The sequence below is a fragment of the Streptomyces inusitatus genome, from assembly GCF_014651115.1.
Classification (GTDB): Bacteria; Actinomycetota; Actinomycetes; order Streptomycetales; family Streptomycetaceae; genus Streptomyces; species Streptomyces amakusaensis.
The window spans coordinates 112,947-168,770 of sequence record NZ_BMWG01000006.1 but is presented as its reverse complement, the minus strand read 5'-3'; the positions used below and the strand labels follow the sequence as shown (position 1 = coordinate 168,770).

Annotated in this window: 54 protein-coding genes (2 of these 54 running past the window's edge); 28 read left to right on the top strand and 26 right to left on the bottom strand. The window is 71.5% G+C overall.

Annotation, left to right across the window (positions count from 1 at the left end):
• The 8 genes from IE247_RS13345 to IE247_RS13310 form a co-directional block, all read right to left on the bottom strand.
• Positions 1–1,554: the 5' portion of an FAD-dependent monooxygenase gene (locus IE247_RS13345; RefSeq protein WP_190123270.1), read on the bottom strand. The gene continues 42 nt to the left of window position 1, outside the view; only the first 1,554 of its 1,596 coding nucleotides appear in the window; the start codon lies at positions 1,552–1,554; its stop codon lies beyond the left edge, outside the window.
• A gap of 1 nt (position 1,555) precedes the next feature.
• Entirely contained in the window at positions 1,556–2,299 is a 744-nt protein-coding gene (locus tag IE247_RS13340; RefSeq protein ID WP_190123269.1) for an SDR family NAD(P)-dependent oxidoreductase, read from the bottom strand.
• Positions 2,300–2,309: 10 nt separating this feature from the next.
• Positions 2,310–3,296 carry a 3-oxoacyl-ACP synthase III family protein gene (locus IE247_RS13335; RefSeq protein ID WP_190123268.1) on the bottom strand — a complete coding sequence of 329 codons (987 nt, stop codon included), beginning with the start codon at positions 3,294–3,296 and terminating at the stop codon, positions 2,310–2,312.
• A 121-nt stretch (positions 3,297–3,417) separates the two neighbouring features.
• Positions 3,418–4,158 (bottom strand): 3-oxoacyl-ACP reductase FabG, encoded by a 741-nt coding sequence (gene fabG, locus IE247_RS13330; RefSeq protein WP_190123267.1) that lies wholly within the window; start codon positions 4,156–4,158, stop codon positions 3,418–3,420.
• Entirely contained in the window at positions 4,155–5,411 is a 1,257-nt protein-coding gene (locus IE247_RS13325) for a beta-ketoacyl-[acyl-carrier-protein] synthase family protein (RefSeq protein ID WP_190123266.1), read from the bottom strand. Before IE247_RS13325 ends, fabG begins: the two co-directional genes overlap by 4 nt.
• The gene (locus IE247_RS13320) at positions 5,408–5,650 is read right to left on the bottom strand and encodes a phosphopantetheine-binding protein (protein WP_190123265.1); all 243 of its coding nucleotides are present in this window, start codon (positions 5,648–5,650) and stop codon (positions 5,408–5,410) included. The genes IE247_RS13325 and IE247_RS13320 overlap by 4 nt, the downstream gene beginning before the upstream one ends.
• A 95-nt stretch (positions 5,651–5,745) precedes the next feature.
• Positions 5,746–6,813: a beta-ketoacyl-[acyl-carrier-protein] synthase family protein gene (locus IE247_RS13315; RefSeq protein ID WP_190123264.1), complete on the bottom strand. Its 1,068-nt coding sequence runs from the start codon at positions 6,811–6,813 to the stop codon at positions 5,746–5,748.
• Positions 6,810–7,889 (bottom strand): ScbA/BarX family gamma-butyrolactone biosynthesis protein, encoded by a 1,080-nt coding sequence (locus tag IE247_RS13310; RefSeq protein WP_190123263.1) that lies wholly within the window; start codon positions 7,887–7,889, stop codon positions 6,810–6,812. Before IE247_RS13310 ends, IE247_RS13315 begins: the two co-directional genes overlap by 4 nt.
• 346 nt (positions 7,890–8,235) lie before the next feature.
• On the opposite strand from IE247_RS13310, the gene IE247_RS13305 reads away from it, so the two are divergent.
• Positions 8,236–9,045 carry an eCIS core domain-containing protein gene (locus IE247_RS13305; protein ID WP_373305550.1) on the top strand — a complete coding sequence of 270 codons (810 nt, stop codon included), beginning with the start codon at positions 8,236–8,238 and terminating at the stop codon, positions 9,043–9,045.
• A gap of 22 nt (positions 9,046–9,067) precedes the next feature.
• On the opposite strand, the gene IE247_RS13300 is transcribed toward IE247_RS13305, so the two are convergent.
• The gene (locus tag IE247_RS13300) at positions 9,068–10,471 is read right to left on the bottom strand and encodes a COG1470 family protein (protein WP_190123261.1); all 1,404 of its coding nucleotides are present in this window, start codon (positions 10,469–10,471) and stop codon (positions 9,068–9,070) included.
• Between the two features lie 213 nt (positions 10,472–10,684).
• On the opposite strand from IE247_RS13300, the gene IE247_RS13295 reads away from it, so the two are divergent.
• The 4 genes from IE247_RS13295 (at position 10,685) to IE247_RS13280 (ending at position 16,492) form a co-directional block, all read left to right on the top strand.
• Positions 10,685–11,317, top strand: a complete 633-nt coding sequence (locus IE247_RS13295; RefSeq protein WP_190123260.1) for a helix-turn-helix transcriptional regulator — start codon at positions 10,685–10,687, stop codon at positions 11,315–11,317.
• Between the two features lie 204 nt (positions 11,318–11,521).
• Positions 11,522–13,693 carry a VWA domain-containing protein gene (locus IE247_RS13290; RefSeq protein ID WP_190123259.1) on the top strand — a complete coding sequence of 724 codons (2,172 nt, stop codon included), beginning with the start codon at positions 11,522–11,524 and terminating at the stop codon, positions 13,691–13,693.
• A gap of 31 nt (positions 13,694–13,724) precedes the next feature.
• Complete coding sequence (locus tag IE247_RS13285; protein WP_190123258.1) at positions 13,725–14,441, top strand: Pvc16 family protein; 717 nt, start codon at positions 13,725–13,727, stop codon at positions 14,439–14,441.
• Positions 14,438–16,492: an ATP-binding protein gene (locus tag IE247_RS13280; RefSeq protein WP_190123257.1), complete on the top strand. Its 2,055-nt coding sequence runs from the start codon at positions 14,438–14,440 to the stop codon at positions 16,490–16,492. The genes IE247_RS13285 and IE247_RS13280 overlap by 4 nt, the downstream gene beginning before the upstream one ends.
• An 88-nt stretch (positions 16,493–16,580) precedes the next feature.
• Here the strand turns inward: IE247_RS13280 and IE247_RS13275 are convergent, their stop codons facing one another.
• From IE247_RS13275 to IE247_RS13265, 3 genes are all read right to left on the bottom strand, one after another.
• On the bottom strand, positions 16,581–17,129 hold the full coding sequence (locus tag IE247_RS13275) for a hypothetical protein (RefSeq protein WP_190123256.1): 549 nt from the start codon (positions 17,127–17,129) through the stop codon (positions 16,581–16,583).
• A 5-nt stretch (positions 17,130–17,134) separates the two neighbouring features.
• Entirely contained in the window at positions 17,135–21,055 is a 3,921-nt protein-coding gene (locus IE247_RS34250) for a phage tail protein (protein ID WP_229869090.1), read from the bottom strand.
• A 359-nt stretch (positions 21,056–21,414) separates the two neighbouring features.
• Positions 21,415–22,389, bottom strand: a complete 975-nt coding sequence (locus IE247_RS13265; protein ID WP_190123255.1) for a DUF4232 domain-containing protein — start codon at positions 22,387–22,389, stop codon at positions 21,415–21,417.
• A gap of 240 nt (positions 22,390–22,629) precedes the next feature.
• Here IE247_RS13265 and IE247_RS13260 point away from each other — a divergent pair, with 240 nt between their 5' ends.
• The 13 genes from IE247_RS13260 (at position 22,630) to IE247_RS34245 (ending at position 34,468) form a co-directional block, all read left to right on the top strand.
• Entirely contained in the window at positions 22,630–24,183 is a 1,554-nt protein-coding gene (locus tag IE247_RS13260; RefSeq protein WP_190123254.1) for a phage tail sheath family protein, read from the top strand.
• Between the two features lie 35 nt (positions 24,184–24,218).
• The gene (locus IE247_RS13255; protein WP_190123253.1) at positions 24,219–24,662 is read left to right on the top strand and encodes a phage tail protein; all 444 of its coding nucleotides are present in this window, start codon (positions 24,219–24,221) and stop codon (positions 24,660–24,662) included.
• Entirely contained in the window at positions 24,662–25,093 is a 432-nt protein-coding gene (locus IE247_RS13250) for a hypothetical protein (RefSeq protein ID WP_190123252.1), read from the top strand. Before IE247_RS13255 ends, IE247_RS13250 begins: the two co-directional genes overlap by 1 nt.
• Positions 25,090–25,233, top strand: a complete 144-nt coding sequence (locus IE247_RS13245) for a DUF6760 family protein (RefSeq protein WP_190123251.1) — start codon at positions 25,090–25,092, stop codon at positions 25,231–25,233. Before IE247_RS13250 ends, IE247_RS13245 begins: the two co-directional genes overlap by 4 nt.
• 36 nt (positions 25,234–25,269) lie before the next feature.
• A complete protein-coding gene (locus IE247_RS13240) occupies positions 25,270–26,910 on the top strand; it encodes a hypothetical protein (protein WP_190123250.1) in 1,641 nt (546 codons plus the stop codon).
• Positions 26,911–26,940: 30 nt separating this feature from the next.
• Positions 26,941–27,378 (top strand): phage tail protein, encoded by a 438-nt coding sequence (locus IE247_RS13235; protein WP_190123249.1) that lies wholly within the window; start codon positions 26,941–26,943, stop codon positions 27,376–27,378.
• Positions 27,379–27,383: 5 nt separating this feature from the next.
• Positions 27,384–28,220 carry a CIS tube protein gene (locus IE247_RS13230; RefSeq protein ID WP_190123248.1) on the top strand — a complete coding sequence of 279 codons (837 nt, stop codon included), beginning with the start codon at positions 27,384–27,386 and terminating at the stop codon, positions 28,218–28,220.
• A gap of 3 nt (positions 28,221–28,223) precedes the next feature.
• Positions 28,224–30,116: a VgrG-related protein gene (locus IE247_RS13225; protein WP_190123247.1), complete on the top strand. Its 1,893-nt coding sequence runs from the start codon at positions 28,224–28,226 to the stop codon at positions 30,114–30,116.
• Positions 30,117–30,140: 24 nt separating this feature from the next.
• Positions 30,141–30,416 carry a PAAR domain-containing protein gene (locus tag IE247_RS13220; protein WP_190123246.1) on the top strand — a complete coding sequence of 92 codons (276 nt, stop codon included), beginning with the start codon at positions 30,141–30,143 and terminating at the stop codon, positions 30,414–30,416.
• Between the two features lie 6 nt (positions 30,417–30,422).
• Positions 30,423–30,878 carry a GPW/gp25 family protein gene (locus IE247_RS13215; protein WP_190123245.1) on the top strand — a complete coding sequence of 152 codons (456 nt, stop codon included), beginning with the start codon at positions 30,423–30,425 and terminating at the stop codon, positions 30,876–30,878.
• The gene (locus IE247_RS13210) at positions 30,875–32,872 is read left to right on the top strand and encodes a putative baseplate assembly protein (RefSeq protein ID WP_190123244.1); all 1,998 of its coding nucleotides are present in this window, start codon (positions 30,875–30,877) and stop codon (positions 32,870–32,872) included. Before IE247_RS13215 ends, IE247_RS13210 begins: the two co-directional genes overlap by 4 nt.
• Before the next feature lie 4 nt (positions 32,873–32,876).
• A complete protein-coding gene (locus tag IE247_RS13205; protein ID WP_190123243.1) occupies positions 32,877–33,461 on the top strand; it encodes a phage tail protein in 585 nt (194 codons plus the stop codon).
• A 164-nt stretch (positions 33,462–33,625) separates the two neighbouring features.
• A complete protein-coding gene (locus tag IE247_RS34245; protein WP_229869089.1) occupies positions 33,626–34,468 on the top strand; it encodes a discoidin domain-containing protein in 843 nt (280 codons plus the stop codon).
• A gap of 28 nt (positions 34,469–34,496) precedes the next feature.
• Here IE247_RS34245 and IE247_RS13195 read toward each other — a convergent pair whose 3' ends face one another.
• The 7 genes from IE247_RS13195 to IE247_RS13165 all read right to left on the bottom strand — a co-directional run bounded on the left by IE247_RS13195 (position 34,497) and on the right by IE247_RS13165 (position 41,018).
• A complete protein-coding gene (locus tag IE247_RS13195; protein ID WP_190123242.1) occupies positions 34,497–35,531 on the bottom strand; it encodes a CHRD domain-containing protein in 1,035 nt (344 codons plus the stop codon).
• Positions 35,532–35,726: 195 nt separating this feature from the next.
• Positions 35,727–36,449 carry an anti-sigma factor family protein gene (locus IE247_RS13190; protein WP_190123241.1) on the bottom strand — a complete coding sequence of 241 codons (723 nt, stop codon included), beginning with the start codon at positions 36,447–36,449 and terminating at the stop codon, positions 35,727–35,729.
• Complete coding sequence (locus IE247_RS13185) at positions 36,446–37,012, bottom strand: sigma-70 family RNA polymerase sigma factor (protein WP_190123240.1); 567 nt, start codon at positions 37,010–37,012, stop codon at positions 36,446–36,448. Before IE247_RS13185 ends, IE247_RS13190 begins: the two co-directional genes overlap by 4 nt.
• A gap of 79 nt (positions 37,013–37,091) precedes the next feature.
• Positions 37,092–37,946: a DUF1996 domain-containing protein gene (locus IE247_RS13180; protein WP_229869088.1), complete on the bottom strand. Its 855-nt coding sequence runs from the start codon at positions 37,944–37,946 to the stop codon at positions 37,092–37,094.
• Between the two features lie 331 nt (positions 37,947–38,277).
• The gene (locus IE247_RS13175) at positions 38,278–38,850 is read right to left on the bottom strand and encodes a rhodanese-like domain-containing protein (RefSeq protein ID WP_190123239.1); all 573 of its coding nucleotides are present in this window, start codon (positions 38,848–38,850) and stop codon (positions 38,278–38,280) included.
• A gap of 33 nt (positions 38,851–38,883) precedes the next feature.
• A complete protein-coding gene (locus IE247_RS13170; RefSeq protein WP_190123238.1) occupies positions 38,884–39,633 on the bottom strand; it encodes a sulfite exporter TauE/SafE family protein in 750 nt (249 codons plus the stop codon).
• Complete coding sequence (locus tag IE247_RS13165; protein ID WP_190123237.1) at positions 39,630–41,018, bottom strand: MBL fold metallo-hydrolase; 1,389 nt, start codon at positions 41,016–41,018, stop codon at positions 39,630–39,632. The genes IE247_RS13170 and IE247_RS13165 overlap by 4 nt, the downstream gene beginning before the upstream one ends.
• A 103-nt stretch (positions 41,019–41,121) precedes the next feature.
• Here IE247_RS13165 and IE247_RS13160 point away from each other — a divergent pair, with 103 nt between their 5' ends.
• Together IE247_RS13160 and IE247_RS13155 are read left to right on the top strand one after the other, a co-directional pair.
• Positions 41,122–41,409, top strand: a complete 288-nt coding sequence (locus IE247_RS13160; protein WP_444545281.1) for a metal-sensitive transcriptional regulator — start codon at positions 41,122–41,124, stop codon at positions 41,407–41,409.
• Between the two features lie 88 nt (positions 41,410–41,497).
• Positions 41,498–42,778: a hypothetical protein gene (locus IE247_RS13155; RefSeq protein ID WP_190123236.1), complete on the top strand. Its 1,281-nt coding sequence runs from the start codon at positions 41,498–41,500 to the stop codon at positions 42,776–42,778.
• A 7-nt stretch (positions 42,779–42,785) separates the two neighbouring features.
• Here IE247_RS13155 and IE247_RS13150 read toward each other — a convergent pair whose 3' ends face one another.
• The 3 genes from IE247_RS13150 to IE247_RS13140 all read right to left on the bottom strand — a co-directional run bounded on the left by IE247_RS13150 (position 42,786) and on the right by IE247_RS13140 (position 46,354).
• Positions 42,786–43,997 (bottom strand): glycosyltransferase, encoded by a 1,212-nt coding sequence (locus tag IE247_RS13150; protein WP_190123235.1) that lies wholly within the window; start codon positions 43,995–43,997, stop codon positions 42,786–42,788.
• A 200-nt stretch (positions 43,998–44,197) separates the two neighbouring features.
• On the bottom strand, positions 44,198–44,740 hold the full coding sequence (locus IE247_RS13145) for a hypothetical protein (protein ID WP_190123234.1): 543 nt from the start codon (positions 44,738–44,740) through the stop codon (positions 44,198–44,200).
• A 120-nt stretch (positions 44,741–44,860) separates the two neighbouring features.
• A complete protein-coding gene (locus IE247_RS13140) occupies positions 44,861–46,354 on the bottom strand; it encodes an alpha/beta fold hydrolase (RefSeq protein WP_229869087.1) in 1,494 nt (497 codons plus the stop codon).
• 213 nt (positions 46,355–46,567) lie between these two features.
• Here IE247_RS13140 and IE247_RS13135 point away from each other — a divergent pair, with 213 nt between their 5' ends.
• Entirely contained in the window at positions 46,568–47,074 is a 507-nt protein-coding gene (locus IE247_RS13135; protein ID WP_190123233.1) for a DUF6624 domain-containing protein, read from the top strand.
• A gap of 26 nt (positions 47,075–47,100) precedes the next feature.
• Here IE247_RS13135 and IE247_RS13130 read toward each other — a convergent pair whose 3' ends face one another.
• A complete protein-coding gene (locus tag IE247_RS13130; RefSeq protein ID WP_190123232.1) occupies positions 47,101–47,913 on the bottom strand; it encodes a sulfite exporter TauE/SafE family protein in 813 nt (270 codons plus the stop codon).
• A gap of 259 nt (positions 47,914–48,172) precedes the next feature.
• Here IE247_RS13130 and IE247_RS13125 point away from each other — a divergent pair, with 259 nt between their 5' ends.
• Positions 48,173–49,063 carry a putative RNA methyltransferase gene (locus tag IE247_RS13125; protein WP_190123231.1) on the top strand — a complete coding sequence of 297 codons (891 nt, stop codon included), beginning with the start codon at positions 48,173–48,175 and terminating at the stop codon, positions 49,061–49,063.
• Here IE247_RS13125 and IE247_RS13120 read toward each other — a convergent pair.
• A complete protein-coding gene (locus tag IE247_RS13120) occupies positions 49,048–49,476 on the bottom strand; it encodes a RidA family protein (RefSeq protein ID WP_190123230.1) in 429 nt (142 codons plus the stop codon). The genes IE247_RS13125 and IE247_RS13120 overlap by 16 nt on opposite strands.
• Positions 49,477–49,587: 111 nt before the next feature.
• Here IE247_RS13120 and IE247_RS13115 point away from each other — a divergent pair, with 111 nt between their 5' ends.
• The 3 genes from IE247_RS13115 (at position 49,588) to IE247_RS13105 (ending at position 51,857) form a co-directional block, all read left to right on the top strand.
• Positions 49,588–49,971, top strand: coding sequence for a winged helix-turn-helix transcriptional regulator (locus IE247_RS13115; protein WP_190123229.1), 384 nt, complete (start codon positions 49,588–49,590; stop codon positions 49,969–49,971).
• Positions 49,972–50,102: 131 nt separating this feature from the next.
• Positions 50,103–50,711 (top strand): GNAT family N-acetyltransferase, encoded by a 609-nt coding sequence (locus IE247_RS13110; RefSeq protein ID WP_190123228.1) that lies wholly within the window; start codon positions 50,103–50,105, stop codon positions 50,709–50,711.
• 327 nt (positions 50,712–51,038) lie between these two features.
• On the top strand, positions 51,039–51,857 hold the full coding sequence (locus IE247_RS13105) for an AfsR/SARP family transcriptional regulator (protein ID WP_190123227.1): 819 nt from the start codon (positions 51,039–51,041) through the stop codon (positions 51,855–51,857).
• Between the two features lie 47 nt (positions 51,858–51,904).
• Here the strand turns inward: IE247_RS13105 and IE247_RS13100 are convergent, their stop codons facing one another.
• Positions 51,905–52,384, bottom strand: coding sequence for a nitroreductase/quinone reductase family protein (locus tag IE247_RS13100; protein WP_229869102.1), 480 nt, complete (start codon positions 52,382–52,384; stop codon positions 51,905–51,907).
• A 239-nt stretch (positions 52,385–52,623) separates the two neighbouring features.
• Here IE247_RS13100 and IE247_RS13095 point away from each other — a divergent pair, with 239 nt between their 5' ends.
• Positions 52,624–53,223 carry a TetR/AcrR family transcriptional regulator gene (locus IE247_RS13095; protein ID WP_190123226.1) on the top strand — a complete coding sequence of 200 codons (600 nt, stop codon included), beginning with the start codon at positions 52,624–52,626 and terminating at the stop codon, positions 53,221–53,223.
• Positions 53,224–53,244: 21 nt separating this feature from the next.
• Here IE247_RS13095 and IE247_RS34240 read toward each other — a convergent pair whose 3' ends face one another.
• The gene (locus IE247_RS34240; RefSeq protein WP_229869086.1) at positions 53,245–53,481 is read right to left on the bottom strand and encodes a hypothetical protein; all 237 of its coding nucleotides are present in this window, start codon (positions 53,479–53,481) and stop codon (positions 53,245–53,247) included.
• Here IE247_RS34240 and IE247_RS13085 point away from each other — a divergent pair.
• Together IE247_RS13085 and IE247_RS13080 are read left to right on the top strand one after the other, a co-directional pair.
• Complete coding sequence (locus IE247_RS13085) at positions 53,474–53,662, top strand: hypothetical protein (protein ID WP_190123225.1); 189 nt, start codon at positions 53,474–53,476, stop codon at positions 53,660–53,662. The two genes, IE247_RS34240 and IE247_RS13085, sit on opposite strands and share 8 nt — an antisense overlap.
• Positions 53,663–53,993: 331 nt before the next feature.
• A protein-coding gene (locus IE247_RS13080) for a GDSL-type esterase/lipase family protein (RefSeq protein ID WP_229869085.1) crosses the window boundary here: on the top strand, positions 53,994–55,824 show its 5' portion. It continues 1,475 nt past the right edge of the window; 1,831 of the gene's 3,306 nt are visible here — the first part of the coding sequence; its start codon is at positions 53,994–53,996; its stop codon lies off the right edge, out of view.

Genomic DNA, 55,824 nt, shown 5'->3' with positions numbered 1-55,824 from the left:
CAGGGCGGCCTGGATCTCGTCGTCGCGGGCGTCCTTGAGCCGGGCCGCGAGATGGCCGTCGGGGCGGACCACGGCCGCCGTCGGTCCGGGGCCCAGCGCCCGGGCGAGCGCGGGCGGGACGGGCCGGTCGAGTTCGAGTACGGCGGTGTTCCCGGGCAGCGCGGCGAGCAGCCCCGCGCCGGCCCGGTGGCCGCCGTGCAGCAGCAGGGTGTGCCGGTCGCGGGCGACCGCGGGCCAGCGGCCGTGCCAGCCGGGTTCGTCGGTGGCGGAGACCAGCAGCGGCAGCCGGGCCCCGGTGGGCGCCGGGCGGCCGGGGCGGGCGCGGGTGCCGTAGCTGATGTCGGTCTGGGCGAGCTGGGGCGCGACATGGCGCTGGAGCACGCCGGTGAGTCCCGCCGCCCGGAACGCCGTGTCGCGCACCGCCGTGCGGAGCGGGGTGGTCGCGAGACCGACCTTGGTGAGCAGCGCCGTGTTGCGGGAGACCTGGTGGGAGATCTGGCGGCGCTCGGAGTCGTAGGTGTCCAGCACGGTTTCGCCGAGCCGGCCGTGGATGACCCCGGCGAGCTTCCAGGCGAGGTTGAACGCGTCCTGCATGCCGGTGTTCATGCCCTGTCCGCCGGCCGGGCTGACGATGTGGGCGGCGTCGCCCGCGAGGAAGCAGCGGCCGGATCTGAAGGTCTCGGCGACCCGGCAGCGCACCCGGAAGGTGGCGCTCCACAGGAGTTCCTCAATGGTGCTGCCGTGTGCGCCGCGCTCGTCCACGACGCGCTGGAAGAGTTCGCGCGAGGGCGGCGGGTCGCCGTCCTCGGCGTGGGGGACGTTGACCGCGAGCCGGAAGACGCCGTCGCCCATGGGCCCGACGGCCATCGCGCCGCGCGGCGACCAGAGGTAGTGGGAGAGGTCGTCGGCGAGGTGGGTGGTCATGGCGGCGTCGGCGATGGCGAAGGTGACGTCGACCGGGGTGCCCGCGTAGCCGATGCCGAGCCGCTCCCGGACGGTGCTGTGCGCGCCGTCCGCGCCGACGATCCAGTCGGCCTCCGCGCTCTCGTACCGTCCGCCGGGGTGTTCGAGTACGGCGACGGGGCGCGGGCCGCCGGGTTCCGCCGGGGAACCGGAACCGGTGCCGGTGCCGGTGCCGGTGCCGGTGCCGGTGCCCTCGGTGTACAGCGAGGTGAGGCGTACGCCGTCCTCGACCGTGCCGCCGAGTTCGGCCAGCCGTTCGCGGAGGATCCGCTCGGTGTCGTTCTGGGAGATCATCACGGCGAACGGGTACGGCGCGCCGGGCATTCTGCTGACGTACGCGGTGCCGATCCGGCGGCCGGCGGAGTGGAACGCCGTGCCGCCGATGCGGTGGCCGCTCGCGATCAGCTTCTCGCTGACGCCGATTCTGCCCAGGAGTTCGAGGTTGCGCGGCCAGACGACATTGGCGCGGGAGTGGGCGGTGGCGCGGCGCTCGGCGTCGACGATCCGTACCCGGATGCCCTGCTGGAGCAGTTCGCAGCCGAGTACCAGGCCGACCGGTCCGGCACCGACGACGATCACTGTGTCGGTCATCTCAGGCCGCCCACATCAGGCCGCCGTTGACCTCCAGGACATGGCCGTTGACATAGGAGCTGTCGTCGCCCGCGAGGAAGACGGCGGCGGAGCCCACCTCGTCCGGGCGGCCCAGCCGGCCTGCGAGCAGTCTGCGGCGGTAGGTCTCCCAGACGCGGCTGTCGGCGGCGACCTTCTTGCCCATGCCCTCGTCGATGTAGCCGGGCGAGAGGCAGTTGACGGTGATGCCCTTGGGGGCGAGTTCCACGGCGGAGGTGCGGGTGAACATCTCCACGGCCGCCTTGCTGGCGCTGTAGGCGGCGGCTCCGGCGGCGGTGCGGGTGGCGACGCAGGAGGAGACGTTGATGATGCGGCCGCCGCCGCGCTCGGCCATGATCCGGATCACGGCGCGGGTGCAGAGGAAGACACCGGTGAGATTGGTGCCCACGGTGGCGTTCCAGTCGGCGGCCGAGAGCCGGCTGATGCTGCCGTCGCGGCTGAGCCCCGCGTTGCTGACCAGGATGTCGAGCGCCCCGAACGTCTCCAGGGCGACCTCCACCAGCTCGGCCACGGAGTCCTCGTCGGTGACGTCGGTCTCCTGGTAGTGGACCCGGCCGGGGTAGACGTCGGCGAGTTCCTCGATGTCGTAGGGGTTCCGCGCGGCGCAGACCACGGACGCCCCCTCGGCGAGATAGCTCTCCGCGATGGCCCGGCCGAGGCCCCGGGTGCCGCCGGTGACCACGGCGGTTCTGTCCTGAAGTCGCATGAAGGTTCTCCTAGTACCAGGTGAGCAGGGCTGCTCCGGCGGTCATTCCGCCGCCGATGGAGGCGAAGAGGATGTGTTCGCCGCGCTCCAGCGGCCGGGTGCGGTGGGCTTCGTGGAGGGTGAGGGGGATGGAGGCCGCGGCCGTGTTGCCGAGGTGGGGGGCGGTGAGGACGACCTTGGCCGGGTCGATGCCCGCCTCGGCGGCGAAGGCCTCCAGCAGTCGGCGGTTGGCCTGGTGGAAGACGAAGCGGTCGATGTCGCCGAGGGCGGCGCCGCAGTCGGCGAGGGTTTCGCCGATGATTTTGTGGAGGGTGGTCATGGCGTACTCGCGCACGGAGCGGCCGTCCATCCGGAACAGCTGCTCGCCCGATTCCCTGGCGCGCTGGTCCAGCGTGGTCCGGGTGCCGCCCGCCTCGACGCCGACGTAGTGGTGGAGGTGGCCGTCCGTGCGCAGGCTGCCGCCCCGGATGCCGTACCCCTCGGGCACTTCGCCGAGGACGACCGCGCCCGCGCCGTCGCCGAAGAGGCTGACCGTTCTGCGGTCGCCGCGGTCCATGATGCGGGAGAACATGTCGGCCCCGACGAGCAGCGCGTACGAGCCGGCCGCGCGGCCGGTCAGCAGTCCCTCGGCGACGGTGAGGCCGTAGAGGAAGCCGCTGCACACGGCGTTGAGGTCGAAGGCCGGGAGCGCGGGCAGGCCCAGCTTGTGCTGGAGGATGGCGGCGGTCGAGGGCTGTGGGTGGTCGGGGGTGCAGGTCGCGACGATGAGTGCGGCGAGCTTCTCCCGTGCCTGGGGGCCCAGTGCGTCGAGGGCTTCGCGGGCGGCGGGCAGGGCGAGGTCGGATGTGGCGTCGGTGTCCGCCGCGTAGCGCCGCTCCAGCACTCCGGTGCGGCTCTCCAGCCACTCCTCGGTGGTGTCGGCCCAGGCGGCGATCTCCCGGTTGGACACGATGCGTTCGGGGACGTGGGAGCCGATGGATATCACGCCTATGGGCACGTCTGAGCCTCTCTGTGATCGTGGGGGTCGCGGGATCGCGGGGTGGGGGCGGATTTCCGGGGCGGGGGACGGGGATGGGCGGATGCCGACGGCCGGGGGAGGCGGGCTCGGTGGAGGGTGGTCAGAGGCCCATGCCGAGGCCGCCGCTGACCGGCAGGACCGCGCCGGTGATGTACGCGGCCCCGTCGCCGGTGAGGAAGCGGACGGCGGACGCGACCTCCTCGGGGGTGCCGGGGCGGCCGAGCGGCGTCCGGCGCAGATACTCCGCGCGGCGCTCGGGCCGCAGCCCGCTCGTCATGTCGGTCTCGATGAGTCCGGGCGAGACGACGTTGACGGTGATGCCGCGCGGTCCCAGCTCCCAGGCGAGCGAGCGGGCCAGGCCGACGAGTCCGGCCTTGGCGGCGGCGTAGTTGACCTGCCCCGGCGAGCCGGTGAAGGCCGCGGAGGAGGAGATCAGCACCAGCCGGCCCCAGCGTTCGGCCAGCATGCCGCGCGCGGCGTGCTTCGCGAGCCGGATCGCGGCGCGCAGATTGGTGTCGATGACCTCGTCGACGAGGTCGTCGCCCATCCGCAGCAGCAGGGCGTCCCGGGTGATCCCCGCGTTCGCGACGAGGATCTCCACCTCGCCCTGTTCCTTCCGTACGGCGTCGAAGGCGTTCTCGACCGCCGCCGGGTCGGTGATGTCGCAGGCGACCCCGTACAGACCGGGGGGCGGCTCTCCCGTGCGGAAGGTGACGGCCACCCGGTCGCCCCGGGCGGCGAGATCGCGGGCGACGGCGAGGCCGATGCCCCGGTTGCCGCCGGTGACGAGGACGGAGCGGCCGGGGGCGGGCTGTCCGTCCCGGGCGGGCTGGTCGCTCACGCGGCGGTCACCACCACGACGGCGTTCTGCCCGCCGAAGCCGAACGAGTTGGAGACCGCGGCCCCGATGGCCATCGGGCGCGCCTCCTTGGCGACCACGTCCGCCTCGATCTCCGGGTCGACACCGCCGAGGTTGGCGGTGGGCGGTACGGAGCCCCGGGCCACGGCGAGCACGGTGTAGGCGGCCTCGACCGCGCCGGCCGCGCCGATCAGATGGCCGATGACGCCCTTGGCCGAGGTCACGGCGGGCGGCCGTTCGCCGAAGACGCGGCCGATCATCCGGGACTCGGTCACATCGTTGAGCGGGGTGGAGGTGCCGTGCGCGTTGATGTGCGCCACTTCCCGGGCGGGGAGGCAGGCGTCGGCGAGCGCGGCGCGCACGGCCCGTTCGGCCCCCTCGCCGCCGGGGTGCGGGGCGGAGGGGTGGTGGCCGTCGGCGGAGGCTCCGAAGCCGCTGATCCGGGCGTGGACCCGGGCGCGCCGGGCGCGGGCGTCCGCGAGCCGTTCCAGGACGAGCACCCCGGCGCCTTCCCCGGCGACGAATCCGTCGCGGTCGGCGTCGAAGGGCCGGGACGCCTCGGCGGGGGCGTGCCCGCGCCGGGAGAGCGCGCCCATGCGGTAGAGGCTGGCCATGCCGGTCGGGGTGAGCGCGGCTTCCGCGCCGCCGGCCAGCACGATGTCGCAGGCTCCGCTCTCCAGCAGCATCCGGCCGTAGCCGATGGCGGTGGTGCCGGAGGCGCAGGCGGAGGAGACCACCTGGTTGGGGCCGAGCGCCTGGCAGTCCATGGCGATGTATCCGGCGGTCATATTGACCGGGGCCTTCACCATGAGCTGGGGCGAGACGACGGAAGCGCCGCCCTGGACGAAGGAGTCGTACTCCCGCTCGAAGCTGGCCGAGCCGCCGAACGAGGTGCCGATCACCACGCCGACGCGCGCGCCGTCCCAGGCCGCCGGGTCGAGCCCGGCGTCGGCGACGGCCTGCCGGGCCGCCGCCACACCGAGCTGGCTGACCCGGTCCATCCGGAGCGCGGCGCGGCGGCCGAGCAGGGCGACGGGGTCGAAGTCCGGCACCCGGCAGGAGAAGTCGACCGGCAGACCGGCGAGGGCCTCGTCGCGGGTGGCGGTGGACTCGCCGGACCAGACGCGCGCCTCGTTGGCCGCGACGCCGATGCCGGCCGGGGTGAGCAGTCCGAGTCCGGTGACGGCGACGTCGTACCGCTCGGCACGGGTGGTACGGGTGGTCGCTCCGGTCATGCCTGCACCGCCAGCTTTTCGTCCAGGGTGGCGAGGACGTCGCCGAGGGTGCGCTCGACGCTCAGCTCGGTCTCGTCGACGACGACGCCGAACTCCTTCTCGACGGCGACGCTCAGCTCGATGAGGAGGAGGGAGTCGAGGTCCAGCGATTCGAGGGTGGCGTCGGGGACGAGAGCGGCCGTCTCGATGCCGATCTTGTTGGCGAGGAGACCGAAGAAACGATTCTGAACGCTGCTCATGGTGTTCTCTCCTGTCGGTGACATGTGAGGTGTGGGGAGGTGTGGGGAGTGTGGGCTCCGTGGGGGAGGAGCCGCAGGATCTCCGTGGGGGGAGTTCAGGGGCGGGCGGCGTCGCGGGACGCCTGCTCCGGGCGGCTCGGGCGGCTGACGACGGCGGCGGTGAAGGTGAACCCGCCGCCCCCGTTGAGTACGACGGCGTACTGACCGGGCTCCAGCCAGGGGCCGGTGGCGAGGTCGGCGAGGGAGGCGTTGAGGTCTCCCGCGCCCACGTGTCCGGTGGCCCGGCCCAGGTCCAGCAGCGCCGCCGGAGTGGACTGCACCAGCGGCGGGGTGTACGCCTCGGCCATGGCCTTGGCTCCGAGCCGGGGCAGCACCGCGTACCGCAGCCGTGGGTCGTCCGGGGCCAGTCCGGCGTCGGCGAGCGCCTCGGTCACGGCGGCCCGGATCCCCTCGTGCGCGGCCTTGGTGAAGCGCTCGACGCCGAATGCGCGGATGAAGTGCCGCTTGGTGCGGCGGACGTCGATCATCGGACTGTGCCCGAGCGGTGTCGCGTTGAGCCCGTCGTCGCCCCGGTGCATGACTTCCAGTCCGGCGGCGACGGTGGTGGCGAGCGCGTGCAGGACGAGATCCGACGGGAGTACGTCGCCCCGGTGCACGAGCACCGCCGTGCCCGCGTCGCCCGCGGCCATGCCGTAGTCGGTGCGCCAGCGGTGCCAGCTCGGCATCAGGAAACGGTCGCCGGTGGTGACCAGCGCCGGGCCCGCCTGCGGATCGCCCTGGAGCCGGGTGACGGCCAGCTCCACGCCGATCGCGCCGCCGTTGCACTGCTGGAGCAGCCCGATCGGCACCGCGCCGTCCGCGCCCAGCTCATGGGCGATGTAGTGGGGCGCGGACCAGGCGTCGTGCCCCTGGTGGTGCACGCTGGCGTGCAGCACGGTCGAGAGCGCCTCGGCCGGGCAGTCCGCGCCCGCCAGCGCCTCGCGGCCCGCCGCCACCGCCATGTCCGGCGGCGCGGTCTCCTCGCTCACCGGAAGCTCCGTGTAGCCGAGGTCGGCCGCCGTGCGCGCGTCGACGTCGCCCGCCGCCAGGGCCTCGGCCACGGTCTGCCGCGCGGTGGGGTACCAGGCCCTGGCCACCAGGCCGTACGGGGTGCGCAGCCTCATCGCGGGCCCTTCCCGCCGGGGCCGGACAGGGTCACTTCGGCCGTGCAGACCACCCCGTCCGACTGCCGGAACTCCACGGCCACGACATGGTGGTCGTCGCCGGCCGGGCGGGCGGTGACGGTGGTCGGGGCGTCGTGCTCCACGAACCGCTGGAAGCGGGCCTTGACCGCGGTGACCTGCCCGGGCCCCCCGGCCGCTCCTCCGTCAGATCCGTCAGATCCGTCAGATCCGTCCGAGCCGTCAGATCCGTCCGCGAAGATCGCGGCCTGGCGGGCGGCCTCCAGCAGGGCCATCGCGGGCACATGGTCGAGCGGGTGGTCGTAGAAGACCGGGTGGGCGACGGGCACATCGAGGACCGCCCTGCTCCGCCCGGCGTTCCGCTCGCCGTCCGCGAGGACGACATTCTCCGCGAGCCTTCGGCCGACGGCCCCGGGCGCGAGGGGCGAGCCGGGCCCGCGCGCGGGCATCGCGTCCGAGAGCGGTGCCGGTGAGCTGCGCCGCAGCGTACGGAAGCCCTCGTACGCCGCCTTGTTGGGGTACCCCGCGCCGACGGTGCCGCGGGCCACCAGTTCGCCCGCGAGATACATCTCGGCCACCAGGGTCGCCCCCAGCAGTCTGCCCGCGCGCCGGTTGAGGTTCCTCGCCTCGATCATCAGCAGGAGCCGGGCGGGGCCGTCGCCGTCGCCGTGGCCGTCGCCGCTGTCACCGTCGCCCGGGGGAAGCGGCGCGGCGCCGGTGAGCCGGATGCCCCACTCGGTGATGAGGAACGCGGTGTCCATCGGCACCCCGAGATGGCGGTGGGCCACCGCGGTTCCGGCCTGGCGGAAGCACTCCAGCAGCAGCAGGGGATCGACGGGGCCGACGGCACCGGTGTGGTCGCCGAAGCAGGCGTGCGCCCGGGGGAGCAGCGCGGCCACCGCGTACCGGCCGGGACCGGCCGCGGCGGAGTCGGTGACAAAGACCTCCGCGTCCGCGTGGCGGTGGACGACGGAACGCTCGACAGGGCGGTCGTACGCGAGCACCGGGTCCCCCGGTGCCACGGTGTCCGCCGGATGCTCCTGGCCCGTGATCGTCATGCCTGCCCCCACCTGATTCCCCTGCTCGGTCGTCTCACAGGCCAATCTGGCAGGCGGTACGCGCGAATCGGCTCAGGGAATGGGCAGGCCCGGACAAGCTCTCGCCCCGAACGCCTCTACGTTCGCTCAAGAACCGCCAGTGACTGACCGGTGACCGCCCGATGACCGATCGACCGGTCCGTGCGTGGCGGCTCCGGGTCGGAGACCGCTGGTGCACCCAGTCGGCTGCGGCTGCGGCTCCGGCTGCCCGAAGAGGCAACACGGGTGCCCTCGGCGGGCGGGGCCCGGGCTGGACGGGGTCGGACGGGCGGGTCGAAGGTGGTGGGGCGGGGTCGTGGGCAGGGGGATGAGGATGGACGGGTACGAGCATCAGCGGGAACAGGAGCGCGAGCGGGAGCACGACCGGGGTCGTCCGCTCGACGGCGAACGGCGGGAGAGCGCCCCGGCCCCGGACGCGGGCACCGCGCGTCTCTACCGGGCGGCGGCCGCCGGACGGGCCGATGTCGCCGGGGCGGCGGGGCTGAGCGCGCTCCAGCGGGCGGTGGGAAACGGCGCGGTGGGCACGCTGGTCCAGCGGCAGAAGCGGGCCGGGGCCCCTGAGCGGGCGGAGCCGGTCGGCGAGGAGCAGCGCTCCCCGGTCCACGATGTCATCGCCTCCGGCGGCGGAGCGCCGCTCGACGCCGGGGTGCGCGCCGATCTGGAGGGCCGGATGGGCGCGGACTTCTCCGACGTCCGCGTACACACCGGCACGGCGGCGCACGAGTCGGCGAAGGGCGTCGGCGCGCACGCGTACACCGTCGGGAACAACGTGGTCTTCCAGCGCGACGCCTACGATCCGTCCTCGCCCCAGGGCCGTACGACCCTCGCCCATGAGCTGACCCATGTGATCCAGCAGCGCAACGGTCCGGTCGACGGCTCGGAGGCGCCCGGCGGGATCCGGGTGAGCGACCCGTCCGACCGCTTCGAACGGGAGGCCGTCGCCAACGCGGACCGGGTGCTGTCGGCCCCGGCGACCGCTCCCCCGGCCGCCGCCGGTCCCTCGGTGCAGCGCGCGGCGACGGAGGACGAGGAGGAGCGGCCGGCGGATGTGCAGGGGTCCTTCGTCCAGCGGACGGCTTCGGAGGGGGCCGAGGAGGAAGAGTCCCCGCCCGAGTGACTCGGTCGCGTCGTGTAGTTCCCTAGTTCTCCCGGTCGTCGCCGGACTGCATCGTTCCGCCGAGGAAGAGCGATTCGGCGCACCGCGAGGGCGTCGGCGCGTTCACCGGTTTGCCCACCTTGCGGCAGTTCACGGTCATGGTGACCTGGCCGCCCTCGGGTACGAGGATGGGCGTGACGAAGTGGTAGTCGGAGTCCCGGAAGTTCTCCAGGGCGAGGCTCAGCACGGTGCCGCTCTCACCGGCGGAGACGGTGACGGTTCCGGCGTCGCCCTGGGGGTTCTGGATCACGATGTCGGTCAGCCGGAAGGTCTTGCCGTCCGGCACCTCCAGCGCGGCCGCGGTGTTCGAGCCGCCTCCCACGGAATCTCTGACCTGCAACTGAGCGCTGGTGGGGGCCGGTTCGCCGGATCCTTCGGCGGATGAGCCGTCCGACGGGGAGGGGCTGGGCGAAGGGCTCGGCCCGCCGGTCGCGCCGGAGTTCGCGCCGCTGCTCGCACCACTGCTCGTGCCGCTGCTGGTGCCCGTACCGCTGCCCGGGCTCGCGCCCGGCTCCCCGCTCGCGCCGGAGTTCGCGCCGGAGTCCGCCTCCCCGCCCGGCGTCGGCATCCCCTGGGCGGTCGCCGACGCGATCGCCTCGGGGGTGATCGCCTCCCGGGCCGCCGACTTCACGGCCGGCCGGAGCAGCGCGTACCAGAGCCCGATCAGCGCGACGACCAGGAGCGCCGTGATCACGGCCGCCCTCGGCAGCCAGCGCGGCAGGAGTGCTTCCTGCTGGTACGAGCCGTCCAGGACCACCGGGTCGGGCGCCTCCACCCCCTCCGGCGCGGCCGGGGTGACGAGGGCCTGGAAGGGGTGGGTGACCGGGGTGCCCCACCACAGCCGTTTGACCGGCGTGATCCGCAGTCCGCCGAACTCGGCCCGGCCGGGCTCGATCCGGAGTTCGGGTTCGTTGAAGGAGACACGGGCGCGTTCGGTGCCGGAGCGCGATCCGAGCCGTACGGCGATCGGTGTGTTGCCCCGGTTGTCGACGGCGAGCTGATGTCTGCCCCGCAGGGCCCCGTGGGAGCTGTTCGGCACCAGCTCGGCGGTGACCTCGGTGAAGGGCAGGACGATCACCCGTCCTTCGGGCACCACCGGTTCGCCCTGCCCGCTGGTCGGCACGACCCGGACGCCGAACGGCGTCTCGCCCGCCGGGACGGACGGATCGCGCGGCGGGCGCAGGGTGAGTGTCGCGCTCTCGGAGCTGCCGGGGTAGAGGGAGAGCGCGGCCGGTTCCACCGTCGCCCAGGCCGCACAGGCTCCGACCACCTCGAACCGGTACTCCTCCACGGTGTCACCGGAGTTGAGGACCCGCAGGGGAAGGCTCGTCTCCTCGCCCGGTACGGCGGTGACGAACGGCTCCTGGAGACTTGCGGTGAGACTCATACCGCGCACCGTAGGGTCGTCGCGGATCCTCGGACATGGACCGCGCAGGAACACTTTCGGGCAGATCGCCTGCCCGCGGAAGCGTTCGAGTTTCCCTCTCCGGATACCCGGGAATCTTCTGTCAGCCTCGTACCATCTGAGGCCAACGAACGCAGCCGTGATGGTTGTGCCTTCCGTGACGCGACCCGGCTGTTGCTCAGGGGGTGCTTTGCCATGGAGCGTACAAGCGTCGCATTACGTGCCCAGGACCCGATCTCACAGGCCGGAGTGGCCAGTCAGTTACGGTCCCGTCCCGAGGTCAGCATGACCGAGTGGGGCGAGGGTGAACCGCCGCCACCGGTCGATGTGGCCGTGGTGGTCGTGGACACGGTGGACGAGACGGTGTTGCGGATGCTCCGCAACATCCAGCGGACCAGCCCTTCGCGCACGGTGCTGGTCACGACCGACATCGATGAACAGAAGCTGGTCAGCGCGGCGGAGTGCGGTGTCGCCGGGGTGGTCCGGCGGTCCGAGGCGACGCCGGAGCACCTGGTCCAGGTGATCGGGACGGTGGCGCGCGGCGAGGGCCATCTTCCGTCCGATCTGCTGGGGCGGCTGCTCGAAGAGGTGGGCCGGCTCCAGGGCCAGGTGCTGGGGCCGCGCGGGCTCCATTTCACCGGGCTGGCCTCCCGGGAGGTCGATGTGCTGCGGCTGGTCGCCGAGGGATACGACACCGCCGACATCGCCACCAAACTGGCGTACTCCGAACGCACGATCAAAAACGTGCTGCACTCGGTCATGACCCGTCTGCAACTGCGCAATCGTTCGCATGCGGTGGCATACGCGATGCGCCAGGGCCTGATCTGAGCCGGGCCCGACCGGCCCACCGCCCCGCCGACCCTCGTGGGCCCGCCGCCCCGCCGACCCTCGCGGGCCCGATGGCCGGGCCGGCTGCCCGAAAGGGCATCGGCGGCTTCCCACGCGTGTGGCCGCGCTCCCCTGTGGGACCCGGGGCGGTACGGCACGGTGAACTGCGGCAGGCCGGCGTCCGGTCGGAGGGGGAGGGATTCCATGCGGGTTTTTCAGCCATTCCGGCGATCACCACAATCCCGGACGGAGCGGCCCCCGGGGCCCCGGGGAGTACCCGGCACCGCCCTCCGTCGCCCGGCCGTCGCCCTGCTGCTCCTGGTCTCGGCCGTCGTCGCACCCGGCTCGGGATCGGCGGCGGCAGGCACCGGGGCCGGGGCGAGTGCGGCCGGTGTCCCCTCGGACCCGGTCACTCCGGCCGTGGTGGAGGAGGCGGTCGACCCCGGCGGCTCGATCGGGGTGGACAAGGAGGTGCGTACACCTGCGATTCCACCCAAGCCGGATGTGGTCCTGCTGGTGGACGGCACCAACAGCATGGAAGACAGCATCGACGACATAAAGGGCCAATTGTCCGCGATCACCGGCAAGGTCCGCGAGACCCAGCAGGACTCCCGCTTCGCCGTCGCCACCTTCGGCGACCAGGAGCTGGACCCGGCCAACGGGCAGTTCGAGGTGCTCCAGGGGCTGACACACGATCTCACCGCCGTACGCGAAGGCGTCAACCAGCTCGACCACCTCCGAGGCATCGGCAGCCGGGGCCCCTCCGAGGACTGGATCAACGGGCTGTGGCAGATCGCCAACGGGGCCGGCGGCGAGACCGTCTTCCGCGAGGGGGCCAGCCCGGTCGTCGTCCTGGTCGGCGACGCCTCCAGCCACAACCCCAGCGCGGGCCACACCATCGGCGACACCATCTCCGACCTCCAGGCCAAGAACGTCCGGGTGATCGGTGTCGATGTGGAGACCAGGATCGGCGACGGACTCAACGGCAATGGCGACGCGGGCAATGACGACGGTCAGATCGAGGACCCTCCCACCACCCCCGGACAGGCCACCCGGATCATCACCGCCACCGGCGGCAGACTGCTGACGAACATCAAGGAGGACGAGGTCGCCGAGGCCATCGTCGAAGGCTTCGACAACCTCCCCACCAGCGTCGGCCACCAACTCGCCGACTGCGACCCCGATCTGACCGTCTCCCTCGAACCGCCGACCCGCAAGGTCACCAGCGGTGCGGTCGCCGCCTTCGAGGAGACCGTGGACGTCGCGACCGACGCGCCCCAGGGCGCGACGCTGACCTGCACGGTCCAGTTCCTGCTGGGCGCCCAGGCCCCCGGCGACGAGGAGATCGGCCCGGCCGCCGTGGCCGACCCCGGCTACCAGCAGAAGATCAGCGTCAAGGTGAACGACGTCAGCGGCCCCGAGGTCGTCGTGGACGACCGCACCGTCCGGGCCGAGGACGAGGAGGGCGCGCGGGTGAGATACCGGGCGACCGCGCGGGACGACATCGACGGCACACTGGTCCCCCGCTGCGTCCCCCCGTCGGGATCGCTGTTCCCGATCGGCACGACGACCGTCGTCTGCACGGCCGTCGACTCCCGGGGGAACGTCGGACGGGACACCGCCGTGGTGGAGGTGCTCGAAATGCCGGAGGTGCCGAAGGATCCCCCGGGCGAGAAACCCCCGGGGCCCCAGAAGCCCCCGAAGCCTCCGAAACCGTCCGAGCCGCTGGCCGATGTGGCCGTGAGCGTCGACGTCAGCCCCGACCGTACGTACACCACCCGCCCCGCCCGTACCCGCTTCACCCTCACCAACGCGGGCCCCGACACGGCGACCAATGTCGTCCTCCGCTCGGTCTGGCCCGAACCGGCCCGCGCGAAGGACCGCACACTGCGCGCCCTGAACCGCTGCACGGCCGCCGCCCCCTGCTCCATCCCGGCGGGTGAGCGCCTCCAGATCACCCAGACCGGGACGTACCGTACGGCTGTGAACAGCGAGGTACGGGCCACCGTGCGCGGCGCCCGGACCGACCGCCGTCCCGTCAACAACAAGGACAGCGACCGGCTGCGTGTCCTCAAGCCCTCGCTGACCGTGACCCCCGAGGTCGCCAAGCCCGGCCAGCCGGTACTGGCCCGGGGCAAGGACTATCCGCCGGGCACGGCCGTACACCTCACCTGGAACGTGGGCATCACCGCGAGCACGGCCGCCGTGACCGCCGCACGGGACGGGACCTTCGAGGCGCAGGTCCTGGTCTTGCGCAAGGACCGTCTCGGCCCGCGCGAACTCCGGGCCTCCGCGCGGAATCTGGCCCGGCTGAAGAGACCGGTGCTGGTGGTGCAGCGGAATCTCCAGCCGCCGGACTTCGCGGGCCGCTCATGAGCGGGCGGGCGCACGGGCCGGGGATGATCGAGTGATCCATGAGGTGGACGACGTACTGCGCACCCTGATCAGGTCCGAGGTGCTCGAAGGCGGCCAGATCTCGGTGGTCTTCGACGCCCCGACCAGGGAGTGGGCGGCGAAGGTCAACGCGCCGATGGTCAATCTCTATCTGTACGACATCCGCGAGGACATGCGGCGGCGCGAACGCGGTCTGCACAATGAGTACGACGAGCGCGGCACGGTCGTCGCGCGCCGCCGGCCGCCGCGCTTCTTCAAACTGTCGTACCTGATCACGGCATGGACGAAACGGCCGGAGGACGAACACCGGCTGCTCTCCTCGCTGCTGGCCTGCCTGCTGCGGTACGAGGCGCTCCCGCCGGAGCGGCTGACCGGCTCGCTGGCCGAGATCGGACTCTCCGTACCGATGTCGATCGCGCTGCCGCCGCCGGAGGACCGCTCCTTCGCCGATGTGTGGAGCGCGCTCGGCGGCGAGCTGAAGCCCTCGCTCGACCTGGTGATCAGCGTCCCGGTGACCGCCTCGCCCGTCTACACGGCGGGTCCGCCGGTCGAGGACGAGGGGATGCGGGCACGGTTCGGGGACGCTCCGGCGAGCCCGAGGGGGCGGAAGGGGCCGCCGGTGTACGGGGGCAAGGGCGATGAGCGAGTGCGTTCCAGCGCATCGCGCGCTTCGGGCGCGGGGCTCTCACGGCGGATCGTGGAGACGCGCGGTACGGAGACCGCCGAGTGACGGACCCGACCCGGAGCCTGCGCCATCTGCTCGACCGGGCGGTGGCAGTGGAGCGGCGGGTGCGGCGGGCGGTCGAGGCACGGGCGGCGACGGATCCGGATCCGGAGGACGCCTTCCGAGGTCTGTATCTGACGGAGGAGAACATCACCCGGCTCCTGGACGACCAGGACGCCCGCGCTTTCCCGGGCCCGGGCCCCCGGCCCGCCGATCCTCCGCCGGAACCGGAACCGGAATCTTCACGGCTCACCGATCTGGTCCGGGAGTTCGAGCTCACGCCGCTGGACACGGAGATCCTGCTGATCACCCTCGTACCCGATCTGGACGACCGTTTCGAGGCGTTCTACGGGTATCTCAACGACGATGTGACCCGTCGCCGTCCCTCCATCGGCCTGGCCCTCGGGCTGTGCGGGCTCTCCCCCGCCGACCGGGAGGCCCGCGCCCGGCTGAGCGCTCAGGCACCGCTGCGGGCGGGTCGGCTGCTGCTGGTGGAGGATCCGGAGCGGCCGTTTCTGAGCCGTGCGCTCCGGGTGCCGGACCGGGTCGCCGCGCATCTGCTCGGCGACGACACCCCCGATCCCCGGCCGGCCGATCTGCTCGCGCCCTGGCGCCCGACACCGGGCGCGGGCGACCCCGCGCCCCTGGCCGGGGCCCTCGCCGAGGGCGTCGCGCTCGCCTACCTCCGCGAGGACCAGGGCGGCGCGGGCACCGCGCTCGCCGCCTCGGCGCTCGGCCTCGCGGGCCGCCGAGTGCTGGGGCTGGACCTGGCCCGGCTCGCGGAGGACCCCGCTCCGGCGGAGGCGGTGCGCGCCCTGGTGCGCGAGGCCCGGCTGACCGGGGCCGGCCTGGTCTGCGCCCCGATCGACGCGGTGGCCCGCGAACACCCCCGGCTGCTGCGGCTGCTGACGGCCACACCGGTACCGGTGATCCTGGTCGGGCGAGTGCCCTGGGACGCGTCCTGGTCGGCCACCCCGCCGCTCGCCCTGCACGCCCCGAGGGTGGAACCGGCGGCGCGCGCCGCCCTGTGGACCCAGGCGTACCAGCGGCTGGCGACCGCACCGGTCCCCGACTCCATCGACGCCGGACGGCTCCTCTCTCCCTTCCTCCTCACCCCCGAACAGATCACCGGCGCGGCCCACTCCGCCGCCCAGACGGCCCGGCTGCACGGCGGCGTCCTCACCCCCGACCAGGTCCGCCACGGCGCCCGCGCCCAGAACGCGGCCGGGCTCGACCGGCTGGCCCGCCGTATCGAACCCACCGTGACCTGGGACGACCTCGTCCTCCCCGCCGACACCCACGCCCAGCTCCGCGAACTCACCGCCCGCGCCCGCCACCGCGACCAAGTCCTCGGAGCCTGGGGCATGCGCCCCGGCGGCGGCCGCGGCCGAGGTGTCTCCGCGCTCTTCGCCGGGGACTCCGGTACGGGAAAGACCATGTCCGCCGAGGTGATCGCGGCCGATCTGGGGCTGGACCTCTACACGGTCGACCTCGCCACCGTGATCGACAAATACGTCGGCGAGACCGAGAAGAACCTCGAACGGATCTTCTCCGAGGCGGCCGGCGTCAACGGCGTCCTCCTCTTCGACGAGGCCGACGCCATCTTCGGCAAACGCTCCGACGTCAAAGACGCCCACGACCGCTACGCCAACGTCGAGAGCGCGTACCTCCTCCAGCGCATGGAGTCCTTCGACGGCCTCGCCATCCTCGCCACCAACCTCCGCGCCAACCTCGACGACGCCTTCACCCGCCGCCTCGACCTCGTCATCGACTTCCCCGTCCCCGCCCCACCCCAACGCCTGCTCCTCTGGCACCGCTCCCTCGGCCCCCACCTCCCCCGCACCCCCGACCTCGACCTCCCCTTCTGCGCCGACAACTTCGAACTCGCCGGCGGCAACATCCGCTCCATCGCGGTCACAGCCGCGTACCTGGCGGCGGAGACGGGCGAGCCGGTCTCGATGAGGACACTGATCCACGCGATCCAGCGGGAGTACCAGAAGCTGGGGAGGCTGACGCTGGCGTCGGAGTTCGGGCCGTATCTGGGGTTGCTGACGTGACCGGCGGGCCGGTCAGACCTTGATGAGACGGCGTCGATCGCGTATTCCGTTCATGCGCCGCCTGCGCAGCCCTTGAGCCTGAGAGGGCTCAGCGGTCGCCGCCGGCGTTCCGGAACGCTTCCCAGTCCTGCTTGTGCGCTATACGTCCGGTTGGCACTTCAAGTGGGCGTATAGCGACCGGGTTTCCGGAGAGGGTGATCTCCACGCCCTGCGAGTGGCACCAGCGAAGCGGTGGCGGGACTTTGTCGATATCTTCTTTGTACGATGCAATGATCTTGAGTTCGCCGTTAATGCCCGCCGCATAAAGAAGCCCGCCATACGACTGAACCGTTCTACCCCTACCGCCAATATAGCCAGCATAAAGGGCACCCCACTCCACGTCATCGTACTCAGCGACCAGAAACAGTCGACGACGCACCGGGTTCATCTTCGCCGCCAGTCTCGCCAATTCTTCCGACGGCATTCCGACCGGCCTGCCGAAGCCAGGCGACAAGGGAGCATTCAAGGTGGAATGCCAGAACCCTCGACTCGCAATTTGCCGCTCCTTCAGTACTTCATCAGATTCCGAGCGCACAGCCAAGTTCCCGGCGTAGTCGGCATCCAGGTAGGAGTTAAAAAAGCTTACAGCCTCATCCATTCCACTCACTGATCCGCACTCCCTTTGACAAAAAGGTGATCATCAGCTTCGATTGGGATCGGGTCGTTATTCTTCGCTTCAGCATCGGAAATCGTGGATGCCAGATCGAACTCATACACGACACCCATGACACGCCTCACCGGAGGGTTCATCAACTTATCAGTCAGCTTCTTCAGCCGGGCATCCGATTCAGGATCGCCAGCCGTATACCACTCCTGGTCCTGGATGTTCCTCATGAAAACATCCTTCAGCAACTCTCCAAACGTCACGGTCACCGTCAGATCCATGGAAACTTGACTTTGCGTCAAACCATGTTCCTCAGCGAACGCCAGTATCGAGGTCCCTATTTCGGACTCTGCGCCACCCATGACCGTCTTGTTGTAGTGGTCGCTGGCGGTTACCAGGTTGAGCGCCTCCCGATAACCCGAACCTCCGAACCAGTCGGCAATCACATGCGAGCGATTGAGGCCCTGATTAACAAGGAAGCCGGGAGAATCCTGTGTCACGCCTCGTGGCTCACCAGGCTCTTTAAGCCGTAAGTCCACGCCTTTGACCTGCAACTTCAATCCGTGCTTCAGGTCTTGAGTGACAGTAAAAACCTTCCCCGCCCTCGTTACGACCGTGGTAACCGATTCATCGCCCGTACTTATTCGCCGGTCCAGATCGACGGAGACCGGAAAGAAATTGGTATGCTCGCGCTCATCCGGAGACTCCGGGAAAGGGTCATACTGGCCATAGACGCTTCTCGCCGGAAGGAACTTCATCGACTTGATGATCTCGTGAGTCTCCGGGACGTTGCGAGCGGCTCGCCTTCCTTCTTTCTTGAGCTCCTTCAGGGCCGCCCGACCAAGCAGCTTGACGACATTTCTCCGTATGACGCTCCTCACTCCGAACACATACGCCTTGAAGGCGGCAGCATTAACATCCCGACTATTTCCCTCATAGAACTTTTTCTTCACATCACGTGCAGTATCATCCCGTTTCAGATAATCCTCCGCTTCGGCTTCAGTCCGATTAAGAACGTCCCTCCCCCACAGCTGTTCCGATTCAACTTTCGGCCTCTTGATTTGATATTCCCACCAGTGAGAGTGCACTTTTTCGATAAATTCAGGCCCGAGTTCACTCAGTCGTATCTTTATGCTTTCAATATCACTGTACGACCCCAGCGGGTGATTACTGGCTTTCATTGAGAGCGCAAAGCCAGCCCCCTTTCTCGTTGCATCGAACCCCTTTATCCAGGAGAACTGTCGACGCAACGTAAGCAGCTCTGCGACAACCACATCCACTGGCGAGTCGCTACCCTCATGCTTGGATATGATCCGCCTTGCCCGACTCATCGCCCGAGGAAGTTCGCGCTGCTTCCTCTTCTGCTCCGCCCTGTCATCAACCGGATTCTTCATGTCCTTCTCGTCAACCTTGCGTCCGGCCCAAATCTTCTTACCTTTTTTGGCCAGAAAACCGACGATTTTATCGATGGCGCGGTTGACGGGACGGGCCGCTGCCTGGAAGACGCTTCTGACCTTGTTGGCGAGGCCGCCGATGCCGAGGAGGGCGGCGAGGAAGCCGATGAGGAGCGGGATGCTGCCGGCGAGGGCGGCCTCGATGAGTTTGGGGACGCCGGCTTGGCCGCCGTTGGCGATGGCGATGATCGCGTCGAGGACGGCATGGACGAAGTCGGCGAGTTGGGCGCCCTGGGTGATGACGAAGGCGGTGATGTCGATGATGGCTTTGACGGCACGGATGAAGGCGGAGGCGGGGTTGAGGAGGGAGAGGATCCAGGTGATACCGGCGATGAGGACGGTGGGGATGAGATAGGTGGTCAGTTTGGTGAGGATGGTGGATTTGAGGTCGCCGGTTTCGGCCTGGATTTCCTTCGCCGCGCCGGACGGGCCCTCGCGGGCGAGGGACTGGGCCAGCGGGACGGAGGACTCGACCTTGGTCATCGCTTGGTCGGGGACGCCTTTGCGGGTGACGCGGGTGCGGATGGTGTCCCAGGTCAGGCCGAGGAGGGAGGCGATGATCTGGATGATGCCCCTGAGGTCGAACCGCGGGGGGAGGTCGAGGCCGGCGCGGACGGCGGTGCCCAGGAGCCAGGAGACGAGGCCGGTCTTGAGGTGGTCGCCGATGTTGGCGATGAAGAGCTGGAGGCCGGCTCCGACGGCGCGGACGAGGTTGCCGAGGAAGCCGATGGGGTCCTTGAGGATCTTCATAACGGCGGTGGCGGCCTTGGCGAGGATGCCGAGGAGGAGGTTCTTCAGCTCGTTGATGGTTTTGATCGCGCCGACGATGGCGTCCTTGGCCTTGTCGATCAGCCCCTTGTTGGCCTCCTGGAGCTTGGTGATCTCCTCGTCGATCTTGCTCAGGGCGGCCGTGTACCGCTGGGCGAGGTCCTGGACGAGCTGCTCGGACTTCTCGTTCACGGTGGTTTCGAGGTCGTCGAACTTCCCCGCGAAGTCCTTGGCCGCCTCCTCGCCGAAGGTCTTCAGATCGGCGGGGAGTTTGTCGACCTCCGCCTTCAGCTCGGTGCGGCCCTGCGCGATACGGGCCTTGGCCCGGCCCAGCTCCGTGCCGATGATGTCGGCGACCGAGGAGATGACGGTCCGCATCCGGGAGACGTAGAGCTTGCGGGCCTCCTGGTAGAGGCCGCTGGCCTCGTCGGGCAGACCGGCGAGCTTGTCCTTCACCCAGCGGGCCTTGCCCATCAGACCCGAATAGCGTTTGTCCTTGTACTTCTTCATCCGGCGCTTGTGGTCCGCCGTGAAAGCGTCCCGCGCCGCCTTCTCCCCCGAGGTGAAGGCCGCGTCGACCTTCTTGTCCAGCCCGGAGAGGGCGGACTCGACATCCGTCTTCGTCCCGTCGAAGACCTTCTGGAGCTTCGCGGTGACCTCGGCCCGCTTCTTCTCGTCCCTGGACCGGGTCTCGCCCTTGCCCCCGTCGACCTCCCGCCCCGCCGCGGCGCGGGTGGCCGTCAGACCGGCCATCGCCTGAGCGCCCGCGCCCGCCGCGCCCGCCTTCGCCGCCGACAGCTGCCGGTCCTCGGCCGCCAGCCCCAGAGCGGGGGCCTTCGCCGAGTCCGCCTCCGAGGTCTTCTTCGCGGACAGCGCCTCGTCGAACTGAGGCTCGTTGCCCTTCGCCAACTGCTCCTCGGTGACCTCGGCGTCCGCCATCGCCCGGTCGTTCTCCGCAGGCCCCTCGGAGAAGTCGGTGACCGCCGCCGGCTGTCTGGCCGGGACCGCGTCCCCCGCCGGAGGCGGACCGGGGTCGCCGGGCGGACGGTCAGGGGTGAGCGGGGTGACCGGTTTCTCCACCGCCGCCGAAGTGTCCGGAGGAGCTTTGGTGGTGGAGTCGATGTCCTTGGCGGACGCCTCACGGCCGTCGGTGACCTTTCCGTCCACCTCGGCCCGGACCCGGTCCGCCTTACCGGACCCGGAGAACTTGTCGGCCTCGTCGAGGTTCTTCGGGGCCTGCGCGTCGATCGCCCGGTCCACCGCCTCGATGAACGCCGCCTTGTCGAACTCCCCCGCCTTCGCCGCGTGCATCTTCTCGGCGTTCGCCGCCTTGCCCTGCGCCTCCCGGTCGTCCGGCGGCGCGACCGCCGCGTCCTGCGCCGCCCTCGCCTCACCCGCCGCCGGAGGATGCGCCGCGACACGCGACTTCTTCGCCGCGACATCGGCCCTCACCCTGCGGAAACCGGCAGCCTGAGACGGAGGCGGCTTCACCGGAGCCGTATAGCGCTGCGCCACCAGCCGGGACACCGCCGCGTTCCCCGCCGAACGCTGGAGGCGCTGAAGCTGCTGGAGTCGCTGGAGTTGCTGAAGGCCGTGGCGCTCAAGAGCCGGGGACCCATCGCGCCGGGTCGGCGCGGGGGCGGGCGTTGCCCGGTGCGGCCGGTCGCTGTCGGGGGCCTTCTCCGGGACAGCCTTCACCGCGTCACCCCCTCGCCCCGCTCACCCCGCTCACCCAGCCGTGCGCCTCCTCAGCGTCGGGGGCGACGAAGAGCCCGGACAGGAACGCTCAGGCAGCGACGAGGGCAGAAGCGGTTGCCTGTTGGGGAAAATCCCGCGGTGCGGCACCGCGAAGAGGGACCCGGGGCATGCCGTCGGCATTTCTGCGATATATTGATCATGTGCTCGCGGCCGGGACTCCCGGCGGTGGGACCGGCGTTGGTGGTCCAAGGAAAGACACCCCACTTCCCGTGGGGGGATGCAGGTGCAAGGCCTGCCCAGCGCTCGAACAAGGCCCCGGCCTCCTCACGGAGACCGGGGCCTTTCCTGTGGGGCGGCTTCTAGCGCCCCGCCTTTTCCCAGGGCCTGACCCCCAGCTTTCCGGTGGTTCCGAGGTCGAGCTTCGGGGTCACGGTCACAGGGGCGGCGCCCGCCTTCGCCCGGACCCGCACATGGGGCACGTTCACGGGGGTGCCGGACTCGGTCGTGTTGCGCCACACCAGGCCGGCGGTCGCCGATTCGCCGGGGGCGAGCGCGATGTGCCGGGGCGGCTCGTCGGGCCCGGCGCCGGTGGTGATCTCGCCGCTGCCGTCGAGGATCTCGATGCCGTCGACGGGCTCGCGGTCCTCGTCCAGGAGTTCCAGCAGCGGGTAGCCCTTGACGGTGTAGGGGCGGGTGCCGCAGTTGTCGAGGCGCAGGCCCACGACGCGCAGCCCCATCGCCGCGTCGCCCTGGTCGGCGCTGACGCGGATCCCGGAGGCGGGGCAGGCACCTGCCTCGGCCGGAGCCTCACCCGCCGGGACCTTGGTCACTTCGAGCACCTTGGCCTGCGTCACCTGCGGCGTGGTGGGCGGCAGCGCTCCGGCCCGGACCGTGCCTCGCGCGGTCTTCCCGGGGCCGACGTCGCGCACGGTCGCGGTCTGGTTGGCCATGGCTCCCCCGTCACCGCTCATGAAGGTGAAGACGATCGTGTAGGTCAGAGCCTCGGCGCCGTGGTTGGTGACCTCGTAGGCGGCCGAGATCCCCGAGTCCGAGCCGAGACGGTCGGCCGAGGGGAAGGGGCTGCCGGCGGGTGAGGGGGAAGCGGGCGGGAGGGTCAGCGAGGTGATGCGTACGCCGTCCTTGCCCGGGTCGTCGACCCGAGTGGTGGAAGCCGACGGCGCGGGCGTACTCGCGCCGGAGTGCCCCGCGTCCGGGCGTTCGGTCCCGCAGGCGGTGAGCAGCAGAGCGATCGCGGCCAGGGACACGGGCAGGGCCACAGGCAGGGGTGCGGTCGCGGCAAGGGCCGGGCGGCGGCGAAAGGCCAGTCTGCTCATTCGGCCATCTCATCAGGGCGTTGATCCAGCGCGCGTGATGGCGGTCACAGTCCCGAGTCACAGGGGTGTCACAAGCAGGGCCGGACCGCCGCGAGTCCAGGTTCGGGCACGGTTCGAACAGAACATCGGGGCTGCCCCATCGGGCAGCTCCCGGTGCCCGGCGGGGCGACCGAGTATCCGTTCCCGGTGATCGGTTCGATGACGAGAATTGCCCGCGTTCCCCGGTGAAAGCGAGCTGATATGCCGTCGTACCTGTCCCCGGGCGTCTACGTCGAAGAGGTCGAGTCCGGGTCGCGGCCGATCGAAGGGGTGGGCACCTCGATCGCCGCCTTTGTGGGCTTCGCGCAGAAGGGACCATTCGACGAGCCGACGCTGATCACGAACTGGAGTCAGTTCGTGAGCCGGTTTGGTGACTTCATGGAGGGCGCCTATCTCGCCGCCTCCGTCTATGGGTTCTTCGCCAATGGCGGCGGCACCTGTTATGTGGTGCGCATCGGCGATGGAACAGCGGTCGACACGGCAGTCGATGCGGCGGCCAATGAGGGGGGAAATGAAGAGGCGGGGGCGGAGACGCTTCTCGGGCCGTACGCCGTGACCGCCCGCCCCGGAGTCAGTGGTGAGATCACGGTCGAGGTCGCGGACGCCGAGGGCGACGACCCTCCGTCGGACGTCTTCCGGCTGATCGTGAAGCGGGATGGCCGAATCGCGGAGACCTATCCGTCCGTCACCACGAAACGCAGCAAGGAGAATGTGGCCACCCGGGTCAACGCCCAGTCGGCGCTGATCGAGGTGAGGGAGACGGGCCAGGGAGCGGCCCCCGCCCGGCCGGCGACGCAGTCGGTGACGCTCGCGCCCGCGCCGCCGGCGGCCGGCGGCGCGCCGGGGCTGGTGCCCGAGGTGTATGTGGGCGATCCCGACCGGAGGACCGGCTTCGGCGGGCTGGAGGCGGTCGAGGACGTCACGATGGTCGCGGTGCCGGATCTGATGAGCGCGTACCAGCGCGGGCTGCTCGATCTGGACGCGGTGGTCGCGGTGCAGCACGGGCTGATCAGCCACTGTGAGCTGATGGGCGACCGGGTCGCCATTCTGGACCCGCCGCCGGGGCTCAGCCCGCAGCAGGTCAGGGGCTGGCGTACGGATCGGGCGAACTTCGACTCCAAGTACGCGACGCTCTACTACCCGTGGATCAGTGTGGCGGTGCCTTCGTCGGCGCGGGCGTCCCTCGTACCGCCGAGCGGGCACATCGCCGGCGTCTGGGCGCGCAGCGACGCTTCGCGCGGGGTGCACAAGGCCCCGGCGAACGAGGTGGTGCGCGGGGCGGTGGCGCTTCAGACGCAGCTGACGAAGGGGGAGCACGATGTGCTCAATCCGATCGGTCTGAACTGCATCCGTTCCTTCCCCGGCCGGGGCATCCGGGTCTGGGGGGCGCGGACGCTCGCCTCCGGGCAGGAGTGGCGTTATCTGAATGTGCGGCGGCTCTTCAATTATCTGGAGGAGTCGATCCTGGCCGGTACGCAGTGGGTGGTGTTCGAGCCGAACGACGACGCGCTGTGGGCCCGTATCCGGCGTACGGTCTCGGCTTTCCTGGTCAATGAGTGGCGCAAGGGGGCGCTGTTCGGGCTGACCCCGGACGAGGCGTTCTACGTCAAGTGCGACCGCGAGACCAATCCGCCGGAGAGCGTCGACGCGGGGCAGGTCATCTGTGAGATCGGGGTCGCGCCGGTGAAACCGGCGGAGTTCGTGGTTTTCCGGCTCTCGCAGCTGACCGGCGGCACGGGCGGGATCGACGAATGACCGGTCAACTCTTCAGCGTGCGTTAGGAGTCTGTTGTGCCACTGCCCGATCTCGACAGTTCCGTGGGGCATTCCTTCGGCCTTGAGTTCGACAGCGTCGTCATCAAGCAGATCACCGAGGTGAGTGGTCTGAAGATGGAACAGGACGTCATCGAGTTGAAGCAGAACACCGCGGACGGAAAATACGCCATCAAGAAGCTCCCCGGCCGGCCGAAGGCCGGAGAGGTCACGGTGACGCGCGGTCTCACCGAGGACAACAGTTTTGAACTCTGGATCAGGGACTCGCGGTTCGGCCGGATGACGGACGCCCGCCGCAATGGCGCGGTGATCGTGTACGACTACGAGGGAGTGCCGATCAAGCGGTACAAGCTCATCAACGCGTGGCCGAAGTCTCTGGAGATCGGCACGCTCAAGGCCGGGGACACCTCGGTGCTGACGGAGAAGCTCTCGATCACCTACGAGAGCATGGAACTCGACTGATGCGCCGTACGGTCCAGACCCCGGAACGGCCGCCGAATGGCCAGGGGGAGTCCCGGGACACCCTGCGGACCGAGTTCGCCTTCGAACTGCCCCGGGGCTATGTGGATGATTCGGGCACCGTGCACCGCTCGGGCGTGATGCGGCTGGCGACCGCCCGGGACGAGCTGGTGCCGCTGCGGGACGACCGGGTACGGGAGAACTCCGCCTATCTGTCGGTGGTGCTGATCGCCCGGGTGGTGACCCGGATCGGCGCGGTCGATGATGTCCACCCGGGGATCATCGAGGATCTGTTCGCCTCCGACCTGGCCTTTCTCCAGGATTTCTATCGGCGGATCAATGCCGAGGGGCACACTCGTGCCGCTGTCACCTGTCCCTCCTGCCAGGAGGAGTTCGCGGTGGATCTCGCCGGTGGACGCCTGGGGGAATCGTGACGTACGCGGCCGACCTGCTCTACGAGGAGGTCGCGTACCTCGCCCATCACTTCCACTGGTCGCTGGATGAGCTGCTGGACCTGGAACACCCGGAGCGTCTGCGGTTCGTCGCCGAGGCCGCTCGCCTCAATGGGCAGTAAGAACGGGCCGTAAGGACGGGGGAAACCATGGGTCTGATGTCCTGGCTGCGCGGCGCGGGGCGTACGGAGCGGGAGACTCCGGGGGTACGGGGAGAGGCGGCCGAGCCGATGGCGGTACGGCGGCCACGGCTGGACCTCGGCGCGCTGCCGCCGCTTCAGCGGAGCCTGGGCGACCAGCAGCTGATCAGCGATCCCGCCGGCTTCCACGGTTCGCTCACCACCCGGCGCGACACCGCGCTCACCACCCCGCTGGGGCATCTGATCAGCGCTGACGCCCCGACCGGGACCGTGCACGGGATCACCACACCCGTACGGGAGGCACGACCGGCGCAGTCGGTTCAGCTCGCGCATGCTCCGGTGCAGCGGTCCCTGGGGCCCGCTGTGTCCGTGCGTCCGGGGTACGGGGGCGACTCGCCGTCCCTGGTGTCGGCGTCCCCGGTGTCGCCTCCCCCGGTGTCGGTGGACGGGAGTACGGCTGTGGCCGCGTCGGAGTCGCCGGTGCGGCGGCTCGTGGGCGAGCGGCCCGTACTGCCTCCGGAGGTCCCGCAGACTCAGCGCCAGCCCGAGCCCGAGGCCCAGGCCCAGCCCCCAGTGCGGGCCGAGGTGCAGAGGGCGGCTGAGCCCTCGCGTACCCCGCCCGCCGGGCGGGCGCCCGGGCTCGGGCTCGGGGCTCCGCTGCCCGCGCTGCCGCCCACCGCGCAGCGGCAGGCGGCGGCCACCTCGGCCCCGGGGGAACGGCCTCCGGCCCGGATAGAAGCGGAACCAGAACCGGAAGCGGTGGAAGTGGCTGCGGAGGCCGAGCCGGAGACGGCAGCCGTCGCCGCGCCCCTGCTGGGGGACGACCCGCTGATCCCCGCACCGGCACCGGCACCGGCACCGGCGTCCGCACCCGCACCCGCACCGCAGATGCCCGTGCCGGAGCCTGGACCTCCGGTCCGGCTCCAGACCTCGCGGTCACCGGTTCCGACACAAGCAAGGGTGGTGCCGCTGCTCGGGAACCGCCCCCTGCCGCTGCAACTGACCGAAACCGAAAGACCAAGAGCTGCGCCGCCCGCACCGGCGGCCCCCGTGCCCGTCCGATGGACCCCGGCCGGACCGGGCGCGGCGGGGACCTTCGTACAGCGGACAGCCGTCCCCCTGGGTGACACGCCCCCCGGCCCGTCTCCGGCCCCGTCTCCGGCGCCGGCCCCGTCGTCGCCATCCCCACCCCCCGTACAGCGGCGGCGGTCGCCGGTCGCCGCCGGGCCGCCGGTGCCGCGTTCGGTGCGGCGTTCGCCACCGCTCTCCGCCGGGGAGGTCGCGGTGGCGGCCGGGGTGGCGCAGCGGATGGCGGACGGGAGTGTGGTGTTCGGGGCTCCGGCGCGGCCCGCCGTACGGCCCGTGCCCATGCCCGTGATCGTCCAGCGTGAGACGGAGACCGCCGAGCCTCCGCCGCCCAACCCGGAACCAGAACCGGAATCAGGTCCAGGACCAGGACCAGGACCTGAAACGGAGCCGGGACCGGAACCAGGACCGGAACAGAGCGCGGGAGCGGGACCCGGGGCTTCGAAGGCGGCTTCGCCGCAGGTCACGGATGAGCTGGTGCGTGCCCTGTACGCGCCGCTCAGCCGGCTGTTCAAGGCGGATCTGCGGCTGGAGCGCGAGCGCGCCGGGTTTCTCATCAACACCAGGCACTGATCGATCCCCCGAGACCGAAAGGCAGGTGTCATGGCCGGCGTCCAGGACGACGACCCCGCCGTCAGCGTCTGTTTCGTCGTCACCATCGACGACATCGAGCTGGGTTCCTTCAACACCTGTGAGGGGCTCGGCTGCGAGGTCGTGCTCGAAACGCGGGAGGAGGGCGGGAACAACGGGCATCTGTGGCAGCTTCCGACCCGGCTGAAGTACTCGAATGTGAAGCTCTCCCGGCCGCTGACGCGCGAGACGGAGAAGGTGGCCCGCTGGTTCGCCACCATGACCACCGGCTTCAGCCGTAAGACGGCCCATATCGAGGCGCGCACCGGGGACGGCCGGAAGGTCGCCCAGTGGGGGCTGCTGGAGGTCGTGCCGGTCCGCTGGACCGGTCCCTCCTTCAACCCGGAGTCGCCGAAGGTGGCGATGGAGACGATCGAGATCGCCCATCACGGCTATGTGATGGAGGGCTGAGCGCGATGAGCGGCGCGGGACCCATCGCCTTCAGCGCGGCCGGTACGCCGGGGGTCGCGGCGGGCAAGGGCGGCTCGGGCGGGGCGGGCGGGGCGGGGCGGCCCAAGCTGGAGCACGCCTATCTGGAGCTGCGGACTCCGCCGACCGGCGGCGGGCTCACCCCCGGCGGCCCCTGTGGACGGATCGACTTCCAGTTCAATCCGAAGGAGCTGAGTCTGACCAAGGCGGCTTCCTGGAAGCGGACTCCGGCCAAGGGCGCGAAGAGTTCGGGGCCGCCGGAGTACCAGGGCTCGCAGCCCAGCAAGCTCACGGTCGAGATGTTCTTCGACGCGAGCGACACCCAGGACACCCGGGTGGTGACCTCGGTGGAGCAGCTCTTCGCGTGCTGTGTGCCGACCAGCGAGACCCGGCAGCGGCAGCGCGCCTCGCCGCCGTGGGTGGTGTTCCACTGGGGCGGGCTGACCGGCTTCCCCGGCTATGTGAGCCAGGTGCAGGCGAAGTACACGCTGTTCACCACCTCGGGGGTGCCGATCCGGGCGATCTGCCAGGTCACCATGGAGGAGATCAGCGGGGAGACGCCGGGGCAGAATCCGACCTCGGGGGCGCTGGCGGCCCGGCGGGTGCACCGGGTGGACGCGGGCGACTCGCTCCAGTCGCTCGCGCAGCGGGAGTACGGGGACCCGGCGGCCTGGCGGGTGATCGCCGAGGCGAACGGGATCGACGATCCGATGCGGCTGGCCCCCGGCCGTCAACTGCTGCTGCCCGCGCTGGACGAGCTGAGCAGACTGGGTGAACCGGGCGGCCCGGGCGGCCCCGCGGGCCCCGTCGGCCGGGGGGTGTGAGGGGTGGCCGGGCAGGGCGTCGCGTCGGCGCTGGTGGTGGAGTTCGGCGGCACACCGCTCCCCGCCGAGCTGGCGAACACCCTGGTCGAGGGGTATGTGGACGACAGCCGTACGCTCCCCGACCTCTTCGTGCTGCGTTTTCGCGACCCCGAGCGGGTGCTGCTGGAGCGGACCGGTCTCGCGATCGGCGGCGAGGCGCGGCTGCTGGCCCGCGCGGGCGGCGACAGCGCGCCGAAGCCGCTGCTGACGGGGGTGGTGACCGCGCTGGAGGTGGAGCTGGACGAGACGGGCACCTTCACCGTCGTCCGGGGCCTGGACGAGTCGCACCGGCTCTTCCGGGGCCGCCGGGTGGCCAGCTACCAGAACATGACGCTCGCCGACGTCTGCGCGCGGGTCGCCCAGCGCGCCGGGCTGAAGCCGGGGCCGGTGGATGTGGCCGGGCCGGTGCTCGAACACCTCGTACAGCCGAATGTCACCGACTGGGAGTTCGTGCGCGGACTCGCGGAGGAGGCCGGGGCCCAGGCGTATGTGCGCGACGGGAGTCTGCACCTCACCCGGCCCACCGGGGCGAGCGGAGCGCCCGGCGGATCGGCGCGGGCGGAGCGCGATCCGCTGGTGCTGGAGATGGGGGCCAATCTGCTGCGCTGCCGGGCGGGGGTGTCCTCCGCCGAGCAGGTCTCCGAGGTCGAGGTGCGCGGCTGGGACGTGCGGACGAAGGAGCCGCTGGTGGGGCGGGCCCCGGCGGGCAAGTCCGCCACCCTGGAGCTGGGGGTGACGGCGGCCGAGGTGTCCGCGCCCTTCGGCGAGGCGCGGTTCGTGGTGACGGACGCGGCGTACGGGACACAGGAGCAGGTGGATCTGGCGGCCAGGGCGCTCGCCGAGCGGATCGCCGGGTCGTTCGCCGAGCTGGAGGCGGTGATCCGGGGGAACCCGGAGGTCAGGGCGGGCAGCGCGGTGGCGCTCAACGCGGTGGGCGCGCCCTTCGAGGGGCGGTACACGGTCACTTCGACGCGCCATGTCTTTGACTCGGTACGCGGTTACGAGACCTGGATCACCGTCTCGGGTCAGCAGGAGCGCTCGCTGTTCGGCCTGACCGGCGGCGGCGCGAACAGCGGGGGCGGGGGCGGGAACGGGGGCGGCGCGCGCCCGCGGGGGCTGGTGAACGGGACGGTCACGGACACCCAGGACCCGGAGGGGTCGGGGCGGGTGAAGGTCCGGTTCCCCTGGCTGTCCGACGAGTACGCGAGCGACTGGGCGCGCACCGCGCAGTCCGGCGGGACCAGCGGCGGGGAAGCGTTCATTCCGGAGGTCGGCGACGAGGTGCTGGTCGGCTTCGAGCACGGGCGGCTGGACCGGCCGTACGTCCTCGCGGGGCTCTACAACGGGAAGGACCGGCCGGGCGGCGGGTCCCCCGCCGCGGGGAAACCGGGCGGCGGTCTGGTCGATCCGACCACCGGCGCGGTCAACCGCCGCGCCTTCGCCTCCAAGAGCGGGAACCAGCTGGAGATCCTGGACAACGCCGACGGCCCGCAGGGCGTCCGGCTGCTCACCGGCGACGGCAGGCTGACCATCGATCTCGACCGCCGGGGCACCGTGATCGTCATCAACAGCGACGGCGGCGTGACCATCGAGGCCAAGGAGAAGGTCTCCATCAAGGCGGCCCGGGGCGTCGCCCTGGACGCGGGCGAGGGGCCGCTCGAACTCGCCGGGCAGAGCCTCGCGCTGACCTCCCGTACCGGAGTGGTGGTCGACGGCGGCAACGGCCGGGTCCGGCTCGCGACCGGCGGCGCGGTCGAGGTGCAGGGCGCGCAGGTGGCGGTGAACGGCACCCAGCGCACCGACATCAAGGCCGGCGGCTCGCTCTCCGTCAACGCCCCCATGGTGCGCATCAACTGAGATCGACCGAGGAGGAGGAACGTCATGTCGGCAGCAGCCGCCCGCGTCGGCGACCCCACCGGACACCCCGGCACGATCGGGCCGCCCGGTGTCCCGTCCGTACTGATCGGAGGGCGGCCCGCCGCCACCGTCGGCGGCGCGCACCAGTGCGCCGCCCCGGGCCATCCGCCGTCCGCGCTCGCCCCGCCCGGCAGCTCCACCGTCCTCATCGGCGGGCGGCCCGCCGCCCGGGTCGGTGATCTCGCGGGCTGCGGCTCCCCGGTGGTCTCCGGCTGCCCGACCGTGCTGATCGGGGGCTGAGCGGCGATGGGACAGCAGTTCATCGGCGCGGGCTGGGCCTTTCCGCCGCGTGTGGACGCCACCGGCTCGATCGCGCTGGTACACGGGGAACACGAGCTGGAGGAGTCGATCCGGCTGATCCTGGCGACCTCGCCGGGCGAGCGCCCGATGCGGCCGGAGTTCGGCTGCGCGATCAACGACTATGTGTTCGCGCCCGCCGACGCGGGGACGGCCGGGCAGCTCGCGTACGAGGTGCGCCTCGCGCTGGAGCGCTGGGAGCCGAGGGTCGAGGTGACCGAGGTGGCCGTCCGCTTCGACGCGGCGGACCAGGGGGTGCTGTACATCGACATCGGCTATACGGTCCGAGGGGCCAACGACCCCCGGAATCTGGTCTTCCCGTTCTATGTGATCCCGCAGCACGAGCAGCGGTCGTACGGCGGGCACGGCGGGCACGGCGGGCACGGCGAGGGGGCGGGCGCGTGAATCTGCCCAGCCCGCATCTGGACGACCGGCGGTTCCAGGATCTGGTGGACGAGGCCAAGCGCCTGGTGCAGCAGCGCTGCCCGGAGTGGACCGACCACAATGTGTCGGACCCCGGGGTGACCCTGATCGAGGCCTTCGCGACCATGGTGGACCAGCTCGTCTACCGGGTGAACCGGGTCCCGGAGAAGAGCTATCTGACCTTCCTCGATCTGATCGGGGTCCGGCTCCACCCGCCCACCGCCGCGCGGACACGGGTGACCTTCCGGCTCTCCGCGCCCCAGCCGGAGCCGGTGCGGGTGCGGGCGGGCACGGAGGTCGCCACCGTCCGTACCGCGACCGAGGAGGCGGTGGTCTTCACCACCGTCGGCGAACTCTCCGTGGTGCCCTGCTCCTACGCCCATCTCGCCACCCGGCCGGTGTCGGGGGAGGCCGTGGACCGTACGGAGGAGCTGGCGCTCGGCCGCGACGTACCGTGCTTCGGCACCGGCCCCGGGACCGGCCCGACCCCCGGGGACGCGCTCTACGTCGGTCTGTCGGCGGCCGTGCCGTCCGGGGTCGTCGCCCTGCGGCTGGACTGCACGGTGGAGGGCGTGGGCGTCGACCCGCTGCGGCCGCCGCTGGTGTGGGAGGCGTGGGACGGCGAGGCCTGGCGGGCCTGCGAGGTGGAGAAGGACGACACGGGCGGCTTCAACAAGTCCGGTGAGCTGATCCTGCATCTGCCCCGGGCCCACGCCCCGACGGCCGTCGCCCGGCGCACCGGCGGCTGGCTGCGCTGCCGGCTGACCGAGGCCGAGCCGGGGCAGCCGACGTATGTGGCATCGCCGGTGGTGCGCGGGGTGACCGCGTTCACGATCGGCGCGACCGTCGGCGCGGAACACGCGGAGACCGTCATGGACGAGGTCCTCGGGGCGGCGGAGGGGGTGCCGGGCCAGGTGTTCGCCGTCGCCCGCCCGCCGGTGGTCCCCGGGGAGTTCGTGGTCGAGATCTCCGAACCGGCGGCCGGAGCGGAGACCGGGTCCGACAGCGGTGCGGACGGTACGCGGGAGTGGACCCGGGTCGACGACTTCGCCCACTCCGGCCCCGAGGACCGGCACATCACCCTGGACCCGGGCTCGGGCCGGGTCGAGTTCGGCCCCGCCGTGCGCGAACGGGACGGCGGGATCCGCCACTACGGCGCGGTGCCGCCGAAGGGCGCCACCGTGCGCGTGCGGTCCTACCGCACCGGCGGCGGGCTGCGCGGCAATGTCGCCCGCTCCACCCTGCGGGTGCTGCGCGGCGCGATCCCCTATGTGGCCCGGGTGGAGAACCGCGTACCGGCGCTCGGCGGGGTCGACGGCGAGAGCGTGGAGAGCGCGCGGGTGCGCGGGCCGATGACGCTGCGCACCCTGCACCGGGCCGTCGTGCCGCACGACTACGAACTCCTCGCCCGGGAGGTCGCGCCGGACGCGGCCCGGGTGCGGTGCGTGCCCGCCGGGGAGGAGCCGGGGGCCGAGGCCGGGGTGGTGCGGCTGCTGGTGGTGCCGTCGGGCAGCGGGGACGGGCGGGGCCGGATCGCGTTCGACGAACTGATCCCGCCGGAGTCCACCCTCGCGCGGATCGCCCGCCATCTCGACGAGCGCCGCCCGATCGGGGCCCGGCTGGTGGTCGAACCACCCTTCTACCAGGGCGTCACCGTCGTCGCCACGGTGCTGGCCCGCCGGGGCGCGGTCCCGGAGCGGGTACGGGAGACGGCGCTGGCGGCGCTGTACGGCTACTTCAACGCGCTGACCGGCGGCCCGGCCGGGCAGGGCTGGCCGTTCGGCAGACCGGTCCAGTCGGGCGAGGCGTTCGCCGTGCTCCAGCAGGTGCCGGGGGTCGATCTGGTGGAGGACGTACGCCTCTTCCCGGCCGACCCGGTGACCGGCCGGCGCACCGAGGCCGCCACCAGGATCACGCTCGACCGGCACGCGCTGGTCTTCAGCCATGACCACCAGCTCCGGGTACGGGAGGGCTGAGGCCGTGCGAAAGGCCGTGCCCGGACTGGCGAGCCCGCATCCGCTGATCGACCGGCTCCCCGCCGTCTATCTGGAACAGGACTTCCTCCGGCGCTTTCTGGGGGCGCTCGACGAGGTGCTCGCGCCGGTGCTGCTCTCCATCGACAATCTCCCCGCCCATCTCGACCCGCGCAGCGCGCCCGACGACTTCCTCGACTGGCTGGCCCGCTGGGTGGCGGTCGAACCGCGTGCCGAAGGACCGCCGGAGCAGCGCCGGGCGGCGGTGCGCGGCGCGGTCTCCCGGCACAGCGCGCGCGGGACGGCGCGCGGGCTCGCGGAGGCGGTGCGGCTGGAGACCGGCGTCGAGCCGGAGATCGTCGAGAGCGGGGGTACGGCGTGGTCGACGCAGTCCGGGACCTCCGCGCCGGGGACGGCCCGCCCCTGGGTGACGGTCCGGCTCCGGCTGGGGGCGACCCCGGTCGACCGGGTGCGGCTGGAGGAGTTGCTGCGTACGGAGGTGCCCGCGCATGTCGGCTTCGATCTGGAGCTGCTGCCGGACGGGGACGACAGGGGCGACAGGCGCGGGGACGGGATCGGGGGCGCGGAGTGATCTGTGAGGCGTGCGGGCAGCGGAACGCGCCGGGGACGGCGTTCTGCACTTCGTGCGAGGCCTTCCTCGACTGGGAGCCGTCACAGGCTCCCGGTACGGGTACGGGTACGCGTACCCGTACAGAACCGGAACCGGAACCGAGTGCCGGGGCCGATGACTCGGTGGTGCCGAGGCGGCCCGGGGACGAGGAGGGCCCCCTGCCGCCGGAGGCCGACGCGGCGGACGCACCGGCTCCCGCCCCCGCGCCGCCGGGGAGAAGCGTCCGCTGCCCGGGCTGCCGGGCCGAGAACCCCCCGGGCCGTACGCTCTGCGTCCGCTGCGCGCTGCTGCTCGACCCCGGCCCGGGGCCCGGCCCGGTCGTACGCCTGGCCTGGTGGCGGCGCGTGCTGCGCCAAGGGCCTCGGGCGGCTCCGCCCGCCGGGGCCAGACCGCGCCGGAGGCTGTGGCGGCGGCCGGGGCTCGCGCTGCCGTTGGCGCTGGTCGTGGTGGTGGCGGCGGTGTGGTTCGGGCTGCCGCACCTCCCGTGGGCGATCGGGTTCGCGAAGGAGGAGACCGGGGCTCAGGAGCCGCTGCCGCCCGCCGTGTTCCGGGCCTCCAGCAGCGCGCCGGGGCATCCGGCGAGCGCGGCCTTCGACGGTTTCAACAACCGCTACTGGGCTCCGGGGAGGGCGGGCCGGGAGGTCGGCGAGTTCGTGGAGTGCGACTTCGAGCAGCCGGTGAAGGTCCGGAGAATCATCGTCTTCTCCGGTGTCTCGGCGCGGCGGGACGAGTTCCTCACCCAGGCCCGCCCGGCCGGGATCACCGTGACGTTCGTCGCCGAGTCCGGTGAGCGGACGACGAAGCGGATCCGGCTCAAGGACCAGCCGGGCCAGCAGACGTTCGAGGTGCGGGGGGACCGGGTGGTCGGGGTCCGGCTGACGACGGACGCGGCCTACGGGACCGGGACCGGGGCCGACCGGCGGCCGGCGATCGCCGAGGTCGAGTTCTTCGGCAGCCGCCACCACTGAACCGCCGGCGACGCCGACGGCCGTCTGTTCAGCGGAAGAACTGGCCGCGTACCGCCCCGTCGCGGAAGTCCTCGGTGCGCAGACTGGCGTAGAACGCCTCGGGTCTTGAGGTGAGTTGCCGGATCAGCTCGGCGCGCGGCACCGGGACCGTGCCCGCCACGGCGAAGATGTTCGGGGGCATCGGTGTGCCGAGGAGCGGGAGCGCGATCGGGCCGTTCCGGCCGAGCGCGCCCTTGTGGAGGTGGACCGAGAGCGGAGGCGTGATGTTGACCCAGGTCAGGGAGTAGCCGAGGGATCCGCTGCCGGGCCGGAGGAAGACGACGGCGTGACCGTCGGGGTCGGCCGCGGCGCGGACGCCCGCGGCCGGGACCTTCTGTCCGCCGTCGGCCTGGGCGCGCGGCTCGCCGCCCTGGATGACGCTGAGCGGGTTGAACTCCCGGTCGTACGATTCGAGCTGGGCGCGGACCGCGCCGCCGGGGAACTCGTCGGTGTGGAGGCTGACGTAGTGGCCGCCGGGGTCGGTGCGCAGCAGTTCGGCGAGGTCGGCGTCGGTGACGGTGGTCTGTCCCGCGGCGGAGTGGACGCCGTCGGGCAGCGCCTTGGTGAACAGCCCGGCGACGAGGTCGCCGTTGGCGCCCGCCTCGCCCCGGTGGATCCGGGCGAGGGTCGGGGTGGAGAGCCCGTTCCAGGTGAGGGAGAAGGTGATCCGGTCGCCCCTGATCTGGATCCGGGCGACCGCGCGGCCGTCCCGGTCGCCGCCGCCGTCCTGGCCGCCGCCGCCGTCGTCCTGGCCGCCCTTGGCCGGTATGTGCCCGGAGCCGTCGAGCCGGGCGATCAGGGATACGGGGGTCCCGCCCGGGTGGTTCTGAAGGGCGCCCGCCCCGGCTTCCGGCGCGGCGGGCGGGACGGGGGTCTCGGTCCGGTCCGAGCCGGCCGGGCTGGGGGTGCCGTGGACCGGCCGCGCGCCGCCCCCGCTGCCCGCCACCGGGGCGGGATCGGTGCAGGCCGCCGCCCCGACGGCGAGTGAGACGGCGGCAGTGGCGGCCGAGAGGAGTCTGCGCATCGTGGGCGTCCTTTCGCGGACGGGTGCGGGGCGGGGTGCCGGCCGGGCCGTCGGGGTGCGACCGGGCCGTCGGGCAGGGGGTCGGGGGCGCGGAGTGGGAGCGGGGGCGGGAGTGAAAGCCGGCGCAACCGGTCCACGTACGAAAGGGCCGGACGGTTCACCGTCCGGCCCCTTCAAAAAGGAAGACCTCACCCTTCAGGTCCTGAGGGGTGTGGCCACATAGGTTTTGCCCGCCTCGTTCTCCACCGCGATCGAGGCGACGTCCTCCCGGGCGACGGCGGCGGAGCCGTCGAGATTGGCCCCCTTCTCCGCGCTGCCGACCAGCCAGCTCCCGGCCACTTCACGGGTGCCGTCCCTGCTCACCACCACGATTCTGCACCGCTCCCCCGCCGGAATCCCGCTGACGGAGACATTGAGCCGCACCCACTCGGCGGACGGGGTCATCCGTACCGCCATCCTGGCCCCGGTGCCCCGGTCCCGGGCGGAGGCGACCACAACCCCGGTGGGGGCCGGAGCGACGGGCGGGGACGAGACGGCGGACGGGCGGGCCGCGGGGCGCGTACGGTCCTCGCCGGTGGAGCGGCCGATGGCGAATCCGCCGCCGAGGACGGCCGCCGCCGCGACCACCGCCGCGGCGGCCAGGAGGGAGCGCCGCAGACGCTCGGCCGTGCCGCGCTCCTCGCGGGCCTGCCGCAGGGTCCGCCGGAGCAGCGGTTCGCCGTCCTCCGGGGGACCGTCGAGAAAGGCCTCGGGCGGGACCTCGCCGAGGGCCGTCTCCCATTCCCTGAGCACGGAGACCTCTTCACGGCAGGTCTCGCAGGATTTGACGTGCTCTTCGACGGCCTGTGCCTCCCGTTCGTCCAGAGCGCCGAGCACATAAGCGCCCAGCATTTCATTGTCGTGCTGCCGGGTGCTCATGCCGCCGCCTCCTTCACCATGACGAGCTTCGCCGATCCGGGCTTCTCCGTGTACAGCTCTCTCAGGGACTTCAGCGCGTAGTGGGAACGGGACTTGACGGTCCCGGCCGGTATTCCGAGCGTTTTGGCGGCTTCGGCGACGGTGTGTCCGCGGAAGTAGATTTCCAGCAGCACTTCCCGGTGGTCGGGCGAGAGCCGGTCGAGGGCCTCCATCACCATCATCGAGTCGACCACGGCCTCGGCGTGGTCCGCCTCCACCGGCCCGTTGGCGGGCGACTGGGCGACCTCGGGCGGGCGGGCGGCCCGGGCGCGGAAGCGGTCGGTGATGATGTTGCGGGCCACCGTGAGGAGCCAGCCCCGCACCGATCCCTTGCCGTTGACCAGCGCGTCGGGGTGTTTCCAGGCCCGGATCAGGGTCTCCTGCACCACGTCCTCGGCGGCGCTGCGGTCTCCGGTGAGCCGCTGCGCGTAGGCGAGGAGGGCTCTGCCGTGTTCCTCGTAGAGGGCCCGTATCAGCACTTCGTCACTCGCCTTCTGACGAGTGCGGGACCATAGCGCCGCCATGCACTCACTCCGTCCTCTGCTTGGCCATGCGCTCAACACGGCCCGGGCGCGGGGTCGGTTCAACGGCCGGGCGAAGGCTTCAGGAGTCGGCGCCGCAGCGGCGGCCCTCGTTCAGGCACGCGGTCAGCCGGCTCTGCTGCCGTTCGGTCATCACGTTGATGAACATCGCGTGGTCGGTCTTGGGGTGGCGCTTCTGCGCGGGGAAGGAGTCGAGCGCGAAGGGCACGGAGTACGGCAGCTCGTAGCTGAGGGTGATCCTCAGCCGGGGCACGGGGAAGGTCCCGGCGGGGCAGCTCCCGCCCGCCCCGGGGAAGGCCACATGCCCGCGGTGTCCTTCGCTGTCGGTGTGCAGCCCGTTCCAGCAGCTGGGGAAGTCGAGCGTACGGGTGGGCCCGTGGCCGGCCGGGCAGACCGGGTATTTGACGGTGAAGCGGCCGGGGTGGCCCGAGCATCCCCACTGGGCGCGTACGCGTGCGTCGCCCGCGGTCGCCGCCACCGGGTCGCCGGTGACCATCCGCAGGAAGCGCGGCATGGGGATCACCCGGCTCACCGGGCTGCCGCGGTACTCCAGCCGTACCGAGGAGGGCGTGAGGATCTCGCCCGTGTTGCCGTGCACCCCGCCGCCGCCGTGGGTGTCGCCGTCGGTCCCGGCGCGGTCCAGCCTTCGCAGCACCGGCCAGAAGTAGGTGGAGAGGTCGCCGTTCGCGCAGGTGGTGTCGGCCGCGGCCAGACTCCGGTCGGTGGAGAGGGCGTTGGTCGAGGTGTTGCCGACATAGTCGTGGGTGTGGTGGGCGCCGCCGGCGATTCCCGGCGAGGTCACCACATTGTCCGTGTTGTACTGCCCTCTCTCATTGCGCCCGCATTCCTCGGTGAAGACACCGGTGGAAGCGTCGGGGCCCGGCGGAGGATCCGAGGCGACCGGAAAGTCGGCCAATTCGGCATATTCCCCGGCCACTGGTGAAGAACCCGGTGAAGAACCGCTCTCCGTCGCGGTCAGCACGACGACAACCCCGATGACCAGAGTAAGACACAAGGTCAATAAGAGCGGCGGGGTCTGCATCGGTGCGGCTCCCTGACGGCGCGGATTCTTCACCACGGGGTCAGAATCCCAGCACGGACCCGCATCTTCAATATCAACGCGTTGAACCGTTCCCGCCCTCCTTCCGTGTGCGAGGGGCGGGCAGAGCAATGGATCTTATAGCGGCCGGGGCGACCGCCGGCCGCTATAGGAAATTCGCGCGGTTCACTCACTACTGTGCGGCTGATCAGCCCCGCCGCAGGTTCGCGAGGGTGGTGTCCAGATCGGCGCGGCCGGGGCGGTTGTGGGGCAGCTTCCCGAGGAGGGCGGCCATCGCGCAGGTGTTGGAGAGGGCGGAGAAGACGAGCCCCGCCGCGATCCCCGCCGAGAGCAGCTGGAAGGCGGGGTGCACGAGCAGGGCGAGGAGCAGACCGAGGAGTACGAGGGAGCCCGCCGTGAAACGGACCTGACGGTCCATGGCCCAGACGGTCCGGCCCGTGGTCTCGGGCCGGTGGATCTCGCCTCCGGCGGCGGCCCAGGCCGTGGTCCCGCCGTCCAGGGTCGCGGCGGTCACCCCGTCGCGGGCCAGCAGGGCGCAGGCGTTCGCCGAGCGTGCCCCGGAGGCGCAGACCATGAGGAGTTCGCCCCGGTCGGCGGCTTCGCGCAGGGCGGGCAGGGCGCGGCCGAGGGCGTCGAGGGGGATGTTGTGGGCGGTGGGCAGATGTCCGGAGGCGTACTCGCCGGGGGTGCGCACATCGATGACGGTCAGGGTGTGCAGACGCGTCCGGGCGGTGTCGGTGGTGAGGGTGGTGGTGCTCATGGCCGGTTCCTTTCGGGGTGGTGACTGGGAGGTTCAGAGGAGGACGTCGAGGAGCATGAAGGCGGCCACGGCGAGCAGGACGTACGCGAACACGCGCCGCAGCCGGTCGCCGGAGAGCCGGGCGGCGAGACGCTTCCCGTCCCACGCGCCGAGGATCGCCGCCCCGGTGAAGGGGGCGACGACGGCCCAGTCGAGGCCGTCGGCGGTGCCCGCGCGGGTGGTGAGCGCGGCGGTGGAGGTGACGGCGATGACCAGCAGGCTGGTGCCGACGGCGGCCTTCATCCGCAGCCCGACCACGCTCACCAGCGCCGGTACGGCGAGAAAGCCGCCGCCCACGCCGAGTACGCCGGTGACCGCGCCGAGACCGGCCCCCGCGCCCAGGACCCGGGCGGGCCGTACGGGAGGGTCCTCACCCGGATGGCTGTCGAGCACGGGCGGCCGGAGCATGCGCCAGGCCGCGAGTGCGGCGATCACGGCGAACGCGGCGGTCAGGACGGAGCCGGGGACCCGGCCCGCCGCGTACCCGCCGAGCGCGGCGGGGCCGATGCCCGCGCCCGCGAAGAGCAGCCCGGCCCGCCAGCGGACCTCGCCGTCCCCGGCCCGGGCGGCCAGCGAGACGAGCGAGGTCACGGCGACGATGATCAGACCGGCGGTGGTGGCGGCGGCCGGGCTGAAGCCGAGCAGATAGATCAGCGCGGGGACGGCCAGCACACCGCCGCCCCCGCCGAGCCCGCCCAGGGCGAGACCGACCACGGCCCCGGCCGCCAGGGCGAGGACGGTCATATGGCGTCCGCGGCGGTCCGGACGACGGTCAGACCCGCGTCGACGGCGCGGTCGAAGCCGTCGTCCACGGCGACCACGTCACGGCCGGCCGCGTCCAGCAGCGAGGCCGCGATCCCGGCCCGCATGCCGCCCGCGCAGTGCACCCAGACGGTCCCGGCGGGCACCTCGTCGATCCGCCGGTGCAGCGCGTGCACCGGGATGTGGACCGATCCCCCGACATGTCCGCCCGCCCGCTCGGAGTCCCGGCGCACATCCAGGACCACCGGCCGCTCCCCCGCCCCCGCCCCGCGCAGCTCCTCGGCCAGCTCGGCGAAGCCCGCACGGCGGAACGACACCGGGGCCTCGCCGGGGCGCACCCAGTCGGCCGGGCCGCCGGTCGCGGCGGCGGCGGGCCGGTCGATGCCGACCCGTACCAGCTCGCGCTGCGCCTCGGCGAGCTGTCGCGGCGAATCGGCGAGCAGGGTGACGGGCTTCCCCCACGGGATCATCCACGCGAGATATGTGGCGATCTTGCCGTCGGCCTCGAAGTTGAACGACCCCGCGACATGCCCCTCGGCGAAGGCGACCCGGTTGCGCAGATCCACGACCCACTCCCCGGCCGCGAGCCGCGCCGCGATGTCCTCCGCGTCGGCGCGTGCCGGTGCGGTCAGATCGACCGGGGCGGGGCCCGCCGCGTTGGCCGGGCCCATGTGCGCGTAATAGGCGGGTACGTCCTCCAGCCCGGCCAGCAGTCCGGCGACGAAGGTGTCGACGTCCTGGGCCAGCGCCGCGTTGAACGTCTTCTCCCGTCCGATGGTGCTCGTGTCGCCCCCCGCCTGACCCGAGGAGCAGAAGCTGCCGAAGCCGTGGGTGGGCAGCACCGAGGCGCTGTCGGGCAGCTCCTCGGCCAGCCGCCGCGCCGAGGCGTGCTGCGCGCGGGCCAGCCGCTCGGTCAGCCGGGGCTCGACCAGGTCGGGGCGGCCCACGCCGCCGATGAGCAGAGAGCCGCCGGTGAACGCGGCGACCGGGGAGCCGTCCTCCTGGAGGACGTACGCGGTGTGGTGCGGGGTGTGGCCCGGGGTGGCCAGGGCCCGCACCGTGATGCCCTCGTCGACGTCGATCACATCTCCGTCGTGGACCGGGACCCGGGCGAAGGAGACCTGCGCGGCGGCGGGCACCAGATAAGCGGCCCCGGTCAGCCTCGCCAGCTCCAGACCGCCGGTCACATAGTCGTTGTGGATGTGCGTCTCCACGACATGAGTGATCCGCACTCCCCGGCGGGCCGCCGCCGCGATCACCTGGTCGATGTCGCGCGGCGGGTCCACCGCGACCGCCGTCCTGAGGCCTCCGGCCAGGTAGTGCCGGTTGCCCAGCCCTTCGATCTCGATGGTGTCGACGAAGAACACGTGCCGCTCACTTCCTCACAGATTACCCCCCGGGGTATTAATTCGACCGTAACAGATTACCCCCGGGGGTATGCTGGAGAGCCCGCACCGAGGAGTTCGCCCCATGGACACCGCCGCCATGACCCCCGACGAGGAAGCCGCCGCCCGCGCCGTCCTCAACCGCCTGCGCCGCGCCCAGGGCCAGCTGACCGCCGTCATCGCCATGGTCGAAGAGGGCCGTGACTGCCGCGAGGTCGTCACCCAGCTCGCCGCCGTCAGCCGCGCCCTGGACCGCGCCGGCTTCAAGATCATCGCCACCCGTATGCGCGAATGCATGACCACCCGCGAAGAGGGCGGCGAGCCCAAGATCAATGAGGAAGAGCTGGAGAAGATCTTCCTCACCCTGGCCTGATTGCCGGGGCCGCCGCGACCGGGGCCGGGATCCCCTGTCTGGAGCAGCCCGGGAAGCGCGCCCTCCGTCTCCGGTCGACCCTGCTCCCATGAGCCACCCCAGAGTGATCACGGAAGCCCCGGACGGCGACGGCCCGTGCGCGATCCGCTTCAGGCGGGCCGTCACCGCGCTCATGATCGCGGGCCTGCTGGGCTCCATGGTCCTGCTCATCGTCATCGGCAGCGCGGACGCCTTCGCCGCCCTGACCTTCGCCGGGCGGGTCACCGGATTCCTCTTCGTCGCCTCGGGCCTGATCCAGGGAGCGGCGGCGGCCGCCGCCTTCGACTACTGGGGGAAGCGCCGCTGGAAGCACTCCGGCGCGGTGACGCTGACCGGTGCGCTCATCGCGTTGTTCACGAGCGGGCTCCTGGTCTTCCTGTGGTTCGAGGAGAGGGAGTACACGCCTTACGCGCTGACGTACTTCCCGCTGTTCTGCTGGTCGCTGTGGGCGCTCTGGCTCCTGGGCAGGGAGAAGGCGTGGCGGGGGATCCCGCACCCCAAGGGGTTCGCGGCGGGGGTGACGGCCACGGCACTGCTGGCCAGTACGAACCTGGCGTACTCCGCCGTGTACCAGCCCTACTCCCTGCCCGTCCAGTTCGCCATTGACATTACATTCGGCAATCCGGTCATGGGCCCCGGAAGGGAGATCATCAACCTCCCGGTGACAATCCGCACAGAGAATACAGGGAAAGTCGCTTCCTATATTCTCAACAGTTCCTACCAGGTCATGGGACGATCGGCCGCATTCGAGGGAAACTCTTCGGGCCTGACGGGCTGGAAAACCGATGTGAAACGCAAGTTCGACGCCGAGCGTTACGTCGGACCCGCCAGGGAAGAGATCATCAACACCGGCCCCGTAATCCGCGCCGGCACCTGGCTGGAGACCGGAGACGTGCAGGTCGAGCAGAGAGTCGCGCAAATCCCGGCGGATGCCGGATACGACCTGGTGCGCGCCACCACCGTGATCGCCCTGCTGCGGAAGGATCGCGGGAAGATCGGCCCTGAGTTCGAGGTCCCCCGGCACTCCTGGGATCCGGATCAGGCGCGGTTCTTTGAATGTCCACCCGAGTGCGAAGACCAAGTCCTGCACAGCGGAAGAGTGGTGCACAACAACAATATCGTCAACGTGACGAGGGAGCCCCGCCATGTGTATTCCCGGTGGACGACGGGGAAGGGTTCCACTCGCGTCCGGCTGACCATCTCCCCCGCCGATTCAAAGGGAAAAGCGTCGGCCGACGACGAATCTTACGACCAGTACGGAGTCTTCTGGGTGGGGTCGGGAGTAGCCACCGTCCCCTTCGCCGCGCTGACGAACCCCGCCCCCGAATAACCCCCTCTCACCCCACCCCCTCCAGCAACAGCCTCGCCGCCACCGTCGTCCCGTCCGTACGGACCGTGCCCGCGACAGCGGTCGCCCGCGCGAGGGTCCCGGGCAGCAGGGCCGTGTCGAGGGCGGCGGACAGGGACGCGAAGGTCGGGGTCGGCCCGGCGTGGGCCGCGCCGATGCCGAGGTCGGTGACGCGGGCGGCCCAGTAGGGCTGGTCGACGGCCTGGGGGACGACGACCTGGGGCACGCCGGCGCGGGCGGCTGTGGTGGTGGTGCCCGCGCCGCCGTGGTGGACGACGGCGGCGACGCGGGGGAAGAGGGCCTGGTGGTTGGCCTCGCCGACGGCGAAGCAGTCGGCCTGGCCGTCGATCGGGGAGAGATCGGCCCAGCCGTGGGAGAGCAGTACACGGCGGCCCTGGGCGCGGACGGCATCGATCGCCACGCGCGCGGCGTCCGCCGAGGTGTGCATGGGCATGCTGCCGAAGCCGACGTAGACCGGCGGTTCCCCGGCGTCCAGGAAGGACAGCAGCCCGGCGTCGAGCGGGCGTTCGTCCGGCTGGATCCACGCACCGGTCTGGACGGGGTCGAGGTCGGCGGGGGTCAGCCACGGGTCCAGGACCGGGTCCGTCGCCAGCCAGGGGCGGTCGCCGACGACATAGTCGCGTACGTCCGCCACCGGCGGCAGCCCGATCGACGCCCGGCCGGTGTTGAGCGCCTCGCCGAAGAGCGCGTTGACGCTCTCGGCGTCCAGCTCCCACAGCTTCCGGCTGTCGGTCACCCCCGGCGGGAAGGGACGGCCCGGATACGCCAGCGGCGCATGGTACGGCGAAGGCAGTGTGAGCTGCTGAAAGGTCACCGACACGGCGGGGACGCCCAGCTTCTCCGCCACCGACAGAGCCCCCGCCATCGCAGGCATCGCGCCGGTCGCCACCAGTACGTCGCACCCCTCGCCCGCCTCTCGCAGCGGGTCGAGCTGACCGGCGATCAACTCGGCCGCCCGCCGGGGCAGATCCCCCGGCGCGTGCACGGCCTTCGTCAGCGCCCGCGCCGACTGATAAACCGGCGTCATCGGCACCCCGACCCCGGCCAGCCTCCGCGCGAAGTCCTCGTCCGGCGGCGCGCACACCCGCACCTCCGCACCGAACTCCCGCAGCCGGACGGCGAGTCCCACCAGCGGCTCGACATCGCCGCGCGATCCGTAAGTGGACAGCAAAACGCGCATTCGTCACTCCTGAATCCTGGTCTCCACGGATTCCGAACCGATCGGATTCCGGCTCAGGCCGACGATTCTGCGGGACCACCGGGGCCTTGCCGCAAGCCCCCCACCGCGCTATAACTTGAGAGTGGCAAGGAGAGGATTCCCTCCTTGCCTTTTGTTTTTGCCCCCGGGCCTCTCGGTCCCTCGGTCCCTCGGTCCCTCGGTCAGCGATTCCCCTCCGCCGCCTCCGGCGCCTTGCCAGGCCGGACAGTGGCCACGATGGGCCAAATAAGACTGTAGACAAGCACCTTGGTCAGCGGGTTGAGCCAGACCAGCAGCGGAGCGCCTTCGTCGAGGGTGCCGACCAGCACCACCAGCCCGAAGATCATGCCGACACTGATCGCATAGGCCAGCAGAAACCTGAGCCAGGACTTCCAGGCGTCCGCGACGGCCGCCCGGCCGTACAGCTCGGGACGCGGCTCGGCGACGGCCCCGCCGAAGCGGCGCGCGAACTTCGCGTCCGCCCAGCGGACGACGCCGTGCCCGTAGACCACGGTCATGCCGAGGTAGGCCGCCGACAGGCCGTGCCAGACGGTCGGCTCGGCACCGTTCCGGATGCTGAGGACGGTGGCCCCCAGCAGCACCACATCGATCAGCGGGACGCACAGCAGCAGCGCACCGCCGAGGACCCGCCAACCGGCGGCGTAGCGCGCGGCCAGGCCGCCGGCAAGGAAGATCCAGAAGAGTACGTCGCAGACGAGAATCAAGTAGAGGATGACACGGCCCCCCAGTGCGCGGCGATTCGATCGCCATTGTCCCGGGTGGCCTATTGTCCCGCGTACAGCCCGCTTCAGCACGTCGACCGACGGCCGTCGGGACACTCGCTCTCATGGGGCGCAGACGATGTCCCGGGCCGGCAATTCACCGTGCAGCAGATAGGCGTTGACAGCCCGCCGGGCGCATTCGCCGGGATGATTGAGGTAGATCGCGTGCGCCCTGGCGGAGACGGTCACCAGCCTTGAGGCGCGCATGGCCCGGTGCATCCCGAGCCCTGAGGCATAGGCGGTGCGGGTGTCCCCGGTCGCCTGGATCTGGAGTGCCGGGGTCGTGTTGTCGATGAGGGTCGGGGATTCGCGCGGCATGTCCTTCCAGAACGCGCAGGGCAGCGGCGCGTGGGTCAGCGGGCCGAAGACCGGCTGGGAGTGGCGGCTGCGTTCCACCGCCCGCCAGTAGTGTTCGGGGTCGCGGGGCATGGCGGCGTCGGCGCAGAAGATTCCCAGCTGGGCCGCGTAGTCCGCCGCCCGGGCCGTACCGGCTCCGGTGAAGAGCAGGTCCAGGACCCCGGTCAGCCGGCCCGGCACGGTGACCGGTTTCCCGTCGGCGGCGTCCCGCAGGAGACCGAGCAGGGCGGCGAACTCAGGGTTCAGGGTGTCGTCGCCGACCGTGACCAGAAGCAGCAGGGGCAGCTCATGGTCGGTGAGCCGGTGTCCACCGACGCTGATCGGCTCCCTCGCCGCCCGCTCGATCGTCGCGTGGACCCCGGCGCGGACGGCCGTGGGCGTGGTGCCGAGTCCGTACTCCCGGTGTCTCGGCGCGGCCCAGGCCGCGAAGTCGTCGAGGGCGCGCTCGTTGGCGGGGCCCGAGCGGCGTACCGTCTCCAGCGGGTATTCGGCGGGGTCGGGGGCGCTGTCGAGGACCAGCCGGTCGACCCGGTGCGGGAACAGCTCGGCGTAGACGGAGCCCAGCACCGTTCCGTACGACTGTCCGAACCACGAGGTTCTCCGCTCGCCCAGCGCGGCGCGGACGATGTCCACGTCCCGGGCGATGTTCCGCGTCGACAGATGCGGCAGCAGGTCGGGGCGCTTCTCCCAGCATGCGCGCGCGTCCTCGCGGGAGCGCCGCACGCTCTCGTCGAACCCGGGCCGGTCCGCCCCCGGCGCGTACAGCAGCCAACTGCTGCGCTTCAAACCGCAGTCGAGGGGGGTGCTCTCGCCGATGCCCCGCGCGTCCATGCCGATGATGTCGTACGCGGACGCCACCTCCGCGGGCATCGTTCGCCGCAGCTTCCCCGGCATCCCCAGCCCCCGTTCCCCGGGCCCGCCCGGATTGGTCTGGAGGATCCCGCGCCGTTTCGAGGGGTCCTTCGACGCGATGCGCGAGACGGCGATCTCGATGGTGCGCCCCGTCGGCTCGCCGTAGTCGAGCGGGACGGTGATCCGGGCGCATTCCGTCCCGCTGGCGGCGAGAGGGGCGTCCGCGCACACGGCCCATTCGACGGACTGATTCCGGAATCGGTCCAATCCGTCCCGGTCCCCACTCGGCGCGGGGCCAAGGGCGGCGAGCGAGAGAGCGAACGCGCCGAGAGCCGCGATTCTCTTCATGATTGGGGACGTTAGCGGGGAATCGGCGAAGGGTGTTCGCTGCGCGGCGGCGTGGCGTGGCGCGGCGTGGCATGTCGTTGCGGGAGTAGATCCAGTATCTCAGCGCGCGAACCCGCCCGTCACCATTCTCCGGAATGATCTTTGTGTCCCGTATGCACATTTAGGGTTGCGGTCAAGGAATTCAACGCATCCCCTTCCCAAGGAAGTTGATCAGTGACGTACGACCTTTCCGCGCTGACGGCAGAACTCACGGCCATGGCCGCAGCGGATCAGCGCTCCTCCGCCCTCGCGAACAGCGACGACCCCGCCGAACAGCTGGCCTGGCGTCGGCTGACCGCCCGCCACGGCGACCGGCTCGGCGAGATCATGGACGAGTACGGCTGGCCCACCGCCGAGGCGGTCGGCGAGCCGGCCGCGCAGGCCGCGTGGCTCGTGGCCCAGCACTCCGACCGGCAGCTCGGCATTCAGCGGCGCGCCCTCGGGCTGATGGAGCAGGCGGTGGCGGCGGGCTCGGCCGGCCCGCGCGAGCTGGCCTTCCTGCGCGATCGGACGCTGGTGAACGAGGGCCGCAGGCAGATCTACGGGACTCAGATCGCCGGGGTGAAGGACGGTTCGCCCGTTCCGTGGCCCTGCGAGGAGCCCGGCCGTATGGACGAGCTGCGGGCGGAAGCCGGGATCGAGCCCTTCGACGAATACGTCGCCAGGTTCTCGACGGCCTGACGAAGCACACCGGCGGGCCGACGGCCTCAGCTCAGCGTCTGCACCGCGTAGAGAGCGCCGATCCCGGCGGCGAGGATCCCGAGGAGAAGGCGCAGCGCGGTTTCGGGGAGACGGGGTTGGAGGCGGGCCCCCAGATAGCCGCCGAGGAGGCCGCCGAGGCCGCAGGAGAGGCCGAGGTACCAGTCGGGGGCGATGTCGGTGCCGCCGGTGAGGGAGAGGAGGGCGAAGGTGGCCGCGCCGAGGACGGAAGTGGCGAAGGTGGCGGCGAGGGCGGCGGGGGCGACGCGGGAGACCGGCATGCCCCGGCCGACGAGGACGGGGCCGAGGAGGGAGCCGCCGCCGATGCCGTAGATGCCGCCGACGACGCCCACGGCGACGGCGAGACCGGTGACGGTACGGGCGGAGGGCTCGGCGGACCCCGGGGACCCGGGGGAGCCGGGGGCGGGCCGGTCGCGTACCGGCCGCAGGGTGCGGGCGCACAGCCACAGGCCGAGCGGGAGCAGAAGGCCCGCGATGAGGAGCCGGAAGACGGTGGGGCCGGGGAGCGCGAAGACCCGGATCACCGCGCCGATGACCACGCCCGGGAGGGTGCCCAGGACGAGCCGCCGGGTGAGGGGGCCGCGCAGGGCCCCGGTGCGCCGGTGCCGCCACAGCGCGCCGGGCCCGGCGACGACGTTGAAGAGAAGGTTGGTGGGGGTGACCGCCGGGTTGGGCACGGCGAACACGCTGAGCTGCACGGGCAGCAGGAACACCGCCCCCGAGACCCCGACCGGCGCGGTCACCACCGCTATCGACAGGCCCGCGAACAGCCCGCCCACCCCCAGCCACCACCAGTCCACCACTGCCCCCGCCCCGGAATCGTCGGGTCAGTATCGGCTCGGACACCGGGGGAACGGCCGCTCGGCAACACGGTGTTCACGAAAGGCCGTCGCCGGGGCCCGTAAACTCGCGGCGTGGCATTTCTGAGCACCCCGCACTACTGCTTCCTCTGACCGGAAGGGACTGAGGGCGACGCCGACCGGCATCGCCCTCCTCGTCATGCCTGCGCAGCGCAGGCATCACACACACCCCTTCCCTTCACCGTCGCCGGAGTGCCTTGTGCCCGTGTCGCTTCCCCCTGCCCTCGAACAGTTCCTCGACTTCCTGCGCTGCCCGCTGTGCCGCTCGCGCCTCCATCCGGACAGCGGCGCGTCGCTGCGCTGCCCGGCGGGCCACACCTTCGACCTGGCCCGCCACGGGTACGCCGCTCTCCTGACCGGTGCCCGCGCCACCAGCGGCGACGACGCGGCCATGGTCCGGGCCCGGGACCGGTTCCTGGCCACCGGCAGATACCTCCCCATCCGCCGCGCCGTGGCCCGGCTGGCGGTCACCGGCACCGACACCGGCACCAGCACCAGCACCAGCACCGACGTACGGCGGACGGTCGTGGACGTCGGGTGCGGTACGGGCTACTACCTGGCCGGTGTGCTCGACCGCCTCCCCGACGCCCGGGGTCTGGGCCTGGACACCTCGGTACGCGCACTGCGCGCCGCCGCCCGGTCCCATGAACGGGCCGCCGCCGCGAGCTGGGACGTCTTCCGTCCCTTCCCCCTGGCCGGCGGGACGGCCGATGTCGTGCTGAACGTGTTCGCCCCGCGCAACCCGTCCGAGTTCCACCGGATACTGCGCCCGGCCGGCGCACTGATCGTCGTACGCCCGACCGGACGGCACCTGGCCGAGCTGCGCGGCCGGGTACGGGCGATGGTCGCCGTCGACCCGGCCAAGGAGGAGCGACTGCACCGGGCGCTCGACCCGTACTTCGAGGCCACCGCGACCGAGCGGGTCGAGTACCGCATGTCCTCGCTGACCGGACAGGAGGCCCCGGACCTGGTGGGGATGACGCCGAGCGCGCGCCATATGACGGGCATCGAGGGTGGTGACGGGGACCGCCTGCCCGAAGGGGGCACCGTCACCGTCTCCGTGCTGGCCACCGCCTATCGGCCCCGCTGACCAGGGCCGGACGGCAGCTTGGCGTCCACGACGAAGCTGATCTCGACGACCTGGCCGGGGAAGGCGAGGTCGGTGACGCCGAAGACCGTGGCGGCCGGGCGGTGGGCACCGAAGTACGCGAGGTTGCCCTCCGCCACGGCCGCCGCGTTCTCCCGGAGGTTCACCAGGTACAGGGTCTGCGAGACGACCTGGTTCCGGGTGACGCCGTAGTGGTCGAGGATCTTGTCCATGTTGGCGTGGGTCTGCTTGAGCTGGGCGGCGAAGTCGTCCGGGTGGAGGAGTTCGCCCGCCTCGTCGAGCGAGAGCTGTCCGGAGATGTGGATCAGATCGCCGGACCTGATCGCCTGCGAGTAGCCGAAGTCGCTCTCGGCCGGCACGTTGTGGTTGAAGACGTCGATGGCGGTGGTGGTCATGGTGTGGGTGCTCGCCCTTCCGAAGGTTTCGCTCTCTTGTGGTTACTCGGAAACCGTAGGAGAGTGGCGGCCGACCTGGAAGAACGCACTTTTCGGTGACTGAGGAACCTCATGGTGACCAAGCGACTGCTCAAGGACCTGCCCGAGGACGCCGACCTGCGGCGCGCGGACTCGCTGGCGCGGGAGATCTTCTCGGACGTCGCCAACAAATGGGCGCTGCTGATCATCGAGGCGCTCGGTGAGGGGACGCTGCGCTTCAGCGGGCTGCGGAACGAGGTCGAGGGCATCAGCCACAAGATGCTCACCCAGAATCTGCGCATGCTGGAGCGGAACGGCCTGGTCGACCGGAAGGTGTACCCCACCGTGCCGCCGAGGGTCGAGTACACCCTGACCGAGTCCGGTCAGGGGCTCCGGGCGACGGTCGACGCGCTGTGCGGCTGGACCCATCGGCATCTGGGCCATATCGAGGACGCGCGCCGCCGCTTCGACGCCTGACAGGTCCGTCCACGGCACCGCGCCGCCGGAAACCCGGTTGCGGGGACCCCTTCTCCTGCTTGATCGTTTCTCCCGGGCCGTTCCCTCCGGCGCGGCCCGCCCGCATCGATCACCCGAGGAGCAAGACCTATATGACATCCCCCGCCCCCGGCCTCGTACGCCCCGCGACCCCGGCGGACGTCCCCGCCGCCGTCCGTACCCTGGCGGGTGCGTTCGCGGACTACCCGTACACCCGGCATGTGGTGGCCGCCGACGGCCACGAGGAGCGGGTGCGGCGGCTCCAGGAGCTGTTCCTGACCCGGATCGCGATGCCGTACGGCCGGGTGTGGGTCGGCGGGGAGGGCCGGGCGGTCGCCGTGTGGACGACGCCCGAGAAGGACCCGACCCCCGGGTTCGCCGAGGTCGGTCCGCTGATCGCCGAGCTGGCGGGCGACCGGGCGGCGGCCTACGAGGCGGCGGAGGCGGCGGTGGAGCCGCACCGTCCGCAGGAGCCGGTGTGGATGCTGGGCGCGGTCGCGGTGGCCCCCGAGGCGCAGGGCCGGGGGCTCGGCGCGGCCGTGATCCGCCCCGGTCTCGCGGCGGCCGATCTGGCCGGGCAGGCGTGTTATCTGGAGACCGCGACCGGGCGCAATGTCCGGCTGTACGAGCGGCTGGGCTTCCGCACCACCGTGGAACTGCCGGGCGTCGACGGCGGCCCCCGCGTGTGGTGCATGCGCCGTGAGCCGGGTGCCGAAGGCTGACGCCCTCGTTCCGACCGAGAACCCACCAGTGCCCCGCTCCGGAACCTCCGGCGCGGGGCACAGTCATGGTCACCAGAGGGGATTTTCCGCCAACTCGTCGCGATCGGGCTGAAGGCAACCGTCTGTACCGATATACGCTTGACAGTTTTTCTGGTCTACACCAAGATTCCGTCAGTGCTCTTCGAGTCAACTCCAGCTCCACAGGCGGGCCTTCGGCGATTTCAGGCGCCGGGGTGGGGGCGGCGGAGGCGCTGAGCAGCTTCATCAGGGGGATCGGGGGGATCGGTTCGGATGACTGCTTGAAAGAAACAGACTGGGGAATCTGCTGTGCTCTTTCATGTTCTCGGCCCGCTACATGTCACCGTCAAAGGGACTCCCGTCCCCGTCGGCGGACGCCGCTCACAGATAATCCTGGCCATTCTGACGCTGGAGGCCAATTGGGCTGTCCCACTCGACCGGTTGGTGGACGCGGTGTGGGGAGCCTCTCCCCCCGCGAGCGCCCGGACCCAGATACGCATCTGCGTCTCCGCCCTCAGACGCGCCTTCACCGAAGCAGGCGCCCCCGACCTCATCGAAACCCACCACTCCGGGTACCGCCTCCGGCTGCCCCCCGGCGAACTCGACTCCACCGTCTTTGAAGCCGAGGTCGCCCACGCCCGCACCCTCGCCTGCGAAGGCCTCACCGCCGAAGCCGTCGTCGCACTCCGCCACGCCCTCACCCGCTGGTCCGGCCCCGCCCTCGCCGGGCTCGACTGCCCGGCCGTCGAATCGGCCGCCCGCCGGCTCGAAGAGGGCAGACTCCGCGCCGTCGAAGAGCGCGTCCGCCTCGAACTCGACCTCGGCCGCCACGAAGACCTCGTCGGCGAACTCGCCGAACTCGTCCGCGAACACCCCTTCCGCGAACACCTCCACGCCCAACTGATGCTCGCCCTCTACCGCTCCGGCCGAACCGCCGAAGCCCTCGCCGTCTACCGCAAGATCCGCTCCGACCTCGCCGAAGAACTCGGCGTCGACCCCGGCGCCGAGTTACGCGGCCTCGAACAGACCATCCTCCTCGGCGTCGAGGCCCAGTCCGACCGCCGCCCACCCCGGTGGCCCACCCCGCTCCCCCGAACCTCCCGCACCCCGTACCGAACAACCCACTGAGCACCGAAGCACCGAGGGCCCGCCCGGCCACCGCGGTCCGGGCGGGTTCACGCGGCAGGCACGTGCCGGGCCGCCGCGGCCCCGTACGGCCGGTCCGCCGGTTCGTTCGGGCTCCGCGCATCGCGCCGGGAGATGTCGTGCAGGTCGACGCGGACGGTCATCATCTCGGTGGTCCCCATGACGCGTACGACGACCGCGTTGAGGGCGCGCAGGGGGTGGAAGCGGCCGAGCTGCCGTTGCCGTGCGTACGGGTCGTCGCCGGGGAGCAGATGGGCCGTGCCGTTCCTCCAGACGAAGCGCCAGCCCTGGCGGAGCCTGACGCGGACCCGCGGGTCCTGCTGGATGTTGCGTACGTATCCGGCTCGCCGGCCGTGCTCGGCGATGATCCAGAAGGTGTCCCCCCGCCGCCCGTTTCCGACGGGGGTCGTGCGGCGCCGACCGCTGACCCGTCCGCGGGTTTCCAGCAGGGCGTAGCCCAGCGGCATCAGCCCGACGCGCAGCAGCAGCCGGATGGGCGGGTTGATCAGGTATCTCTGCACGGGGGCGACCAGGGCGCGCTTGAACCGCGCGCTGGCCAGCGTCAGAGCGACATTGGCCGCGAGGGCGGCGGTGAGAACGGCGGGCAGTGCGGCGCCCCGCGGTGCGGTGGGGTCGACGAGCCACCAGATCCATACCAGGCCGGCCGCGATCGCGATGCCGGTGAGCAGTCCGAATGCTCTCTGCGGATGGAATCGATTACGTCCCATACAGTCGTATTGTAGTCGGTATGAGCGAATTGCGTCAGATGGAGCTCACCGATGCCCTGCTCCGCATCGCCGCCGATCGCGGCCTCGACCGGGTCAGTGTGCGGGAGGTCGCCTCCGCCGCGGGGGTGTCCATCGGAGCGGTGCAGTACTACTTCTCGACCAAGGACGAGATGCTCGCCTTCGCTTTCCGACAGGTCGTGGACCGCACACGCGCCCGCGTCTCCGCCCTGAAGCCCGCCGCAGGGCCCCGGCAGACCCTGGCCGCCACCCTGCGGCAGCTTCTCCCGCTGGATGCGCGACGCCTCGCGGAATGCCGCGTCTACCTCGCCTTCGCGGCCCGCGCCACCACCTCTCCCACCCTGGCCGCCATCCAGAACGCGACCCTGACAACCATCCACGAAGAGCTGCGGCAAACCCTCGCCTCCCTCCCTTCCCTCCCCTCCCCACCCTCCGGCTCCGGCCACCCCGTCCTCCACCCGGCCCGGGACGCCCGGCTACTCCTCGCCCTGGTCGACGGCCTCATGTTCGACGCGGTCACCGCCCCCACCGCACTCCCCCCGGCGACCGCGGCCAAAACCCTGGACCTCTACCTGGAGCGTCTCCTGCCGGGCAGTGACTGACCGCGTCCGCCCATCGCTCACTCAGCCGCGGAACCTGTCACCGCCGCCGGAGAGGTCGCGGCCGCCCCACCACGCGGGGGACAGATTGGTGTCGAGCCCCTCGGGGAGAGCGGAGATGACGGTGTCGGCTCCGGCCGCACGGGCGGCGGAGAGGATCGTGGCGTCGTCGAGATCCCCCTGCCCGAGGGTGATCTCCACCATGGACTTCACCACCGTCGACGGCCGGCGGATGACTCGCGTCCCGTCCGTCGTGTCCATCCGGAGACTGTCGAACAACCCTCTTGGACAGGCGGAGCTGAGCTACGCCCCCGAGCGGCCGAGCCGCGCGAGCCGTCCCCTCACCGCCGGTTTCATCGTCCGGACCCTGGTGCTCGCCGTACCCGGTGTGTCGCTGTCCTCCGCGTACGCGGTCCTGTTCATCGTGTTCCTGGGGTCCTGAGCCCGCTCGCCGCCGCTCGCCGGGCCGCGCGTTCTTGACGTGTCATCAACTGTGCTGCGGTCGGAGTCGACCGGCGCCCGGGATGGGTGCACGTACCATCAGTGCGGTCTCAGGCGTGGCGCGAAGTCCGTTGTCACCAAGGCCTGCTACTGACCTGCGGTGTCACCCTCTCCTGGGTGCCGACGCGCAATCCTCATCCAGCCAGGAAGCTCTGTTGTCACACATGTCCAGATACAGACCCGCCCGTAGCGCGCGGCGGCGAATACTCGGCGGAATCACTGCCGCGGCGGCCGTCGCGGCAGTCCTGACCGCCCCGGGTCCGCTGTCCTCGGTGAGCGCAGCCGCCGCCGCTCCTGTGCAGGCTTCCACGGCGCAGAAGACGGAGGAGGACGCCGACGTCCCGGGCGACTTCACGTCATGGGCGCAGTTGTTCCGTGCGCAGGGGAAGATGAACGAGACCGCCCATGCCCTGGAGGGCTCGGCGGGGCAGAAGGACGGGCAGGGGTTCGCCGGTGTGATCGCCGCGCCGGAGAAGAAGCGTCTCACTCTGTACTGGCACGGTGCGCTGACGCCGGCCGCCAGGGCCGCCATCGCGAGCAGTGCCATACCGGTGGTGGTCGAGCGGGCTCCCCGTACGGCGAAGGAGTTGTCGCAGGCGTCGCCCCGGGTGGCGCGGCTGGCCGATGCCGCGGGGGTGCGGATCGCCGAGATCATCAGGCCGCAGGACGGTAGCGGTCTGGAGGTGTCGGTGGCGGGGGACGAGGCCGAGGCGGACCGGCTGCGGAAGGCTGTGGCCGCGAAGGGCCTGGGCGTGCCGGTGTCCGTCACCTCGGGTGGAGAGGTGCACACCAGCCTGAGCAGGACGGACGATCCGGAGCTGGGGGGCGCGCAGATGGTCACCCCGGTGTGCAGCACGGCGTTCGCCGTGACGCACGGGGGAGCGAACGCGATGCTGACCGCCGATCACTGTTTCCCCGGTGGCTATGGGAACGACAGGCACTCCGTGGGCACTGAAGGCCAGCCGAACGGTCCGGCCTTCGGAAGCCGGGTCTCGCCCAGGCAGTGGAGTGAGAAGAGGCACGGGTACATCGACGTCGCCGTGCTGGACCAGCGCAACGGGACCACGTACTACCCCATGGTCTGGACCGGCGGAAGGGCCGGCTATCCGGCCTCCGCACAGTCCGTGTCCAGCGTCACCGACGCGCGGAAGCCCGCGATGGGGAACTACGTCTGCCAGTCCGGCGCCCGTTCGGGCGAGGTGTGCAACATCAAGATCACGGCTGCCGTCGACGGCTACTCGTCCGACATCACCGACAGCACGGGCAGAACGACGACCATGTTCTACGCGGGGGGCTGGCAGGCGAAGAAGCAGATCACCGCGAGCGACCCCAGCACCATCGCGGCGCGGCGCGGCGACAGCGGCGGCCCCGTCTACTTCTCCGCCGGAGAGGACGCCGTGACCGGCTCGACGGTGACGGCCGCGGGCATCGTCTCGGCGGGCATGGGCAAGGGCTTCACCTGTCCCACCGTCAACGGCGGAACCACCCGCTGCGTCAAGACGATGATCTTCGTCGGGATCGACGAGGCGCTCAACGCTCTCGACGGCGCCGCGCCGACCGAGGTGACGGTCACCGACGACCGGGACTCCAGCGTCAGGAAACCCGTGCACTTCAGGGGGCAGGAGCCGAATCAGGGTCCGCCGCTCCAGCCCGAGGCCGACCTCGACGTCCAATTGGTGAGCGAGGACGGTATCGCGCTCGCCTGGGACAAGACGAAAGGCAACTTCGACGGCATCATCGCGGGCTACCGGCAGGGTGACTGGGTGATGCGGGAGAGGCCGGGCGGCCGCTGGGCGTTCCAGAGCGTCGACGACCCGAGCATGATGATGGAGCCGCGAGACCGTTCCGGAGTCGAACTCACCCCGGCGGGAGGCCAGTACTTCCAGTTCCGGAACGGGCAGGAGTGCGCCGAACTCCAGGTGCTGATGGCACCGTCCAAGATCGGACACGCCACGATGGGGCTGTGCGACAGCGGCAAGAGCTCCCAGAGGTTCAAGCTTCTCCCGAAGGGCGAGGCGACGTCCGACTCCCTGGAACCGCCGTCCGCCGCCGAGCGCGTCACGATGCTCCCGCCCACGAAAGCCGCGCCCGGCCCCGGGCTCG

What these genes read in the sequence shown, in the direction of transcription:
- IE247_RS13340 (WP_190123269.1), bottom strand. Translation starts at nt 2,299, where the DNA reads ATGCGACTTCAGGACAGAACCGCCGTGGTCACCGGCGGCACCCGGGGC.
- IE247_RS13155 (WP_190123236.1), top strand. Translation starts at nt 41,498, where the DNA reads ATGAGCCACCCCAGAGTGATCACGGAAGCCCCGGACGGCGACGGCCCG.
- IE247_RS13160 (WP_444545281.1), top strand. Translation starts at nt 41,122, where the DNA reads ATGGACACCGCCGCCATGACCCCCGACGAGGAAGCCGCCGCCCGCGCC.
- IE247_RS13290 (WP_190123259.1), top strand. Translation starts at nt 11,522, where the DNA reads ATGCGGGTTTTTCAGCCATTCCGGCGATCACCACAATCCCGGACGGAG.
- IE247_RS13195 (WP_190123242.1), bottom strand. Translation starts at nt 35,531, where the DNA reads ATGCGCAGACTCCTCTCGGCCGCCACTGCCGCCGTCTCACTCGCCGTC.
- IE247_RS13150 (WP_190123235.1), bottom strand. Translation starts at nt 43,997, where the DNA reads ATGCGCGTTTTGCTGTCCACTTACGGATCGCGCGGCGATGTCGAGCCG.
- IE247_RS13265 (WP_190123255.1), bottom strand. Translation starts at nt 22,389, where the DNA reads ATGAGCAGACTGGCCTTTCGCCGCCGCCCGGCCCTTGCCGCGACCGCA.
- IE247_RS13240 (WP_190123250.1), top strand. Translation starts at nt 25,270, where the DNA reads ATGTCCTGGCTGCGCGGCGCGGGGCGTACGGAGCGGGAGACTCCGGGG.
- IE247_RS13300 (WP_190123261.1), bottom strand. Translation starts at nt 10,471, where the DNA reads ATGAGTCTCACCGCAAGTCTCCAGGAGCCGTTCGTCACCGCCGTACCG.
- IE247_RS34240 (WP_229869086.1), bottom strand. Translation starts at nt 53,481, where the DNA reads ATGGACACGACGGACGGGACGCGAGTCATCCGCCGGCCGTCGACGGTG.
- IE247_RS13175 (WP_190123239.1), bottom strand. Translation starts at nt 38,850, where the DNA reads ATGAGCACCACCACCCTCACCACCGACACCGCCCGGACGCGTCTGCAC.
- IE247_RS13230 (WP_190123248.1), top strand. Translation starts at nt 27,384, where the DNA reads ATGAGCGGCGCGGGACCCATCGCCTTCAGCGCGGCCGGTACGCCGGGG.
- IE247_RS13315 (WP_190123264.1), bottom strand. Translation starts at nt 6,813, where the DNA reads ATGAGGCTGCGCACCCCGTACGGCCTGGTGGCCAGGGCCTGGTACCCC.
- IE247_RS13250 (WP_190123252.1), top strand. Translation starts at nt 24,662, where the DNA reads ATGCGCCGTACGGTCCAGACCCCGGAACGGCCGCCGAATGGCCAGGGG.
- IE247_RS13215 (WP_190123245.1), top strand. Translation starts at nt 30,423, where the DNA reads ATGGGACAGCAGTTCATCGGCGCGGGCTGGGCCTTTCCGCCGCGTGTG.
- IE247_RS13275 (WP_190123256.1), bottom strand. Translation starts at nt 17,129, where the DNA reads ATGGATGAGGCTGTAAGCTTTTTTAACTCCTACCTGGATGCCGACTAC.
- IE247_RS13170 (WP_190123238.1), bottom strand. Translation starts at nt 39,633, where the DNA reads ATGACCGTCCTCGCCCTGGCGGCCGGGGCCGTGGTCGGTCTCGCCCTG.
- IE247_RS13095 (WP_190123226.1), top strand. Translation starts at nt 52,624, where the DNA reads ATGAGCGAATTGCGTCAGATGGAGCTCACCGATGCCCTGCTCCGCATC.
- IE247_RS13260 (WP_190123254.1), top strand. Translation starts at nt 22,630, where the DNA reads ATGCCGTCGTACCTGTCCCCGGGCGTCTACGTCGAAGAGGTCGAGTCC.
- IE247_RS13185 (WP_190123240.1), bottom strand. Translation starts at nt 37,012, where the DNA reads ATGGCGGCGCTATGGTCCCGCACTCGTCAGAAGGCGAGTGACGAAGTG.
- IE247_RS13295 (WP_190123260.1), top strand. Translation starts at nt 10,685, where the DNA reads ATGGAGCGTACAAGCGTCGCATTACGTGCCCAGGACCCGATCTCACAG.
- IE247_RS13190 (WP_190123241.1), bottom strand. Translation starts at nt 36,449, where the DNA reads ATGAGCACCCGGCAGCACGACAATGAAATGCTGGGCGCTTATGTGCTC.
- IE247_RS13325 (WP_190123266.1), bottom strand. Translation starts at nt 5,411, where the DNA reads ATGACCGGAGCGACCACCCGTACCACCCGTGCCGAGCGGTACGACGTC.
- IE247_RS13220 (WP_190123246.1), top strand. Translation starts at nt 30,141, where the DNA reads ATGTCGGCAGCAGCCGCCCGCGTCGGCGACCCCACCGGACACCCCGGC.
- IE247_RS13115 (WP_190123229.1), top strand. Translation starts at nt 49,588, where the DNA reads ATGGTGACCAAGCGACTGCTCAAGGACCTGCCCGAGGACGCCGACCTG.
- IE247_RS13320 (WP_190123265.1), bottom strand. Translation starts at nt 5,650, where the DNA reads ATGAGCAGCGTTCAGAATCGTTTCTTCGGTCTCCTCGCCAACAAGATC.
- IE247_RS13235 (WP_190123249.1), top strand. Translation starts at nt 26,941, where the DNA reads ATGGCCGGCGTCCAGGACGACGACCCCGCCGTCAGCGTCTGTTTCGTC.
- IE247_RS13120 (WP_190123230.1), bottom strand. Translation starts at nt 49,476, where the DNA reads ATGACCACCACCGCCATCGACGTCTTCAACCACAACGTGCCGGCCGAG.
- IE247_RS13310 (WP_190123263.1), bottom strand. Translation starts at nt 7,889, where the DNA reads ATGACGATCACGGGCCAGGAGCATCCGGCGGACACCGTGGCACCGGGG.
- IE247_RS13140 (WP_229869087.1), bottom strand. Translation starts at nt 46,354, where the DNA reads ATGAAGAGAATCGCGGCTCTCGGCGCGTTCGCTCTCTCGCTCGCCGCC.
- IE247_RS13110 (WP_190123228.1), top strand. Translation starts at nt 50,103, where the DNA reads ATGACATCCCCCGCCCCCGGCCTCGTACGCCCCGCGACCCCGGCGGAC.
- IE247_RS13305 (WP_373305550.1), top strand. Translation starts at nt 8,236, where the DNA reads ATGAGGATGGACGGGTACGAGCATCAGCGGGAACAGGAGCGCGAGCGG.